Source organism: Rhodoluna sp., from assembly GCF_049276775.1.
Classification (GTDB): Bacteria; Actinomycetota; Actinomycetes; order Actinomycetales; family Microbacteriaceae; genus Rhodoluna.
In genome coordinates, this window is record NZ_JBASXC010000026.1 from 1 (window position 1) to 49,615 (window position 49,615).

The window sequence follows — 49,615 nt, forward strand, 5'->3', positions numbered from 1 at the left end:
GTCCTGAACTTCGTGAAGTTCATTTTGGAATACTTGCCGCACTTGCGACCCCTTTCTAAAGATATCTCGAGGCTCTCAGTACTTGGTGAACAGAAGCCGAACAAATGCCAAACCTAAGATAAAAATAGCCCTTTTTCCCCGTCTTTTTGCATCGACGGCGAAATGCAAGCCATATTGTTAACAATGTGAACAACTTAAGCCTAGCTGCGATATTCCTGGTGATTGCCATCGCCGTCGTTGCATTTTTTATAGCGGGCTTTGCCGTAGGTCGCCGTGGCTTCGAAACCCAACCCAACTCAGACCCAATTGACTTTCCGGTCTTGGCCTCAGAAATCTTGGAACTTTTGGGCTCGGTGGGAATCTTGCTTGATCAAAACAACCAGGTCATCCGCATGAACAACAGGGCCGAGCCATTCGGGCTGATTGCAAGAGGCGCCCTGGTGCAGCCTGAGCTATTTGATCTAGTTCGCCGGGCACGCTCGACCAGGCAGGTCGAGTCATTCGAAGGTTCAATAAATGTCGGGATGAAAAAGAGTCAACTCGAGGTTTTGGCGAAGGCTTCACTGGTTGCCGGTGACTACGTGGTTTTAGTGTTGGAGGATCAGACACAGAAATCACGGCTCGATAAAACTCGGCGTGATTTTATAGAGAATATCTCTCACGAACTAAAAACTCCAATCGGAGCTATCGCGTTACTCGCCGAGGCAATTCAGGGAGCCGAAGAAGATACCGAGACCAGGAACCGGTTCTCAGGCAATCTAATCAAGGAATCCAATCGCCTAACTCATCTGGTTCAAGACATCATCGAACTTTCTAGGGTTCAGTCGGAAGAGGTTTTGGCAACAGCAGAGTTGATTGATCTGAATCAGGTAATAGCTGATGCGGTGGACAGAAACGAGCAATTAGCTAGGAGTAGAAATATTCGAGTGCTGTTTCACGATGAGCCAGGTCCCGAGATATACGGTAACCGCGAAATGCTCACAACCGCCGTGAAAAACCTAATAGAAAATGCCATCAACTACTCAAACTCTGGGTCGCAGGTTGGAATTGGTACGAAGTCCAAGGGCGACGTGGCGGAAGTTTCAGTCACCGACTCCGGAGCAGGAATCTCTCCAGAAAACCAAGCTCGTGTTTTTGAGAGATTTTTTAGGGTGGATGCCTCCCGCTCTAGAGAAACCGGCGGAACCGGGCTTGGGCTCAGCATCGTCAAGCACGTTGCAAAGATTCACAGGGGTGAGGTAAGGCTTTTCTCCCAGCAAGGAGTTGGCTCAACTTTTACCTTGCGAATTCCACTTGCCAAAAGCTCTGACCCGATTACCGGAACCATCAAAGTAATAGCGGAGGTTGACTAATGCCAAAAGTTCTAGTCGTCGAAGACGAGCAGTCCCTCAGGGAGCCGCTGGTGTTTATGCTCCAGAAAGAGGGCTACGAGGTCATCGAAGCCGAGAACGGCTTAATGGCAATTGAAAAGTTTGAGTCGGCAGGGGCTGACATAATTCTTTTGGATTTGATGATGCCCAAACTCGACGGCAATCAGGTTTGCAAGCAGATTCGATTGAGTTCTAATGTTCCCATCATTATGTTGACGGCTAAGGATGCCGAAGTTGACAAGGTGGTAGGTCTTGAGATCGGCGCAGACGACTACGTCACTAAGCCTTATTCCACAAGGGAACTTCTGGCCCGAATGAAGGCAGTTCTTAGAAGAAAAATTGAGCCGGCAGTTGAACTAGATGGCGTTTTGGTAGCGGGGGAGCTTCGACTGGATTCAGACCGGCACCAAGTTACGCTCGCAGGTAAGCAGATCGCGTTTCCGCTCAAGGAATTTGAGCTTCTGGAGCTGTTGATGGAGAACGTGAACCGAGTATTGACCAGGGGTCAAATTATTGACCGCGTCTGGGGAGCAAACTACTTTGGCGACACCAAGACTTTGGATGTGCACATCAAGAGGCTTCGTTCAAAGATTGAAGAGGATCCGGCCAGACCAAAATACATACAGACCGTTCGAGGTCTTGGCTACAAGTTCGAGGTTTAGCTAACCGGGTCTTCTTCCATAACTGACTGGGATTCACTTTCGAGAATCTCAAGAAGCCGTCGGTACTCTTCCAAGGTGCCATCCAGAACGGGCACCTTCATGCTCGCGTTAATTGTTTCTGACTCAAGGAAATAAAACTTTGCAGTCTGACCTGGTCCCTCGACAACCGGAAGCATTATTGCTGGATTGCCGTTGTATCCAAAGTCAACTTTTTGACCGGCTGGAACTTCTACGAAGTAGTCAGTTTTGGCCTGAGTGTTTGGGTCCACATACTGGATCTTGATTACCTTGGCTTCTGTGGCTTGGCTCACAAGCGAGCCGACCAGGTAGCCATTGCCGGAATCAGCAACCAGATACATGAAGTTTCGAGCCATGACTTGCTCGAGATCAACCTGCTGGCCGTCACTTGGAGAGTAGGGCTGCAAAGAGGCCACATTGCCGGAAATGCTACAAGCGCTGGTTGTCAATGAAAGAGCGACAATCAGGGCAGTGGCGGCTAAACGGCGTACAAACAAAGAGTCCTCCTGTGGTTTGTCCCAGTTTATCGCACAATTTTTAAGCGTTTGCTGTGGTAAAATAGTGGTTTCTGAAGGGAATCCAACACATGAAATTTGAGGTTGGCGAAACCGTTGTCTACCCGCATCACGGCGCAGCGAAGATCGTAGAGGTCAAGAATCGCAACGTGCGAGGCGAGACCCAGAAATACTTACAACTAAAGGTCGCCCAGGGTGACCTAACCATTTGGGTTCCAGCTGCCAACGTTGAGATGGTCGGTGTTCGAGATGTCATCAACCGAAAGGGTGTGCAGCAGGTCTTTGACGTGCTCCGTGCGGAATTTATCGAGGAACCAACCAACTGGTCCAGGCGATACAAGGCCAACCTAGAAAAGCTAGCCTCCGGAGACGTAGTAAAGGTGTCCGAGGTGGTTCGCGACTTATGGCGCAGAGACCAGGACCGCGGTCTTTCCGCTGGAGAAAAGCGAATGCTTGCCAAGGCAAGACAGATCTTGGTTTCCGAGCTTGCTTTAGCCAAAAAGACCGATGAGGAAAAAGCCTCGTCTCTGCTTGACCAAGTTCTGGCCTCCTAGAAAAGACAAAAAGCTATGAACCCTCGCGCAGTGGCGGTGGTACTACTGGCGGCAGGACGGGGAGAGCGCCTAAAGGCCGATCAACCCAAGGCGTTTGTCGAGCTAGCCGGAAAGTCCCTACTTGAGCACGCAATCTATCGATCCCTGGCAACAAAGAACCTCAGACAGCTGATCATTGCGGTACCCGAATCTCACCTCAGTCAAATTCTTGAGCTTGAAAACCAGCTCGATAGTCACGGCGTGGATATTCGAGTTGTGGTTGGCGGAGCAACTAGACAGGAATCGGTTGCTGAGGCGCTCGCGGTATTAGCCGGCGGCATCGAGACCGTTCTGGTTCACGATTCGGCAAGAGCGCTAACCACAACCGATTTATTTAACCGCGTTGCAGAGGCCGTTTTTGAAAATCAGGTCGGTGTAATTCCTGGCTTGCCGGTTGCCGACACCATCAAAAAATATCGCGGTGATTTAGTTGAAGAAACAATCGACCGCGCCGAGCTAATAAGAGCGCAAACTCCGCAGGGTTTTCCAACGGAGTTATTGGTCAAAGCCCACGTTGCCGCAACTAGTAACTACACAGACGAAGCTGCCCTAGTTCAAGCATTCGGTGGCACCGTGATGATGGTGCCAGGGGAGCAGCAGGCGATGAAAATAACTACTCCGGAAGATCTAGAAACCGCTCAGAGTTACTTACTATCTGGAGCCCAAACTGGCATTGGATCTGATGCGCATCGCTTCAGTGAAGACGAATCAAGGATATTGCAGCTTGGCTGCTTGGAGTGGCCGGGTAACCGCGCACTCGAAGGTCACAGCGACGGCGACGTGATTGCTCACGCGATGGTGGATGCATTGCTTGCCGCATCCGGTCTTGGCGACATCGGATCAAACTTTGGAGTTGATAGGCCGGAGTACAGGGGGGCATCGGGGGAGACTTTCTTACGCGGGACTCTAGAGCTTTTGGCCAAGCACGGGCTTGAGCCTGTAAATGTTTCGGTACAGCTAATTGGAACTAGTCCAAAGCTTGCTCCCAGGAGACTCGAGCTTGAGTCGCGCCTTGGGTCAATAATCGGGGCTCCGGTCAGCGTATCTGCAACCACGACTGACGGACTTGGGTTTTTAGGAAGCGACGAGGGGTTGGCGGCTGTGGCCACCAGTTTGGTTCGAAAGGTAGGCTTTAGCTCGTGACCCTGCAGCTATTTGACTCCCGTAGTCAGTCGCTTAGAGAACTAAAGCCCCTCAAGGCGGGTGAAGTTGGAATCTATCTGTGTGGCCCAACGGTTCAGGCAGCTCCTCACCTGGGTCACCTGAGATCAGCTCTGGTCTACGACCAGCTTCTTCGCTGGCTCGAGGCAAATGGTTTGAGAGTCACTCTGATTAGAAACGTGACCGACATTGACGACAAGGTTTTGGATAACGCCAAGAGTGAGAAAAGAAAATGGTGGGAGCTGGCCTTTTTCTATGAGCAGCTTTTTGCCGAGGCGTATCGAAAACTTGACATCAAAGTCCCAAGCTATGAGCCAAGGGCTACCTCCAATATCTCCGAAATGATTTCGCTAATTCAAACACTTATTAAAAAAGGGCACGCCTACCAAGTTGATGGTTCAGCGGATGTTTACTTCAGTGCCTCAAGCTGGAAAGACTACGGCGAGCTCACCAACCAAAAGTCAGATGATCTAATCGACGACACCGAGGCCGAGGCCAGGGGTAAGAAGCATCCTAGGGATTTCGCTCTTTGGAAATCACACAAGGAATCAGAACCTGAAGATGCAGCCTGGGATTCACCATTTGGAAAAGGCAGACCCGGTTGGCACATAGAGTGCTCGGCGATGAGTGTGAAGTATTTGGGTACGAGGTTTGACATTCACGGCGGCGGACTAGACCTCAGGTTCCCGCACCACGAGAACGAACTTGCCCAGTCCAGGGCCGCAGGCCACGAATTTGCTGACCTCTGGTTGCACAACGGTCTCGTAAACGTTTCGGGACAAAAGATGAGCAAATCCCTCGGCAACTCAGTTTTGGTAAGCGATGTTCTAACCGACTCCAACGCCCTCGCCCTCAGGTACTACCTGGGCTCTGCTCAGTACCGGTCGGTACTGGATTACAACGACGGTGTTTTGGAAGAGGCGGAAGCCACCATCTTGAGAATCGCAACGTTCCTTCAGCGCGCGACAAGAAAACTGAGTGGAACCAAGTTCTTAGAAAAACTAAACTCAGCAAAGCCCTCATTCCCGGCGAAGTTTTCCCAGGCTATGGACGAAGACCTAAACATACCGGCCGCCCTTGCGGTGCTGCACGAAACGGTACGAGACGGAAACTCAAGCCTTGATGAGGACCGCTTGCCGGAGGCGGCCAAGGCCTACGCGGAAGCGGTAGCCATGCTGGATGTTCTAAACATTAATCCAGAGGCTAGTTTCTGGAAGCGTTCGGGTTTGTCCGAAGATGCGATGGCTGCTCTGGATGGTCTGATTCAATCGCTGATTAGCCAGCGCAATCAAGCCCGTGATAACAAGGATTTTGAAACTTCTGACCGCATCCGCGATCAGCTGAAAGCTGTTGGCGTGGTGCTCGAAGACTCCGCCGACTCGACACATTGGAGCCTAGGTGCCAGCTAAACCGACTAGACCGGGAGCCGCAAAAGGCAAAAAGGGACCGAGCGTTGGAACCGGCGGCCACGGCCGCAAGAGGCTCGAGGGTAAGGGCCCCACTCCAAAGGCTGAGGATCGAAAAGGACACAAGGCGTTCCGTGCCAAAAAGTCCGTGGAGAAGAAAAAAGCCGCCGGCGTCAGAGTCTCAAGAAAAGGTGAATTTGTGGCCTCGGGACCGAGGACAGCTGGAGTCGCAGGAGCGGCCGCCAGAAAAGGCAAGCGAATTACAAAAGCATCGGAAAACTTTGAAGTTCTGTCTGGGCGAAATTCGGTTCTCGAAGCCCTTCGCGCCAAGATTCCGGCGACCGCTTTGTACCTGGCTTCAAGAATTGAAATGGATGATCGAGTAAAAGAAGCCCTCACGATTGCCAACCTTAGAAAGATTCCAATCAACGAAGTCACAAGAGCAGAAATTGATCGCTTGACCGGATTTGATTCTGTGCATCAAGGGGTAGCTCTTCAGGTGCCGCCATACAACTACGCTCACCCGATAGACCTTCTCGACAAAGTTCTCTCTCGAGGAGCAACCCCTTTATTCGTTGCCCTGGATGGAATTACGGATCCCAGAAATCTTGGGGCGATAATCCGCTCGGTTGCAGCCTTCGGCGGTCACGGCGTGATCTTGCCACAGCGCCGCTCCACCGGATTGACTGCAGCGGCTTGGAAGACTTCGGCCGGAGCCGCGGCTAGAGTTCCAGTTGCTCTAGCTGGAAACCTGAACGCCACCTTGAAAGAGTTCAAGAAAAAGAAATTATTTATTGTCGGGCTTGACGGCGGTGGTGATATTTCACTTCCAAAGTTCAATCTCTCAAATGAGCCGATGGTTTTGGTTATTGGCTCCGAGGGTAAAGGGCTTTCCCGCCTAGTTCAGGAAAACTGTGATGCGATTTTATCTATTCCGATTGCGAAAGACACCGAGTCACTAAATGCCGGAATTGCGGCATCGGTTGCGCTCTATGAGATTTCGAAGTCCAGGCCAAAACTCTAGACTTTGTCTCGCCAGTCGCCCTCTTCATCTTCATTAGTTTCGATGGTTCCCGAAGGGATGGCGGTGGGCAAAGTAATCGCCTCGGTTGGAGTTGCAATCAACGCCTCCTCGTCACGCCTGTGAGCTAGCACTTTCTCAACATAGGAGTTCACCGCATCGGTCAGCGGTATGCCCTTCTGTTGATTTTCAGCCAGGTACCAGCGGTGTTCCAGGACCTCGTGGAAGACCTCGGCTGGCTCAAGTTTGCCGGAGTACTGCCTAGGAATTGCCTTCACAACCGGCTCAAAGACCTCGCTCAACCAGCGGTGGGCGAGCACTTCCTCGTCGTCACTTGAACCAAACTTCACCCTGAACGCATCTAAGTCGTTCAAAAGTCTGCGGGCTTGGTTCTCTTGAACATCCAACCCGGTAAGTCGAAGAAGTCTTCTGGTGTGATGACCTGCATCCACAACCTTGGGTTGAATCTTTACACTCTTGCCATTTTCCTCCGTCTTGATCATCAACTCTTCAATGTCGAAGCCGAGTTTGTTTAGTCTTTCAACTCTTCTGGTTATCCTCCAGCGCTCATCTTTGTCGAATACCTCAGCCGCGGTGAGTTCTTTCCAGAGCTCGTTGTATTTGTTCACGATTCTCTCGCTGGTCGCGTTTGGATCAACACCGGGTCCGGCTCGACCGCTTGCAACCAAATCCATGAGCTCGCCTGCGATGTTTATCCGTGCAATTTCTAAATCATTTTCTCGCTGTCCGTTTGATAGGCCACTGTCGTAGAGCTGTCCAGTCTCGGCATCAACCAGATATGCCGCAAAGGATCCGGCGTCACGTCTGAATAAAGTGTTTGATAGTGAAACATCGCCCCAGAAAAATCCTGCGATGTGAAGTCTCACCAGTAGCAGGGCAAGTGCATCGACCAGTCTTGTAGCGGTTTCCGCCCTCAGTCCCTGTGACCACATCGCCCGGTAGGGTAGCGAAAACTTTAGGTGCCGAGTGATGAGTGCAGCCGGCAGTTCTTCGCCCTTGTCATCCTTGCGGTTGTTGATAATCGCAAATGGCTCCACGCAAGGCACGTCAAGTTTTTGAAGGTTTTTTAATATTTCGTATTCGCGCTTAGCAAGATCCGGGAGAGTCTCTTTGATGGCGATGACGTAGTTGCTTAGGTGGGCGAAGCGCACAGTATGTCTAGAAAGTCCCTTCGGAAGAGCTGCAATGTTTTCTGCCGGCCAGGCTTCTAAAGGTAAGTGCCACGGCAGATCCAGCAGGGCTGAATCCGCCGTAGCAGCAGTTATAGCGAGTGCTTGGCTCATTGAGCTAGTTCAGGCGCTCCCCGGTCTCAACATCGAATAGGTGCATGATGCCACCCTCGGGCTTTAGGAATACGGTGTCTCCCTTATGCGCGTGGTCGCGGCCGTCAACCCTACTAACCAGTTCGTGGTGGGCTCCGTCGATTGTTGCTGAACCATATAGGTACCCGTCAGATCCGAGCTCTTCAACTACGTCAACCTCGGCAGCGATGCCCTCGCCGGCTGTGACAGTTAGGTTCTCGGGTCTAACACCCAACGTAACGAGCTTGGCTTTGGTCTTTGCAAGAACTGCCGAGTCCACCTTTACAACGGTGTTACCGACCTGAACCCCACCCTCCACTATTGGAAGCTGAAGAAGATTCATTGCCGGAGAGCCAATGAACCCTGCGACAAAGACGTTCTTTGGCGTCTCGTAAAGCTCCCTTGGAGTTGCAACCTGCTGAAGAACGCCGTCCTTCAAAACAGCGACCCTGTCACCCATGGTCATGGCTTCGACCTGGTCGTGAGTCACGTAAACGGTTGTAACACCGAGTCTGCGCTGAAGAGAAGCAATCTGGGTTCTTGTCTGAACTCGAAGCTTGGCATCAAGGTTCGAAAGCGGCTCGTCCATCAGGAACACTTGAGGCTGACGCACAATCGCACGACCCATGGCAACGCGCTGGCGCTGACCACCGGAAAGTGCCTTTGGCTTGCGGTTTAGGTAGGGCTCTAGGTCGAGCAGCTTGGCTGCCTCAAGAACGCGCTCTGCGCGCTCCTCTTTCGCAACTCCAGCAATCTTTAGAGCAAAACCCATGTTTTCGGCCACTGTCATGTGTGGGTACAGTGCATAGTTCTGGAACACCATCGCGATGTCGCGATCCTTTGGCGGGATATTGGTGACGTCACGGTCACCAATCAGGATTTGTCCACCGTTTACTTCTTCTAGACCTGCGAGCATTCGCAAGGTGGTGGATTTTCCGCAACCGGATGGACCAACTAGAACTAGGAATTCGCCATCGGCAATTTCTAGGTCAATTGAATCAACGGCTGGGGCGGTGCCACCGGGGTATACCCGTGAGGCTTTCTGGAACTTAACTGATGCCATGATTTATCTCCTTCACCGGCAGGTACGTGCCGGACGATCCTTAGTGAATTCGCATACTCGAGCAACGTTGCTGAGTCCTCCTAGTATTGCACTTCTTAGGAAGCTTATAACTCGGAAGGAGGGGGCTCTAAAAATCTTGCTATAAACTACCCAAATGACGTCAAACACCCCAAGACCAACCAGATCAGAGCAGCGTGAGGCTGCCCGAGCCAAGGCCAAATCCCTGAGGGAGCAGCAGCAAAAAGGCGATAAGCGCAAGCGCGTATTTATTCAACTTGGAATTGCCGCCTCGGTGCTTTTAGTTTTTGGAGCTGTTGGAATCACAATCTTTAGCGCCAGCACTCAGTCCACAGCAGTTCCCACCAATGCCACATTCAACGATGGTGTCAAGGTTGGAACCGGACTCAAGGTCTTCACCCCTACCTTTAACCCCGCTTCGCCAACCGGTGAACCCCCCATTGAAATAGTGATCTACGTTGATTACCAGTGCCCAATTTGTGCAATCTTTGAGCTCCCAAATAGCCAGCAGATAAAGAACCTGGTCGAAACGGGTGCGGCTACGGTCCAGATGCACGCTCTGTCGTTCCTCGATGGACGCGGTTCACCAAATGCCTTTTCATCCCGAGCGGCCAACGCAGCGATGTGCCTCTCGGAGTACTCACCGGATAACTTCTTTGCTTATAACACCAGACTCTTTCAGTCCCAGCCCACCGAAGGTGCTCCTGGGCCTGAAAACCCTGAGCTCATAAGCTTCGCTGAAGAAGTCGGCGCGACGAATATGGACCGGGTCGCCAGCTGCATCAACACTAAAGAGTTTGGAAACTGGATTAAGGATGCAACCGAGCGAGCCCTCACAGAGCCAATTCCTGGAACCGCAATCCAGATCAGCGGAACTCCCTCGGTTTTCGTGAACGGTGAACAATACACCTGGAATACAGGTGAGGAACTTGCTAGTGCAGCTCGATTTGCTCAGTTCATTCAGTTTGTAACCTCCGACACCATGAACTAACAACAGAAAAGTGCTCAGAAGACAATTCCTCGCGGCCACAGCCGCGGGGTTTTTGTTTCCTGACGTAGCCAAAGCATCAAATAGCCCACTAGTTGTTCCGGATCCGCTTATTAGAGAGCGGGTTGCATCACCGCTTGGACCGCTGGGTTTTCAAAAAACTGCACTTGAAGAGGGCCGAAGAGTCCGACTGCCAAAGTCCAGCGTCAAGCGGATCGCGTGGACTGTGGATGACGGGGCCAGCACCGAAGGCGTAAGGGACTACCTCGACTTCATCGAGAGATTCGATCTTCGAATGACTTTCTTCATCAACTCAAGCTATCCAGCCTGGAAGAAGAATAAGAAGCAAATTCAGGAGCTCGTTGATAGCGGGAAGCTTCAGCTTGCAAACCACACACACTCCCACTCGAGTATGACCAAGCTCTCGAACGCTGGGATCAAGCAGGAGCTCAAAAGGTGCCACAGCTTTATTCAAGATAACTTTGGCGTTAACGCCAAGCCTTACTACCGACCCCCCTACGGCCGCATCGACTCCCGGGTGATTCAGGTCGCAAACGATATGGGGTACATCTCGACAGTTATGTGGAGCGGATCCCTCGGTGACTCTGCCGGTCAGCGAAGGCAGAACATCTTGCAGCTTGGTAATAAGTGGATTCAAGACCGGACCATATTGCTTGATCACCTAAACGCAAGAACTCCAAGGTATGTCTTCAAGGAACTGGCCAAGATGCTAAAGCGCAGAGAGCTAATGACTGTCACCCTGGACGACGTTTACTACACCTAGCCACGGTTCCGGTGGCTTGGCCTAGATTTACCTTTTTGGGTAAGCTGGGCGGGTACCGGAAGCTAATACCTTTCTGGTGCAGGCCGACCTGGCGCAATTGGTAGCGCACCGCACTTGTAATGCGGGGGTTAGGGGTTCAAGTCCCCTGGTCGGCCCCACCTAAACTATTACTCGTTTCAATATGCCCTGAGTGAACAGCCTATTTTTAGATTTGAGCTGCCACTTAGACTTATACACATGGCACTTTGGATTTGGTTGGCAATCTCTGGCTCACTAATGCTCGTTGAGCTACTCACTGCAAACTTACTCTTCGCTTCACTTGCGATATCCGCTCTAGCTGCAGCCGGTGCTGCAGGTCTGGGTGCAGACATTGTTGTTCAGGGAATTACCTTCGGTGTTGCCTCGGCTCTTTCACTTATTCTCTTGAGACCAATTGCACTAAAGCACCTAAAGCTTCGGGGCACCCCTTCGGCCACAAATGTCGATGCTCTGATTGGCGCTGAGGCCATTACTTTGACCCAAGTCACTGACCGGTCTGGACAGGTCAAGCTCACCGGAGAGACTTGGAGCGCAAAAACCCAATCGGGAGTTATTGCTCCCGACCAAAAAGTTCAAGTTGTAGCCATTCGCGGGGCAACCGCGATTATTAGGGAGGTCTAAATGGAAAACGCAGCAGAGGCATTCGGCGCGTTCCTCGCGCCACTATTACTGGTAACAATCTTTGTTGTGGTGCTGGCTCGGGCCATTCGCATAATCCCTCAGGCCAGCGCTGGAATCGTTGAGCGATTGGGTCGCTACCACCGCACTCTAGACGCGGGACTTGCCCTCATCATCCCTTTTATCGATCGCCTACGTCCACTTATTGATCTTCGTGAGCGAGTGGTCTCATTTCCTCCGCAGCCTGTGATTACCTCGGACAACCTCGTGGTTGAAATCGACACGGTTATCTATTTCCAGGTAACCGATCCAAAATCAGCCGTCTATGAAATTGAAAACTTCATCACCGGTATCGAGCAAATCACAATAACAACTTTGCGAAACGTGGTTGGTGGCATAGACCTAGAGCAAACCCTGACCTCGAGAGATTCAATCAACTCAGCTCTTCGTGGAGTGTTGGATGAAGCAACAGGTAAATGGGGAGTTCGTGTAAACCGAGTTGAGCTGAAATCCATCGAGCCACCACAGACGGTGAAAACAGCAATGGAGCTTCAGATGAAAGCGGAGCGAGAGCGTCGAGCAGTTATCTTGACAGCCGAGGGTGAAAAGCAGAGTCAAATTTTGACGGCAGAGGGTGCGCGTCAAGCAGCTATTCTGAACGCCGAAGGTGATGCCAAGGCAATCGTCATTAAAGCCGAAGCCGAAGCCGAAGCCGTACAGCGAGTTTTTGATGCGGTCAGAACTGCAAACCTAGATGAAAAGATGCTGGCCTACCAGTACCTAGAGCAGCTACCGGTTATTGCCAACGGAACAGCCAGCAAAATTTGGCTACTTCCGAGTGAGCTATCCGGGGCAATTGAAAAAATTGCCGGAGCTTTCCGTCCTGGAAAGTAGCAGGTAGCCCTAGAGGGCCATAACCAACATTGTCAACACCGGCGCCACAACCAGCGCCGGCAACATATTTCCAACTGCGACCTGCCTCAGCTGAAGCAGCCTAAGAGCGACCCCGAGAAGCAAAACACCACCGGTAGCGGTAATAGCAGCAATAACTGGTCCTGACATCACAGACCCAACCGAAAAAGCGAGCAGAGTCAAAAGCCCCTGCCAGATTCCAACCGGAATTGCCGAAAGGGCAACTCCCCAACCCAGGCTTGCCGCAAAGGCTAGGGAGGCAAAGCCGTCGAGGATCGACTTGGTGGCAAGCTGCTCAATTCCTTGACCCAGGCCATCACTCAGTGCTCCGAGGATTGCAAGTGGTCCGATTGTAAAAACAAGGGATGCGTTGACAAAGCCCGTAATGAACTTCTCTTTGGTGTCCTTCGGCCCTTTGCCGGCGAAGCGCTTTTGCAATCCGGCACCGAAGTTTTCTAGTCGCTGCTCAATTTTGAGGGCCGAACCGATAATTCCACCGAGCAAAATGGCACCGATGACGATAAGTAGCGGGATGCCGGGGCCAACCGCTGAGACAAATTCTGAGTCTAAAAGTGAAATGACATTGAGGCCACCAAGTACTAGAACCACCAGACCCAAACCGTCAGTCACAACCTTCGAAGTTTTATCGCTTAGGCGATTGCCTATCAGGATTCCAGCTGCGGTTCCGAAAAGAATTGCCAGGACGTTGATAATCGTCCCAAGACCTATGATCAATTTAGTTTTTTCCTTGCCGGTTTATTTAGTTGGCTTGCTCGAAGGTAATGCTAACTGAGTTGATGCAATATCTATCTCCCGTTGGGGTCTGCGGGGCGTCTTCAAAAACGTGGCCCAGGTGCGAGCCGCAAGCTCGGCAGCGAACCTCGACTCTTTTCATGCCCAGAGAGTTATCTTCCAGTAGTTCGACAGCATCGGTTGATTTCGGTTCGTAAAAACTTGGCCAGCCGCAGTGTGAATCAAACTTAGTTTCAGATCGAAAAAGCTCTGCCTGACAGCCGCGGCAGCGAAAGATTCCCATTCGCTTTTCATCTAGTAATTCACCCGTGTAGGCCCGCTCGGTTCCAGCTTCGCGAAGCACGTGATATTCGAAGTCGCTCAGTTCCTCGCGCCACTGGCTATCGGGCTTCTGAATCGGGTAGTTCATATTGGGGCTACCTTTCTTAGAGGGTTGATGCCTAATATAAAGGTCCCCGACCTTTTATAAAAAAGAGCTGCCATGCCCGAGGTACTTGAAGATGAGTTCGACACCGTTTCGGGTGTCGGCGGAAAGCACCTTGCGCCCAAGCGACCCCTTGATTACATCGCCTCATTTCTTACCCTTACCTTGGTATCTGCCGCTTTGGCAGGTGGCGGTATCCTAGGGCTCCGTCTGTGGGATACCGGAATCATACTTTCTGGCCTATTTGCCGAGGATAGTAGGAGTTATTCGGACCTAGATTTGGCGATTGTTGATGGAACCAATAGCGGTATCGAGCTTTCAATCGGTGAGCAGCTTCAGGAGCAGGGTTGGAGCGTAGTGTCGGCAACTAGCCTCGCCGATCAAGATCCTGACCTAGAACCTGCTCCAACTACCCTGATTTTTGTGACGGCTCAGGAGTACAGGGGAGAAGCACTTCTACTCTTGGACACCTTCCCTGGAGCTGTAATTGAGGTATCTACGCAGTTTTTGACCCCAATCACTGTCCTAATTGGCAACGATTTCTTGGGTTAAATCTTCACGTTGGGCCCAAAAATTTCTTTACTTTATTGCCTAATTCAGGGATAGAGTGGAGGTGGTCGTAGAAAAAGCCCTAGCCCTCAAAGCTTTTGGTTTAGTAATGCAATCCTGGATCCCCCGGTTTGGAAGCGACTGAGTTAGGAAAACCTCGGTTTTTCGAAGCTGCATTCAAACACAAGGTAACAGGAGAAACAAATGGCACAAGGAACCGTAAAGTGGTTCAACGCTGAGAAAGGCTTCGGCTTTATTACTCAGGACGGTGGAGCGGACGTATTCGTTCACTTTTCAGCTATCCAGGGCGATGGCTACAAGGAGCTCAAAGAGAACCAGCGCGTTGAGTTCGAAGTAAAGAACGGCGACAAGGGCCCTCAGGCCGACGCTGTAAACGTAATCTAGGACCAACTAGGCTTACTAAGAAACCGCCTTCCTTCGGGGAGGCGGTTTTTTCTTGCCCCGGCTCCACTTGCACTCAGGCCCAGAGAGTGCTAAAAATAGAGTTAGCACTCAAACAAATAGAGTGCTAATAACCTACACACCAACTTCGGGAGAAACCCAAAAATGGCAAAAATCATAGCTTTCAATGAAGAGGCCCGTCGCGGCCTAGAGCGCGGCCTAAATATTCTGGCTGACACCGTCAAGGTGACCCTCGGCCCTCGCGGACGCAATGTCGTTCTAGAGAAGAAGTGGGGAGCACCAACAATCACAAACGACGGTGTTTCCATCGCTAAGGAAATCGAGCTTGAGGACCCGTTCGAGAAGATCGGTGCCGAGCTTGTTAAAGAAGTTGCAAAAAAGACTGACGACGTAGCCGGAGATGGAACTACCACCGCTACCGTTTTGGCTCAGGCGCTTGTTCGCGAAGGACTTCGCAACGTCGCAGCCGGTGCTGACCCGATTAGCCTAAAGCGCGGAATCGAAAAGGCAGTGGCCGCAGTCACCGTTGAGCTTCTCGCCAACGCAAAGCCGGTTGAGACCAAGGAGCAGATTGCTGCTACCGCATCTATTTCCGCTGGAGACACCCAGATCGGTGAAATCATCGCCGAGGCTATCGACAAAGTTGGACGCGAAGGCGTTGTCACCGTTGAGGAATCAAACACTTTTGGAATTGAGCTTCAGCTAACCGAAGGTATGAGATTCGACAAGGGCTACATCTCGGCATACATGGTCACCGACCCTGAGCGCCAGGAAGCAGTTCTTGAGGATGCTTACGTTCTGATTGTTAACTCAAAGATCACCAACATCAAGGACCTACTTCCTGTTGTTGACAAGGTCATCCAGGCAGGTAAGCCACTTCTAGTTATCGCCGAGGACATCGAAGGCGAAGCACTTGCCACCTTGATCGTGAACAAGATCCGCGGAATCTTCAAGTCAGTTGCCGTAAAGGCTCCAGGCTTTGGCGACCGTCGTAAGGCAATGCTTCAGGACATCGCTATCTTGACCGGTGGTCAGGTTATCTCGGAAGAGGTAGGCCTAAAGCTTGAGAACACCGACCTAACCATGTTGGGTCGCGCTCGCAAGATCGTTGTCACCAAAGACGAGACCACAATTGTTGAAGGTTCTGGCGACCAGGCACAGATCGCTGGCCGAGTTGAGCAGATTCGTCGCGAAATCGAAGCCACTGACTCCGATTACGACCGCGAGAAGCTTCAGGAGCGTCTAGCCAAGCTTGCCGGTGGAGTTGCAGTTATCAAGGCTGGAGCAGCTACCGAGGTTGAACTGAAAGAGCGCAAGCACCGCATCGAAGATGCAGTAAGAAACGCCAAGGCAGCCGTTGAGGAGGGAATTGTTGCAGGTGGTGGAGTTGCTCTACTGCAGGCCGGCAAAACCGCTTTCGGCAAGCTAAAGCTCAAGGGCGACGAGGCCACCGGTGCGAACATCGTACGCGTTGCCATCTCAGCTCCCCTGAAGCAGATCGCCATCAACGCTGGTCTTGAGCCGGGAGTTGTTGCTGACAAGGTTGAAAACCTAACCTCCGGTCATGGCCTAAACGCTGCAACCGGTGAGTATGTTGACATGCTGGCAGCCGGAATCAACGACCCAGTGAAGGTGACTCGTTCAGCACTTCAGAACGCAGCCTCCATCGCGGGACTATTCCTAACCACCGAGGCAGTAGTTGCCGACAAGCCTGAGCCTGCAGCCCCTGCAATGCCTCAGGGCGGCGGCGAAGGAATGGGCTTCTAAAGCTATAGAAACAACCTTTGATTGGCGTACTCGATCTCGCGGTACTGCGTAGCCGCAAGACTTAGAGCCACACCAATCTCAGCTAACTGAGCATCAACTGCACCTGCAGTGGTTCGCCAGCGATTAGCAACGGCTTGAAAGGATTCAGCCGCAGCTCCTCGCCAAGAACCCTGCAGGTTTTGCAGTTGGGCATGAAGTGACTGGACCTCGGACTGGAGCCTCGAAATAGTGGCGTTTATCGATCCAGTTGCTGCGAGCACCTGCTCGCTATCGACTTGGAACTGAGTCATTTAGTCATCCCTTCCGCTTGAAGAATTAGGCTAACCAAAGCTCAGTTATGTCTTGGGCGGGATTTAGAAAACTGTGGAGAACCCTATACCCAGTTGTGATGGGTTGGAAGCTTCACCCTGAAGGTTGCTCCGCCACCCTTAGTTTCTCTTACCTCTATGCGACCTTTGTGCAGAGAGACAATTTCCTTTACGATTGCAAGACCCAACCCAGTACCGCCGGTGTCACGATTTCTAGAGTTGTCGGCTCGATAGAAACGCTCAAAAATCTTTTCTCTGAGCTGCTTTGGGATTCCCTCCCCGTGGTCTACGACCTCGAATATAACTTCGCCTTCGGTTTTTTGCCCAATCGCTATTTCAATCTCACTTTTTGATTCACTGAAGCGCTTAGCATTTTCGATTAGGTTCACCAGAACCTGAATTATCTGTGACTCATTCACCTCTGCTTCGAGCTTGTAATCATCGGGAAGCTTGGCTCCACTCAGGCTCAGCATCTTAAGAGTTGTTTTCTGCCTGCCCTGTACGTCTTTTTCAATAACGTCGCGAATCAGTTTTGCCAGATCGGTAGGGGTAGCTTCAAGTGTTTGGTTTTCATCTAGCCTGGCGAGTGTCAGCAGTGATTCGACCAGTAGGCTCATTCGAATTGCCTCAGCTTCAATTCGACTCATGGCTTCTTGGACCTCAGATTTTTTGGTGAGGGCCCCTTGCCTATAAAGTTCGGCGTAACCTCGAACCGAAACCAGGGGAGTTCGAAGTTCGTGGGAGGCGTCTGCCACGAACCGGCGCATCTGCCCAAGCGTCTGGTTTCTTGAAGAAACCGAATCCTCCAGCGAATCGAGCATCGAGTTTAGAGACCTATTTAGTCTCGCTATTTCAGTGTTGCCGGGCCGTTCCATAAGTCTTTGGGAGAGGTCTCCAGACGAGACAAGCTGTGCTGTTCGCTCAACTTCTCGAAGAGGACGGAGGGCCTGGGCGATAGTTACCCAGATGCTTAGACCGCTCAAGGCCAGAAGCAGGAAGCCGAAACCCCCGCCGATAGCCCGATACTGGCGCAAAAGTTCAAGGTTCGTGCTGTTTGGAAGAGCCACCACAACCGTTGCTTGGAAGTTTCTAAAGGGCTGGGCCACCACTCTCCAGCTGTCGCTTTCGTCTATGGTCACCTGGCCAAGAGCACCGGTTCGGTCAAGGTCAAAAGGCTGTCCACCTGTGGCTATGGATGCATCGAGGCTTAGTATCGATAGATTTGGGAGGGCCTCATTCGAGGAATCCGTGGCCATGATTCGAAACACGGTTTGACCCCGGGCGTCAAGTATCGAAATCAGGTAGTCACTTGGAAGTCTTGGAAGATTAAGTCTCTTGGCAAGAATTTTGGTTTCAATCATGGCCGGATTTTCCTGAGCCAGAATTGTTGCGGTAGAGGAAAGTAAGTTATCGGTATTTTGTTGGAGGTAGGCACGAAGCAAAGACACTGTTCCAAAACTTGAAACCATGAGCAGTAAGCCTATGAGTGCAACAGATAAACCGGTTAGCTTGCTACGAAGCGAAACCTTTTCCCAAGCCTTACCGACTTTCGACTGCATTAATCCAATTTCTTGTAGATGTATCCAACTCCACGCTTGGTTTGAATTAGTGGGCGTGAGCTAATGGGATCCAGTTTCTTGCGAAGGTAGGAAACGTAAGATTCGACGATTCCCATGTCGCCATTGAAGTCATATTCCCAAACGTGATCCAGAATCTGCGCCTTGGTTAGAACTCGGTCTGGATTCATTACTAAAAATCGAAGCAGTTTGTATTCGGTTGGAGAAAGATCAACTAACTTACCTTCAACAGTCACCTCGTGGGCATCTTGGTTTATTACAACTGCACCGGCATCAATGACTGAGGGCTCGGCATCAGCAGTTTTTGTTCTTCGAAGAATTGCCTGGATGCGCGCAACGATTTCGTCCAAACTAAACGGCTTTGTCATGTAGTCATCGCCACCCACTGTTAGACCGGTGATTTTATCCTCGGTCTCGTCGCGAGCGGTCAAGAACAATATGGGGGCTTGGACTCCAGCACCACGAAGCTTCTTGGTCACGCTGAATCCATTCATGTCTGGAAGCATGACATCGAGCAAGATGATGTCCGGTTCCGACTCGGTGACTGCCGCCACCGCCTGGGCGCCGTTGGCGGCAGTTTGAATCTCGAAGCCCGCAAAGCGAAGGCTCGTTGACAATAGGTCGCGGATATTGGGCTCGTCATCGACGATCAGCACTCGTGTTTTAGCCATGTCTCAAGTGTCACAGGCTTTACTGAAAGAAACCTGAGAGTTAGTTGAGTGCCCTAAAGGCTTGAAACATCAAGGATTTGGTAGCTGTAGCCCTGCTCGGCAAGGAACCGCTGCCGGTTCTGGGCGAAGTCTTGGTCAACGGTGTCCCTGGCAATCAGGGTGTAGAAGCTCGCCGTTCTGCCATCGGCCTTCGGACGAAGCAGGCGGCCCAGGCGCTGAGCCTCCTCCTGTCTGGATCCGTAGGAACCGGAGATTTGAATCGCAACCGAAGCTTCCGGCAGGTCCACCGAGAAGTTGGCAACTTTAGATACCACCAGGGTTGGCTCGGTTCCATCCCTAAAGGCTTGGAACAATCTTTCTCGTTCTGAAACCGGTGTCTCACCGGTGATTTTTGGAATCTCAAGCAAGGCTGCAACTTCGTCAATTTGATCCAGGTACTGTCCAATAATCAGTGTTGGCTCACCGTCATGCTTTGCCATAAGTTTTTGAATCACAGGGATTTTTGTTTTTGAAGTTGCAGCCATTCGGTAGCGCTCATCCTGCTCGGCGATTGCATAATCAAGTCGCTCTTGCTCGGGTAAATCAACTCTGATTTCAAAACACTCAGCTGGAGCTATATATCCTTCGGCTTCAATTTCTTTCCAAGGAGCGTCAAATCTTTTTGGACCAATCAGCGAAAAGACATCGCCTTCTTTTCCGTCTTCGCGAACTAAAGTTGCGGTAAGGCCAAGTCTTCTTCTCGCCTGAAGGTCTGCAGTCATCTTAAAAATCGGTGCGGGAAGTAAATGAACCTCGTCATAAACAATCAGTCCCCAGTCCTTGGCGTTTAGAAGTGCAAGGTGGGCGTACTCGCCTTTTCTTTTTGCAGTGAGAATCTGGTAACTCGCGATTGTGACCGGCTTCACTTCCTTGACCGATCCGGAGTATTCACCGATTTCATCTTCTTCCAATGTGGTGCGCTTTATGAGCTCAGCTCGCCACTGTCTCGCTGCAACTGTGTTGGTGACCAGAATCAGTGTGTTGGTTTTCGCTCTTGACATAGCGGCCGCACCAACAATGGTTTTACCGGCGCCACAAGGTAACACCACAACTCCCGACCCGCCGTCCCAGAATTTTTCAACCGCCTTGGTCTGGTAGTCACGGATGTTCCATCCGGTTTCATCCAGGGCAATCGGGTGGGGTTCTCCCGGGGTGTAGCCGGCTAGGTCCTCGGCTGGCCAACCGAGCTTCAGTAGCTCTTGCTTTAGCGACCCCCTCGCAAAGGCCAAGACCTCAAAGCTGTCCTCGGAAATCCTGTGCCCCAAAAGCGCTGCAATTCTGGGGCTTCTAGAGGCCTCCAGCAAGATCGCAGCCGATTCACTGGTCAAAATAAGCGTTCCCTCAGGGCTTCTTCGAATGACAAGTTTTCCGTACCGGTCCATGGTCTCTTGGATGTCAACCCTTACCGAAGAAGGGATTGCAAACTTGGCGTACCTATCGAGCACCTCGAGCACGTAGTCGCTGCCGTGCCCTGCGGCACGAGCATTCCAGAGGCCCAGTTTGGTGATTCGGTAGGTGTGGATGTGTTCCGGGGCTCGCTCTAATTCAGCAAAGATCGCAAGATCGTGCCTGGCGTCTGAGGCGTCAGGGTGATCAACCTCTAGAAGCGCGGTCTTATCGCTTTGAACAATCAGGGGCCCTTGAGTCATCGCTAGCCAATCAGAATTGATGTAATTGCCGATACCGGAAGAGTTCTTTCGATGTCTGCTTTTCGATCACGGGCACGAAGTCTGCCATTGGCCATACCAATGGGCTCCAATAGAAAATCCATAATCTTTCCGTTGGCATTTATCTTTACCTGTAAAGTGCTTTTGGTTTTTAGCGCGAGCAAAATTTTGCGTTCCATGTCTGAGGCCGGTGCCGCATCGGCCATCTCAACATCTTGCGCTCTGAGCCGCTCAATCTGCTGCAAGAAAACAGCGCTCTCGTTTGAAGTTTTGTGAATAGCAGAGGGGGGAATGATTTTTCCTGAATCGTCAACTAGCACCGCAAGGTATCCGTTTTCTCGAAGCGCGTGATAAAGCGACTGAGGGTCTAGTGGGGAAGCAATTCCCAAAGCGGAATTTCCAAGCATTAGGGCCTTGAGTTTCGAATCCATTGTTATCTGCTTAGCAAGTAGGTCATCGCTTGAAATAAGCAGGCTTCCTTTTGTCGCAGCTTGAATCTTCAGTCGTCCAAATCTTTCAGCCGTTTCACGAATCAGGTAGTCAACCGGTTGCGGCAAGCCGGTACCATTGAGCTTTTGCAGAAGAAGCCTTATTTGATCCTCGGTCATGCCTTCTTCAAGACCGCAACTAATGCTTAACGGGGAAATGCGGTAGCTGGTGGCAAGCCCAATGCTCTCGGTGTCAGCGAACTTACGAAGCTGGACCTCAAGAGAGCTAACCAGGGGCCCTGGGGTGATAATCGACAGGTCAGCCTGAATGATGATGCGATCTTGCTGGGCCGGAAGCCTGGATTCAAGAGACTTTGCGGCTGCGGCCAGCTTTCTTGAGAGTACCTCGGGCGACCAGCTGGCAAGTACCCCCGCAGAGCTCAGGCCAATCTGGTCGGCCATTTCAGCCAGCCTATTTATTCTTGAAGCCGGAGCCATGCTCGCAAACGGGAAGGCCGACTGAATCAATTTCTTGAACGAAGCCGATTTATTCTGGTTTAGCTGAGCAAGGACCTCCTTGGCACCGGCAGTTCCCAAAAGTGTCAACCAGGCTTCACAAAGAATCAACCAGCGAGCCTTGGGGGTTGCCGTAATCCAGCTATCGGCAAGCGTGGTGGGCTGGAATCTTTTTTCGTTCGCTGAGATAAGACCTGCAACCTTGGCAAGTTCAAAAATTGTCTTGACGTAGTCCTTACTTTTGCCGAGGTGCGCCGAGGCCCGCTTTATATCGGGCAGACCGAGGGAGCCCTTAGCCACCTCTCGAACCAGGTGCTGATCCAGATCAAAGATTAACTCGGTGACTGCCTGCATGGCCTCAAAGGCATGAATCCCACAATCTAAATCAATCGACATCTGATCCGGTGTTGCAACCGGCTCGGTCACCAAAGAAAGAGATGAGGTCTTGGGGGAGTCGTTTAGGCGGTCTTTCACCCAGTCGTAGACACCCGGTTCTTCAACGCTCCAGATTAGAAATTCACTGGAGAGCAGCGTTAGTTGCTCTTTCGACACTTTTTCCTTCGAGGCCAGAGCGCGAAGCGATGTCAGCATCGGGTTGGTAATTCCCGCGACGGTTAGTGCTTGCGATTTAGGAGCGAGGATGGCGTTGGCCAGATCAAAAAAGTCTTTGTAGTCGGTTATGGACAGCGCTCGTTCGTGCACCATAAGCCCAAGGCTGGCGTCAGGTGCCGACCTGAGGGCGGTAGCTAGACGAAATAGGTCACTCAACTTTTGTTTTCGCGTCCCTTGCGGCGAAGGGCCAAAACCAGAAGGACCAAAACCAGCACGAAGCCAACGGGCATTCCAAGAAGGGAAATCTGGGCAAAAAGCTCTAGATTACTGGCCCCGAAATAGGTTCCAAGCAGCGTCACCAAGATTGATACAAGTGAGAGGCCAATCACCCCGGCTCCCATGTAGGCAAGCACGGTTTCGACCCGGGAAGGGCCAGTGGGTTCGGATTTAGTCATCCTTATAGGATACCCGACTGTTTGAGGCCAGGGCTTGGGTTTAGTAAACGGGAGCTGCTGGCTGGTTGGTAAAATAAAGGTTCTCCAGAAAGAGGTACTAAAAAATGCCCACCGGCAAAGTGAAGTTCTTCGATGAAGAAAAAGGCTTTGGCTTTATCGCATCCGATGAAGGTCAAGAGGTTTTTCTTCACATCAGCGCTCTTCCCGAGGGCGTGACTGAGGTCAAGCCTGGATCGCGCGTTGAGTTTGGAATTGTCGACGGCAAAAAAGGTGCCCAGGCTTTATCGGTTCGAATTCTTGAGGCTCCGCCATCACTGGCCAAGCTTTCCAGGAAGCCAGCCGATGAGATGTCGGTAATCGTTGAAGACCTCATTCGCCTACTCGACAACATAAGCGGGGGGCTGAAGCGCGGCAAGCATCCGGAGCCAGCAGCCGGTAAGAAAATTGCTTCGCTGCTTCGCAAACTCGCCGAAGAGCTAGATGCTTAAGCGATCCAAAACACCTCAGCACCAGAGTCTTGCCGAAAAAGCCGCAACTGAAGTAGCACCTTCGGGTGGAGTGGGAAAGTTCCTGGGAGTTGTTGACGAAGAGGCCAGTGTCGTTAGCTACCGCTTCGAAGCCAAGATAAAAGGCTACGAGGGTTGGGAATGGAACGTTGTAATCTTCCAGGGTAAAAAGCCAAGCCCAGCGACGGTTTCTGAAGTTGTAATGCTGCCGGGTAAAGATTCGATTATTGCTCCACCTTGGCTGCCCTGGTCAGAGCGCAAAGCTGAATTGGATGAGCCTTTAGCTTCAGATTCAGCGGTTTCGGACCTTGAAGTACCCGAAGATACCGAGAGCGATTCCAAAGACACAGGTCAGAGCCCACCAAGACGGAAGGGGCTCTTGAAGCGTCTGGTTAAAAAACAAGATCGCAAGAAGGCAAAGAAGCCACGCAAGCGTTCCCAGTAACACAGCGAGCCCAGCGTTTGACTCAATTGGCTCAGGGGTTGGCTTGGCCTCAGATGCCTTTAGAAATAGCTTCATTAGCTCATCTTCTCAACTACGAAGTCGATGCAGGCAATTAGGGCCTCTATGTCTGATTTCTCTGTGGCGGTGAAGGTCGCAACCCGAAGCTGATTCCTTCCAAGCTTGCGGTATGGATCCACATCCACCACCCCATTTTCCCGAAGCACTTTGGCAATCTCTGACGCGTCAATTGAGTCATCGAAATCTATTGTCACAACCACCTGGGAGCGATGTTCGGGATTTGAAACAAAGGGTGTAGCGAAGCTAGCCTTTTCGGCCCAGTCATATAGAAGTTTTGAAGAAGCTTTGGTTTTTTCTCCCGCCCAGTGAAGACCTCCGGATTCATTAATCCACTTGATTTGCTCGTTCAGCAAGAAGATGGTCGAGATGGCCGGAGTGTTTAGAGTTTGGTTAAGTCTGGAATTATCGATTGCAACCTGCAGTGACAAGAACTCCGGAATATAGCGATCGGATTTGGCTATCTTGGCAGTTCGCTCGATGGCTTTTTCTGACATTAGCGCCAGCCACAACCCACCATCGGAGGCGAAGTTTTTCTGGGGTGCGAAGTAGTAAACGTCTGTTTCAGACGCCTCAAAGTCAATGCCTCCGGCAGCCGAGGTTGCATCGGTCATAAAGATTGCCTCTGAATCCGCACCGGCTACTTTTTGAACCGGAGTCACAACCCCGGTTGAGGTCTCATTCTGCGGGTATACATAGGTATTGATTCCAGCCTTACCCGAAAGTTCAGATCTGGAACCTGGGTCGGCTTTTTGGATCTCAACTGATCCTAGAAAAGGTGCCGAGAGGGACTTGGCAAACTTGGCACCAAACTCACCGTGAACCAGAGCTTGAGAGTTGCCTTCGGCAAGAGAGTAAGCGGCGACATCCCAGAAAGCAGTTGAGCCACCATTGCCGAGCACAATCTCGTAGCCGGCAGGGGCCCTAAATAGCTCCAGAAGCCCCTTTTGAACCTCCGCGACCAGGTTCTTTATGGGTTTTTGGCGGTGCGAGGTCCCCATGAGGGCTGAGCCTCTGGTTCCAAAAGCGGCCAGCTGCTCCTGGCGTAATTTGGACGGCCCGCAACCAAAGCGCCCGTCTTTGGGCAGGATTTCACTCGGAATAAGTATCTCGGGCATATCAGTAGAGTTTAGTATCCTGCGAGTTTCCCGAGACCGCACCGTGGCGAGTTGGCAACAATAGTTATGGGTTAGGCTATTCAAGCTGTCGGAAACGATCCATTCTGGCGGTCGGATCTGTCGTGTTTCCAGCGCCTGGAGACAGATCTTTAGAACTAACAGTTTCGATTCAGGACTGACTTCTTTATAAGGAGTCTTTGGAGCACCGGAGGTACTTAGTTGGCCAGTACTGGCAAAGGCAAACACAGGGCAGACGTTGAAATCAACGTCCTCGAATCTTTTGAGATTCGTTCAAGAAGATCAATTCGTGAAGCTGAAAAAGCAAAAATCGCAAATCAGTCTCGTCGCGCTCGCCGATCCATTGCTCGTATGGAAGCTCGCGCCCTAAAGCGTGAAAAAGCCCTAGCTCGACCGATCTCATCAATCTCGGGAAACCGCTCGCTTCGTACCAATTCGACTTTCAGAACTGCCATCACAATGCTCACCGCTTCAGGCTTGTTTGCAACTGCAGCGCTTCCGGCTTACGCCTACGATCCAGAAATTGCCGCAATGGCAAAGTTCACAACCACCAGCCAATCTGACATCGAACAGACCGAGGGCACTCAGAACCTCACAGTGGCTGCCGCAAACACCATCAAGTTCGTTCGTGGCGAATACGTTTCTCAGAACGCCGAATCTGTTCTTCGTCAGCAGACCATCAACAACTATCTTGCTTTCAATGGACCAACGGCAGCTGAGTTTGTAAAGAACCCCCCTTACAGCGTCATTTCAGCGGACCAGATTTTGCGGGTAGCTTCTCAGTATGTTGGAACGCCTTACGTGTTTGGTGGGGCAAACCCTCGCGGTTTTGACTGCTCGGGCCTGATCTTGTACGTGTTTGCACAGTTTGGAATTCCCCTCTACCACGGAGTCACAGCCCAAGCGCGAGCTGGAATTATCGTCTCCCCAGAAGATGCCATGCCAGGAGACCTGGTGATTTACAACGACCATGGCCACAACGGAATCTATGCCGGAAATGGACAGATGTATCACGCCCCCCAGCGCGGTGACTTCGTGAAGCTCAGTGGAATCAACTCGTTAGCCGAGGCCGGCGGCCACTACTTCGTCCGCCTGGGAACCAACTAAAACTTAGATTTAGACAATCGGTAAGCGGTTGGGCGCAAAGCTCAATCCATGCCCTGTAAAAAACACCCAAATCGACTTGTTTCGAAACTTCGTGGGTCTTGGGCTAATCTAATAACAAGTTATAAATTGTCGTTGATTGATTAGGGAAAGGGTTTTAGATGAGAGGTATGCCTTCCAAGCATTGCTTCCAATCTCGGCAACCCCAACCGATCGGATCGATACGGGTCCAGTAAAAGCGCGTCGTCATTTTTATGACGGCGCTTTTTTTGTGCCCAGGCAATCAATAACTTACGAAAACGACCCGCAATCCGTGTGGGTCACATTCGAAAGGAAGTTTCATGAGAACTCTGGTCCTAAATGCCGGCTACGAGCCACTTGCCGTGGTGAGTTTTAAGAGAGCCATTATTTTGGTACTGAACCAAAAAGCCACTGTGCTGGCCCAAGCTGGCGTAAGCGTGGTTAGAAGTGCGACCGAGGAGTATCAGCTACCCTCGGTTATCTTGCTTTCTAGATATGTCCGAATCCCGGGCTCCCGAGTAATTCCAGTTTCTAGACGCGGAGTGCTTAGGCGAGATGGTCACCGCTGCGCGTACTGCAAGAGATCCGCCTCAACCATCGATCATGTTCAGCCTCGTTCTCGCGGAGGGGATGACTCCTGGGAGAATCTGGTCGCCTGCTGCCTTCGTTGCAACAACAAAAAGGGCGATAAGACCTTGCATGAAATTGGTTGGACTCTGGATTTCTCGCCTCGAATGCCAGCCGGAACAGTTTGGATGGTTCGCGGCGCCGAGCGCTTCGAGCCGGAATGGAATCAGTATTTGGCTTTTGCCAACGCTGCCTAAACAAACTTCCGTGACCCCGAGAAGAATCGAACTTCCGCACAAGGTTTAGGAAACCTCTGCTCTATCCACTGAGCTACGGGGCCATACCAATCAAAGATACCCCAACACCTTGGCGAGGCAGCTTAAAAATCAGAGTCGCAAAGTTAGTCTTGAAGCATGACCAATTCTGAAACCCCCGATCAATCTGCTGCGGAAAACAGCTTTGACTTGTGGGCATCGGAAATCAAGCAAATCGGCTGCTCAGATCCACTGAGTCAATTTCGCGATAATTCATTCGGACAGATAAACCTAGACCGCGCTCACCCCGGAGGCCTCGCACAGTTTGTTACTGGGCGCCCAGCGCTTTTATCAAACCTGGTTCGCGACCCACTGTCTTTTTCGAGAGCTCTATCTGCCGCCAGAAGAATAAAAGCTAAGCAACTTGCGCTTTCGGAGCACTTCGGTCTTGAGACTCTTTATATGGCCAGCGGTTTGGTCGACCTAACCACCGACGGATTCGACCTTCGAATGCCGGTGCTTTTGTGGCCGGTGAATTTAGTTCGTAAGCACGACGATTTTGAGCTAAGTCTTTCTAGAAAGGCAATCGTCAACCCAGCCCTTGCCCCCGCTCTTTACAACGCCTACGGGGTCAGACTCAATAACGAGGACTTGCTCACCCATGTCCAGGTCGGATCCGACCCGATTCCAATTAGGGTCCTCGATCACATCGCAGCTCTCACGGAGTCAGCCGGTGCGCCGGAGCTAAAGCGCTTGCTAGCGATTTCAAACTTCTCTTCGGCCGCTATCGAGCTGGCTGCTGATTTTAGGAAAGTTGACAATCCGGTCCTAAAACTGTTCAGTGAGAACCTGCCACCAACCGTAAGCAGCGATCAGGGCATTGCGGATCCAATCGCTGTGACCGATTCGGATATGACGCAAACCAAAATTGTTTCCAAGGCTCTAGCTGGATTCAGCTTTGCGGTTGAGACGCTGCCAGGTTGTGGTTATACCCAAACGGTCGTGCTTTTGATGTCGGCTCTTGCCCACCAGGGCAAAAGGGTTTTGGTTTTGGCACCAAGACGCCAAACCCTAAATGAACTAGCTGATCGAATTTCGCAGATAGGCCTTCAGGGACTGGGAGTTAGATCCAGCTCAACCTGGCTTGACATGATCGGCGCCATTTCCAGAAACGAAAAAGCTCAGGCAGGAAACTATCAGTCACTTGCAACCCTGCGCGATAGCGCCAGGGAACAAGTCTCGAACTACTTCACCTCTTTTGAAAAGGTCGATGGAGAACTCGGTGTCAGCATCGAGCAGGCCCTTGAGCATCTGGCTCGGCTGGCCGCAAGCCACAAGCCTCCGGTAAACGAGGCGAGAATCGACGCCGATCAATTAGGCAGGCACCGCGACCTAACTTTCGCTATGACCCTGCTTCGGCAAGCTGCGGAACTTGGCGAATTCGAGATTGGTCCAGAGGACTCGGCGTGGTTTAGATCAAAGCTAGATAACCCTCAGGAGGTTCAGGCCCGAGTCGCACTCGCAAGAGCCCTGCACCAGGGCAGCTTCCAGGCGCTCTCGGAGCAGTTGGCTGAGTTCACCAAAGCCGTCGAGTTCGTTCCGGCCAAAACGGTTAAGGACTGGGTTAGCTACCTAGAGCTATTTGTTGGAATTAGGCAATCGCTTGATAAGTTCAAGCCCGAGGTTTTTGATCGTCCGCTAACCGAGTTGATTTTGGCAACTGCACCTAGAAAAGATAAGTCGGTAATGAATGGTGCTAATCGGCGCCGACTCAAGAAACTAGCTAAGGAATACCTACGTCCAGGTATGTTTGTTTCTGATTTACATGTTGCTCTGAAAGACATTCAGGCTCAGCGCGATGCATGGGCAAGACACTGCCTGGTGGCAAAGCCACCTCAGGTTCCACTTGGAATCAAGGATGCTCAGCTGTCCGTAAATTCATTTGTCGAAGAACTCAAGGTTTTGCAAGCTCACCTTTCGAATGCGCAGACGGAGCTAACCGAACAACCACTTGAAACCCTTCGTGGAACCCTTCGGTCGCTAGCCGAGGATACGGCAATTTTGGATAACTATTCGGAGCGGTCAATGACTCAGTCCCGATTGGACGAGGCCGGTCTCGGAGCACTGTCGATTGAGCTTGCAAAACTCCACACTCCCAAGGAAGCTCTTCAAGCTGAGCTTGAGTTGGCTTGGTGGAAATCTGCTCTTGAGACCCTGCTTCAAAGATCGGGCAGTTCTTTGGTTGGAAACCACGAGGAGGTCCTGGCCAACGAGCAGCGCTTTGCCAAGGCTGAGACAGATCTAATTTCAGAAGGTTCAAAGACGGTTTCGTTTGAACTTTCAAAGCGTTGGAAGCAAGCTCTTGAGCTATTCCCCTCAGAGGCTCAGACCCTGAAAGAACTCCTCAAACTAAAGCGTGCAGTGTTGAGTGAAGTCCAAACCCTCGCTCCGAATGTCTACCAAGCACTTGTCCCGGTTGTTATGTGCTCTCCCTACGAGGTACCAAGCGTTTTATCCAAGGGTGATGTCTTTGACGTGGTGCTGGTACTGGATGGAGCGGGCTCTTCGATAGCAGAAAACTACAGCGGACTCATGAGAGCAAATCAGGCTGTGGTGTTTGGCGACGACGCGATAGCGGCCGCCACCGGATTCAACCTTGAGTGCCTGCCTGAGGTGGAAAGTGAAAGGTCGCTTCCCGAATCGATTTTTTCTGCCGCCAAGAAGGTCATGCCGGTTGAGGTACTTCGCAGGAGCTACCGACTAGCCGGCCAGGCCCTCGGCGACTACATAAATGCCGAGTTCTATGGCAACCGAATTACTTTTGAACCAACCGTACATAGCTACTTCGGCCGCACTAACGCCAAGTTAGACCGGGTCGGTGAGTCAAAGGCGAAGGACCCAGAAAGCCTGGATTCTGAAGTTGCCCAAACCATCGAGTTAATTTTCAATCACGCTCTCTGGACTCCTCAGGATTCACTTCTGGTTGCGACAGCAAGCGTGAAGCACGCCGAAAGACTAGATGAGGCTTTAGAGCTTGGCATGCGAGACAAGACACACCTCGCTGAGTTTTTTGAAGGCCACGGCCGTGAAAAATTTGAAATCACAACCATTCAGGATCTTGCTCACCGGATTGCGGACCGAGTAATTTTCTCGGTTGGTTTTGGAAAAAACCCCTCTGGGGCAACCCCTAAATCTCTCGGGCTAATCTCTCACCGCGACGGAAGCCGCTACCTTGCAAACACGCTGGTATCAGCCAGGAAGCATATCACCGTGGTCAGCGCCCTAGAGCCTGCCGACCTAACCGACCCAGCCATAGTTGGCTGCGACGTGCTGCGAGAGATGCTTACCGAAATTAGCAACCCAAAACCGAGTGTTATTGAGCCTGATGTGAATCCGATGATCTCCGATTTGGCTATTCGCTTAGCCAAGCTCGGGGTCACGACGCGAACCAACTTCTCGCCGAGGCTCAAGTTGGTGGCTTCGGTTGGCGAAAAGGCGGCAGTTGTGGAGCCGGACTGGGGACTTCTCGGACACAATTTCTCTGAGCGTCACAGGCTCAGACCGATGATGCTTGAGTTGATGGGGTGGATTTATATTCGGGTTCCAAGCTTTGAACTTTTTGCGGACCCCGAGTTAGTGGCTCGGCGCATTGCCATGGAGCTTGGAATAGAGATCACAAAAAAGCCTCAGCCGCTTTTTGAAATGGAGCCCAAGGCTTTTGAAGATACCCCGTCGGCTTGGGGAGACCCGGAAGATTCCAACGACCAGCGGCTTCGAGAAGACAAGCCTCCGCACTGGGGCTAATCAGATTTAGTTGGCTTTGACCCCGAGGAGCTTTCGGATCCTGATGCTCTGGAATCGGTTCTATAAAAACCAGAGCCCTTAAAGCTGACGCCGAGTTGACCGAAGACCTTTCTGATTTCCCCGCCGCACTCTGGGCAAACCGTCTCGGGTTCCGCCGAGAACTCCTGCCAAATATCGAAGCCGTGTTCGCACGCTTTGCAAACGTAGCTGTATGTCGGCATTTGAGATTCTCTCTTGCTTTATTGGGGAAGTTCTAACTTTACCGCTTCAGCGGTAGTTGCTTTATCCCATCTTCCGTTACCGCAAAGCTCACGGGTCGATCGTGTGCCTCAAAGGGTAATTCGTTGACAAATTCACCATGGTAGACGACTGCCACAACCGGGCCCTGAAAATCTTCCAGGTACCTGTCAAAAAAGCCTCCTCCGCGACCGAGTCTGGTTCCGAACTTGTCAACCGAAAGAGCTGGGGCAATAATCAAATCAAGTTCGTTATGCTCAACCACATCCCCGACCGGTTGTAAAAAACCAAGAGCACTCGAGGCGGTCGGGCCCTCCAGCAGTCCAAACTCCATACTGGATTCAGGTCCGGTTCTAGGAGCCGCCAACAAAAGCCCCGAAGTTTTTGCCTTCAGGATAAATAAGTCGGTGGCTGGCTCGGATCCAAACGAAAGATAAACACCTACTGTTCGAGCGCCAACTTGGGAGCACAATTCCATTAGCAATTTTCCATAGCGCTCGGCGGTTTCGGAAGCAAAGCTAGAGCTGCGGTTTTTGAGCACAGTAGTTCGGAGCCTGGCTTTGAGGTCCGCCACATTCTCAGTCATTGAACTAATCTAGCCATCGTGGCTACTTCTCCGATACTTGTAAATGGCGATATCAAGCTTCGCGTTGCAAAGATGAGGGATTCGAAGCAACTAGAGAAACTCATTCTTGGAAACCGTCCGTGGCTTCGGCCCTGGGAGGCCACCAATCCCGAGAGTCCAAACTCTTTCGACGTGAGGGGACAGCTTCGAGGTCTTCTTCGACAGCTCGACGATCAATCGGGCATACCGTTTGTTATCGAGGTTCAAGGACAGGTTCAGGGTCAACTAAACGTCGCCAACGTTATGTATGGATCTGTTTCTTCTGCTGTGCTCGGATACTGGGTTAGCCCAGAGGTCGCAGGCCGGGGAGTGATGCCGGTCTCCGTAGCGCTGGTGACCGACTATCTAATGGACCAAGTTGGCTTACACCGGGTGGAAATTAATGTGCGTCCCGAGAACGCAGCGTCCCTAAGAGTCATACAGAAGCTGGGCTTTCGGTACGAAGGACTCAAGCAGCGCTACATCCACATCAATGGTGACTGGAGAGATCACTACGTTTTTGCAATCACGAAAGAAGAATTACCAAACGGGTTGCTTAAAATCTTTGTCCGAGGAGAGGTAAAAGAGCAAAAATACCCCTGGAATTCAAAAATGGACACGCCCAAGTAAATCCGCAACACGCCGTGTTAACTTCTCTAACTTTGATACATGGATCAAAGCGCAGCACTGGGGGGACTAATGATGTTAGTCATTGCCGGTCTATGGGTTGCGGTCTTTATCCCGTCCTGGTTCCAAAATCGAGTTGATCGATCTCACAGTCGTCAAGGTGCGGCTGAGGTTCGGAAACAGGTCAAAGAAGTAAAGTCTTCAACCCAGGTTTCCTCCAAGCTTCGGCTTGCAGCTGACCGGGCGATAAGACTCACGAAAACAAAAAACACGATGTCGGTTTTGGCACTCCTAGCGTTTTCGGGATCTGCCACATCGGCGTTTTTCGCTCTCCAAATTCCGCTACTTTTTGTAGCGACCGGATTTGGTTTGCTAGTGGGAATGTTCACGCTATGGGTCGCGATGAAGGCCTCAAGTGAAATTAGGAAGTTGCTAGTTGAGGTTGCCATGTCGAAAACCGAAATGACAGTCAACCTTGCCAATTCCTGGAAAGAGCCCGCTCTTTCCAGTATTGGCGCGGAAAGCGACCCTAGAGCTTGGACACCAAACCCGCTACCCTCACCTACATATAGAAGTCGAATTGGTGAACTTGAAATTCCAAATGTAGCGACTGTCACCGAAATTAATCACTCGGGGAAGAATTTCGACACGCAAGAGGAAATAAATAAAATCTTGCGCAAGAGACGCGCTACAGCGTAATTTCATGCTAAATCGCTAGACTTAAATTAATCTAAGTAGGAGAGCAATTGAACGCATTAGACCGCATCAAAAGAATATTCCGAAATAACGCACAGCCGGTCTCTCAGGCAGTGGGCAACCTTGCTCACGACATTGCCACTGAGACCGTAGCTGAAGTAGAAGAGGTAAAAAAAATGGCCGTAGCCAAGAAGAAGACCGCAGCAAAGCGCAAGCCAGCTGCCAAGAAAGCTGTAGCAGCTAAGAAGCCAGCAGCGAAGAAGACTGCAGCAAAGCGCAAGCCAGCTGCAAAGAAGACTGCAGCTAAGAAGCCAGCAGCGAAGAAGACTGCAGCAAAGCGCAAGCCAGCTGCAAAGAAGACTGCAGCTAAGAAGCCAGCAGCGAAGAAGACCGCAGCAAAGCGTAAGCCAGCTGCGAAGCGTAAGCCAGCTGCGAAGAAGAAGTAATTTTTCTTTCTTTCATATAAGAAAACCCCACTCATTTACGAGTGGGGTTTTCTTATTTCTAAAGATTGTCTAGTCGGGCTTCGCCACAACCCAGTTGATCGAAGACTGAAGGTCCGGGTAGCGGAATCTAAACCCAGAACTCATAAGTTTGTTGGCGGTCATCTTTTGACTAACCAGAAGCAACTCCTCTGCAGCCTCGCCAATGAATAGCTTCATGGCAAACTCTGGGATTCTGAAGAAGGTAGGCCTTTTGATGGCTTTACCGAGTCCAACAATCATTTGCTCGCAGGTAGCTGGTTCTGGGGCAGTTAGATTAAACGGGCCGTGAAGACCTGGGGTTTTTATTAGGTGAATAATCGCCGCCGCCTCATCGACCAGGTTGATCCAAGCCCAGAACTGCTTGCCAGATCCGATAGGCCCGCCAACCCCGAGCTTGAGAAGTGGCATTAGGGGGCCAAGGGCTCCGCGCTTTCGGCTCATGACTAGGGTGGTACGCACCAGCACGACTCGTGCCTTAGCTTTCATTGCTTCTTGCTCCCAGTTGTGAGCGAGGTCAGATAGGAAACCTTTCCCCTTGGGGGATTCCTCTGTTAACCAGGTTGACCCACCCTCGCCATAGAAACCCGAGGCCGAGCCACTTATCAGGACAGTTGGAGGATTTTCGGCTCGGTTGATTGCGGTCACTAGTGTTCTGGTCGAGTCGATGCGGGATGAAACTATTTCCTTCTTGTATTTTTTGGTCCAGGGGATGCGGCCCGTTGTTGCACCGGCTAGGTTCACGACAGCATCGACAGACTCCATGATTTCGGGGTCTATTTCGCCACGGCTAGGATTCCAGCTAACTTCATCCGCTGCCTTAGCTGCTCTTCGAACTAGCTTGACCGGCTCATGGCCTGCTTCAATGAGCTGGCGGGCCACTTCGGTACCGACTAGGCCACTAGCGCCAGAGATTAGTACACGCATGGCTGCTCCTTTTGATTGGCTTGGAAGGTCCCTATTAGACAGTCTCATACAATTATGGGCGAGGGGCTAATCTTGGCTCAATTGGTTATTTAGAAGTTGGGTCTGTCTTGTCTGAAGTAATGGTTGTTGCCCCGTGGGTTTGGTTTCTTTCTGTGGGCATAATTTCCACAGTCATCATCGGGGACCTGATCTATCAGGTTCGGCGTCCACATGAGCCAAGCTTTAGGGAAGCTGCAATTCAGAGCACTATCTACATAGCCTTAGCCCTGCTATTCACCTTCGTCGTTGGAGATGTTTGGGGTGCTCAGTTCAGCGGCGAGTATCTGGCAGGTTTCATTACAGAAAAGTCCCTTTCGGTGGACAACCTGTTCGTGTTCTTGATCATCTTTACTAAGTTCAAAGTTCCGAGGCACCTGCAAAGCCAAGCTCTGCTGGTGGGAATTGTTTTGGCTCTTGTTTTGCGAGGTATCTTTATCGCACTTGGTGCCGCAGCAATTGAGAACTTCAGCTGGGTTTTCTACATCTTTGGAGCTTTCTTGCTCTACACGGCAGCCTTGCTGATCTGGGATACCTTCAAAGAAGAAGAAGACGACGTTGTTCCTGGTGGAAAAGTCGTCGAAACAATAAAGAAGCGGTTTAGAACCGTCGATGAGTATCACGGTACAAAGCTGACAATCATCAAGCAGGGTCAGCGATACATCACACCATTGCTTTTGGTGATGGTTGCAATCGGCTTTACAGATGTCCTGTTTGCTCTGGATTCCATTCCTGCTGTTTACGGACTTACCAACGAGCCATACATTGTCTTCATGGCAAACGCATTTGCTCTGCTTGGCTTGCGTCAGCTCTATTTCCTGCTCAGCGGTCTTATGGAGAGACTCAAATACCTTGCGGTAGGGCTATCGATAATTCTGGGCTGGATCGGTGTGAAGCTTGTCATTCACGCACTTCACAAGAACGAGCTCCCTTTCGTAAACGGTGGGGAACCAATCAAGGCCGTGCCTGAGATTTCAACAGAGCTATCGCTTGGTGTAATCGTTTCAACCTTGATCATTACAACCATCATCAGCCTGAGTGTCACTGCCAATGAGAAAAACGGGAATTCTTCAGAAAAAGCTACCAATAAGCCGGCGGAAAAAAAGTCGGCGACTAAAAAGAGCTAAACGGTCCAAACACCGGGTTCCACTGCTGAATAGAGCGCGAATCGATGAAGCCCGCGATGTCGAACGGATCATTGTCCAAAAGCTCCGCTAGCTTGCTCGCTGAATCCGAGACAAAAATCAAAAGCGCCTCGGGATTATCAACCATGGGCCCCGATGCAAGTAGCTGACCACTCTCCAATAGGCCAGCTAACCACTCGCGGTGAATGGGCCTAACTTCATTAAGCTGATCAGCTGTTGCGCCGTAGCCGTAGCTGACTGCAAATACTGGCAAGAGGGAGGCCTTTCCTAAGCGATTTATTCCGAAGTCCTAGTATTGCCCAAAGCTGAGGCAATCCAGAAAAAGCTAGACCCAGCTCGGCAGCCACATCCTCAATTGCCATAACTCGTAGGGCAAAAACAATCCGATGTTAACGGGTAGGAAAAAAAGAGAAAGTGCGATAGCTAGGGCAAAAAAGCCAAGAACTACCGCTGTTGCCAAACTTTGACTTACGTTGTTTAGTTGTCGGCGAAGTTGCCGAAGGGCGAATACCAGACCCAGAATTAGCCAGGGCTGGAAGCTAACCGAGTAGAACTGGAAAACGGTCCGCTCGGACAAAACCAGCCAGGGCAGATACAAACTCGCGGTACCTAAAAGTGTGAGTCCGATGATCCGTTCGCGGCTCCTGAAGTATCGGTAGACGAGGTACAAAAGCGCCACCGTTGACCCAATCCAGACAAGCGGGTTACCTAGGGCCGTAATGGCTGAGGAGCAGCCCGCTGCAATTTCACAACCGTTTTCTCCAAGCGAATAGGTCTCGTAGAAAAAGGCGGTCGGTCGAAACCCAACAAGCCAACCAATCGGGTGAGCTTCGTAGTTGTGCTCGGTTGAAAGACTTATGTGGAATCGATAAATCATCTCGTGGTAGTGCCACAGCGACTGCATCCAGTTGGGAAGAGCCCCAAAGATTCCGGGTAGCGCATTCTCAGCCGCCCAGTTCCTTACGTATCCGTTAGATCCTAAGATCCAACCGAGCCAGGTCATTAGGTAGGCCGCCAGCGCAGCAGGCACCAGAGAGAGAAAAGAGTAGGCGCCTTGGAATAGGACCCCGTTTGTTAGCCAAGTCTTTTCCTCGGAATTTTTTCTAAGCAGAGTTTCAGAAACCACCACGTAGAGACCGATTCCCGCCAGAAGGTATAGACCCGACCACTTGATTGAGCTTGCAAGCCCAAGGGTCACGCCGGTGAGAATCAACCAAGGCCTAAACCAAAGTACCGAGTTGGTCGATTGCTTGATTGCTGCGGCAATCAGAACTCTGGATTTTTCCTGATCGATTAGGAAAAACAAAAACCCCAAGAGTAAGAAAAAAGTGAGGGATGCATCCAGAAGCGCCGTTCTAGACATTGTTATCGCTAGACCATCAATAGCTAGAAGCAAACCCGCCGCAATGCTCAGCGCGACCGACTTGAAAAGCCGGTTAGCGACCAGCATCAAAAGAGCGACGGTAAAGATTCCAATCACAGCAGTTGTTAGTCGCCACCCAGAGCTCTGGTCTGGTCCGACAAGCCACATTCCAGATGCGATAAGCCATTTGCCAAGTGGTGGGTGAACCACAAAAGCCGCATTGCTTAGGTAGCCAAATAGCTCACCATTTGCAAATAACGAATCTGCACCATCGGGCCAAGATTTCTCGTGACCCTCGACGCTTAGGGTTAGGGCGTCTTTGACGTAATAGGTCTCGTCAAAAACCAGCTTGGCTGGAAAGCCCAAATTCCAGAGCCTGGTTAGCGCGGCAATTAACACCACTAGCGCGATACCAATGATCTCAATTGTCTTTCTTTGGATCTTGAGCATAAGCCCATGCTAATAAACAAGTGAACTTAGATTTCTGGGACAATAAACGAATGCTTATCCTGGCAGCAACACCAATCGGCAACATTGGCGATGCCTCGGCCAGACTGAGACTCACTCTTGAGCAAGCCAAAGTTATCGCCGCCGAAGACACCAGGACTTTACTCAAACTTGCGAATCATTTAGGGATAAAACTCAATGCTGAGCTGATTAGCCTAAATGAGCAAAACGAATTACAAAAACTCGATCGACTTGTTGAGATAGCCCTAACCGCAGAATTAGTGCTGGTGAGCGATGCGGGAATGCCGACCATTAGCGATCCTGGTTTCGCTTTGGTTCGAGCGTGCAGCGAGGCGGGTTGTGAGATTCAAATTGTTCCCGGCCCTTCGGCGGTGATTTCGGCTCTTGCAGTTTCTGGTTTAGCCACCGACCGATTCTGCTTCGAGGGATTCTTACCAAGAAAATCTGGGGAACGGACCAAGATGCTTACTTCGTTGGTCAATGAGTCACGAACCATTATTTTTTTCGAATCACCCCACCGAATTCAGGAATCTTTGCGGGATGCGGTGGCGGTATTCGGACCCGTTCGAAAAGCTTCGATTTCGAGAGAGCTCACCAAAAAGTTTGAGGAGACTAAGCGCGGCACCCTTTCGGAGTTAGCCGAGTGGGCTAAAGACCTAAAAGGGGAGCTGGTGCTTGTCATTGCAGGAGCTGAGCCAAGGGTTTGGAACATGGAGGAGCTGGTGGAGCGAGTTCTTACTCTGAAGTCTCAAGGCGAAGGCCTCAAGCAGGCCAGCGGCGCCGTGGCCAAAGAGTACGGGGTTTCGAGCTCCGAACTCTACGCATTAGCTCTCAAGCACCTCTAGTCTGGCTCGCTCGGTTAAGCTTGTACCCATGTCTAGCGTGAGTCCATCGGGAAAGTCCTTCTACGTCACGACTCCCATCTTTTACGTAAATGACGCACCCCACATCGGTCATGCCTATACCGAGGTAGCCTCTGATGTTCTGACCCGCTGGCAGCGACAGAAGGGTAGCAATGCCTTTTTGCTCACCGGAACCGATGAGCACGGAGAGAAGATTCTTCGAACCGCCAGCGCCAACAACTCAACCCCGCAGGCTTGGGCGGACAAGCTGGTGCACGACTCGTGGCTACCGCTTCTCGAGACCCTGGACATTGATAATCAGGACTTTATTCGAACCACAGAGCCAAGACACAAAAAGAACGTTCAGCACTTCCTGCAGAACCTAAAGGAGAAGGGTTTTATCTATCAGGGTTCCTATGAGGGAAACTACTGCGTTGGTTGCGAAGAGTTCAAAACAGACTCTGACCTAGTTGAGGGGGAGGGTGCGTTTGCGGAAGAGATGGTTTGCGCCATTCATTCAAAACCGGTTGAACGACTTGAGGAAACCAACTACTTCTTTAAGCTCAGCGAATTTCAGCAGCCTTTGCTTGATTACTACGAGCAGAACCCAAAGTTTATTCAGCCGGAGTCCGCCAGAAACGAAGTTATTTCCTTTGTGAAGCGGGAGCTAACAGATCTTTCCATTTCCCGTTCAAAAGACAAGTTCGACTGGGGAATTGATATTCCCTGGGACACCGATCACGTCATCTACGTGTGGTTTGATGCTCTACTAAATTACATCACCGCAATTGGCTACGGAGAAGACCAGCAAAAATTAGATACCCTTTGGCCGGCGTCAATTCAGGTAGTTGGAAAAGACATCTTGAGATTCCACGCTGTAATTTGGCCAGCAATGCTAATGGCAGCTGGCTTGAAGCCTGCAGAGCGCGTATTTGCTCACGGTTGGCTTCTGGTCGGAGGCGAAAAGATGTCAAAGTCCAAGCTAACTGGAATTGCTCCAACTCAGATCACAGACGTGTTTGGTTCAGATGCCTTCCGCTACTACTTCATGAGCGCCATTGCTTTCGGTCAGGACGGGTCTTTTTCTTGGGAAGATCTATCAGCTAGGTATCAGTCTGAATTAGCAAATGGTTTTGGAAATCTAGCCTCTCGGGTTATTGCAATGGTGCATCGATATTTCGATGGTTCAGTGCCAGAGGCGAAGAATCTCTCGGAGGCTGACAAAAAAATAGCTGCAGTTGCCGAGGCCGCCGTTCAGGCGGCCGATAAGGCAATGGACGAGGTTGCCATCCAGGATGCATTGACAGCCATATGGACTTTGGTAGATGAACTAAATGGCTACCTCACCGAGCAGGAGCCTTGGATTTTAGCCAAGGATGAAGCTAACCGAGAAAGGCTCGCAACTATTTTGGCGACCGCTCTTGAAGGCGTTAGGGCCCTTGCGGTACTTCTATCTCCCTTCACCCCAAAGGCCAGTGCCAAGCTATGGGCGGCGATTGGTCATTCACTCGGGGAACTCGCAAACCAATCAATTCTTGAAGCAGCCAACTGGAACCAGATCAAGCCTGGGACAAAGATCGGCGAATTAGAGTCCTTGTTTCCAAGGATTGAACAAGAAGACAAGAACTAGTTCAGAAAAAAGTGAACGAGCATATAAGGTCTAGGCAGTTCTTTGATGCTGACGGAAATCGTAAGAATCTGAGTTATCCCGAACTTCCCGAACCACTGCTTGTTGGAACTTACGATAATCACACCCACTTGGAAATAGCCGATGGCGATCAGCCGATGGACTACCAAGACCACCTAAGCCTTGCAGCTCAGGTTGGAATTTTGGGAGCGGTTCAAGTTGGGGTCACTCTAGAAAGCTCTAAGTGGTGCGCTGAGGTTGCCGAGAAAGAACCACGCCTGTTGGCAGCCGTTGCTATTCATCCGAACGAGGCTGCCAAGTATGAAACTCTCGAAGCTCTCGACGCTGACATAGACGAGATCGCTCAACTTGCAAAGCAAGATCGAGTAAGGGCAATCGGCGAAACGGGTTTAGATTTTTATCGGACGGAGGATTCTCAAGGAATCCAGTTTCAACAGCATTCTTTTGAGCGTCACATCCAAATTGCTAAAGACCACAATCTTGCGTTGCAAATTCACGACCGCGATGCCCATGAAAAAGTAGTGGAGACTTTGCTCCGGGTGGGGGCTCCCGAAAAAGTAGTCTTTCACTGCTATTCGGGGGACACTGACCTTGCGGAAATTTGCAAGGCAAATCGTTGGTACACATCTTTTGCTGGAAACATAACTATCAAGCGAAATCAGCACCTGCGAGATTCCCTAAAGGCTATGCCGAGAGAACTCATTCTGGTTGAAACCGATGCCCCGTTCTTGACTCCCGAGCCGCTTCGAGGACGTCCGAATGCTCCCTACCTTGTCCCGATCACGGTTCGATTTATGGCGGACCAGTTGGAAATGGACGCCAACGAGCTATCAGGCAAGCTGGCAAAAAACACTATCGAGGTCTACGGATCTTGGGACAACTAGTGGTTGAACTTTTAGGTTCGGGGGAAGTTCGAAGAATAGCTTCGGAGCTTGATCTTCGACCAACCAAGAAACTGGGTCAGAACTTCGTGATTGACCCCAACACGATTCGCAAAATTGTCGCCGCGGCGGGTCTTTCACCGCGGGACAAAGTTGTTGAGATTGGTCCGGGCCTTGGGTCTCTAACTCTGGGACTGCTAGAAAAAGTGAATCATTTGGCGGTTGTTGAGTACGACAGCCGATTGGCCGAGCGCCTCAAGCAGACTCTGGACCAGAGAGCCTCGGGCCACAGCTGCCACATCATCGCAGCCGATGCCATGAACGTGTCCTCCCTGCCGTTTGAGCCGGATGCCTTAGTTGCGAATCTTCCCTACAACATCTCGGTTCCAGTTTTATTGCACTTCATGGAGACTTTCCCATCCCTTCAAAAGGGGCTGGTACTGGTGCAGGCTGAAGTGGCGGCTCGCCTGGTGGCGGCTCCGGGCTCGAAGACCTACGGCTCTCCCAGTGCGAAGCTGGCGTGGTACGCCAAAGCATCGCCGGGTGGAGTGGTTTCTAGAAGTATTTTCTGGCCGATTCCAAACGTAGACTCGGCTTTGGTTTATTTCGAAAAACGTGAAGATGCTTTCCCGGAGCAGCTGCGTCAAGAAGCGTTTAGAGTAATTGACGGGGCTTTCGCTCAGCGCAGAAAGACACTTCGACAGGCTCTAGCTGAATGGGCAGGTTCACCGGCCGAAGCGGAGCGACTGCTAACGGCAGCGGAGATTTCCCCACAAGCTCGCGGTGAAGATTTGATAATTGATGATTTTGTAAGGCTGGCCACAAAAAAGTGATTTTCGAAACAGACCACCGCTCAAGCATGAAAGCTGCAGTCACAACAGCTCACTATGCGAGCACAGCCGCACGAGTATTTAGTATTCTCAATGACCCATCCTCCTGGGGTCAAGCACGCATTCCCCGAGTCACGTCAGCAACCTCACCCTCAAAGATAGTTCTGACTTTCGATGGAGTTGAGCGAGCCACCATTTTTATCTCTTCATGGAACACAGACATCTGTCAGGTTGAGCTAGTGCTCGATGGATTTACTGACGACGATTCGCGTCTGAGGTTGGAAAGTTACTGGGCGGAAGTTTTAGAGATGCTGAAAACCCGAGTCGGTAAGGGCGCTTTCGTAATTGCTTCAAGCCCTGCAAAAGTCAATGTATTTTTCGCCGTCGGAGCTTTTCTAAAAGACGGCTTTCACGAAGTTGCTAGCTGCTACCAAGCCCTTAGCCTGAGAGAAAAAGTCTCCGTTGAAATGGCAGGTACCTTCGCAATTAGCTTTGCAGGACCCTTCGCAGCCGAGAGCAAGGAATTAGTTCCCACCGACGCGCGAAATCTGGTCTACAAGGCGGCACTTGAACTGAAGGAGCTTGGGGCAAATCTTCGGCCCGAAATGATTTCCTACACAATTCACAAGTCCGTCCCCATCGCAGGGGGCATGGCGGGTGGATCTGCCGATGGAGCCGCGTCACTGGTCGCCCTCAACGGCTTAGTTGATGCGGGCCTCGAAGGGCAACTACCCGAGGCAGCAGCCAAGCTTGGTTCAGATGTACCTTTCTCTCTGTGGGGCGGAACGGCCATTGGGCTTGGCCGCGGAGAGAAACTATCCAGAATCGAAACTTCGGCAGTTTTGCACTGGGTCATCACCCCAAGCTCCGAGGGCCTTTCCACACCAGATGTTTACAGGAAACTCGATGTCTTGAGAGTCGAAGCGGGAGTTGATGTGTCGAGGCTTGAGCAGCCGGAGGTACCTGAACTATTGGTGGCGGCGTTAATTTCAGGTAACGCGTATGAGGTTGCCGAGTACATGCACAACGATCTTGAAAATGCCGCCCTCGCACTTCGCCCTGAGCTTTCCAAGACTATTGAGGCGGGGAGAAAAGCGGGCGCTCTGAAATCAATGGTGTCGGGCTCTGGCCCGACCATCGCTCATCTTGCTTTTGATAGAGTCCATGCCGAGCAAATAGTAAACCGCTTGGCGGTTGCCGGTTTGCCTTCGTTTGCGACCCACACTTCGCTCAACGGCACCGTCTTGGAGAACTAGTTGGCTCACCTATTGGGAGCCGAAAAGATTCGGCTTAGCTTTGCAACTACCGAAGTTTTTCAAGATCTCACAATCGGAGTGCAAGATGGCGATCGGATTGGAATCGTCGGTAAAAACGGGGACGGTAAATCAACGTTGCTCAGGCTTTTCGCAAAGTTTCAGGAACCGGATGCTGGACAAATAACCAAGCGCAGCGATGTTCGTATTGGAATGTTGGATCAGCTGGATAATTTTGCTCCGGACCAGACAATTTCACAGGTCGTAATCGGTGACCTCGCCGAGCACGAGTGGGCTGGAAATTCAAAAGTTCGAGATATCTTTTCGGGCCTGCTAGGTGATTTTAATTTTGACCAGAAAGTGGCTGAGCTTTCGGGTGGCCAGCGTAGGAGAGTTGCCTTAGCTGCGCTGTTAGCTGATGAGTGGGATATCCTCATGCTAGATGAGCCCACCAACCACCTCGACATCGAGGGTGTGGCGTGGCTTGCAGGACACCTCAAGACTCGATGGGGCAAGTCATCGGGGGGATTATTGGTCGTGACTCACGATCGCTGGTTCCTTGACGAAGTTTGTAATTTGACTTGGGAAGTTCACGACGGCGTGGTGGATGTTTATGACGGGGGTTACGCCGCATACATTCTCGAGCGTAACGAAAGAGCAAGATCCCAAGCCGCCAGTGAATCAAGAAGGCAGAACCTCCTCCGTAAGGAGCTGGCGTGGCTTAGGAGAGGGGCTCCGGCTAGGACCACAAAGCCAAAGTTTCGAATTGACGCCGCCAACGAGCTCATTGCTAATGAGCCACCGCCAAGAGACAGCGTGAGCCTCGCAAAACTTGCAACCACAAGGCTTGGGAAAGATGTCCTGGACATCGAGGACCTGCACTACTCAATTGAGGGCAGGACCCTCCTCGCTGATGTCACTCTCAGACTTGGGCCAGGAGACCGCATTGGTTTGCTCGGTGCTAACGGAGCAGGAAAGACCACCCTTCTGAAGCTAATTCTTGGGGTTTTGGCTCCAGATAGCGGAAGAGTGAAACGCGGAAAGACAGTCGTTCCAGCAATTTTGAGCCAAGAGGTTCGCGAGCTTGATGAGTTTGCTGACCAGCGTATCTTCGAATTAATCGCAAGGGAGAAAAGAACCTTTGTGGTTGACAAAAAGGAAGTCGGTATTTCTCAGCTGGTTGAACAGCTCGGTTTCACAAGTCTTCAACTTCAAACTCCGATTGGGGATCTTTCCGGTGGTCAGAGAAGGAGGCTCCAACTCCTAAGACTGCTTTTTGGTGAGCCAAATTTATTAATACTCGATGAGCCCACAAACGATTTAGATACCGATATGCTCGCGCAAGTTGAGGACCTTCTGGATTCTTGGCCCGGAACCTTGATTGTTGTTAGTCACGACCGGTACCTTTTGGAGCGAACTACGGATATGCAATACGCCCTTCTGGGTGACGGCGCCCTTCGCCATCTTCCGCGAGGGGTAGATCATTATCTAGAGCTTAGGAAATCAGGTGAGTCTAAGGAACCGGTATCCGAGGTCAAGAAATCTTCCGGGGCGAAAGATCGACAGAGCCAGAAAAATCTCCAGAAGCTGGAGAGGGCTATAGCCAAAGCTGAGGCTGAGGAGCTTCAAATAAAGTCCGATTTAGCCAGCCATGACCCAGATGATTACGAGGGTCTGGGGGCCCTGGCCAGTAGGTCCGCGGAACTTTCGGCTAAACGTGATGAGTTAGAAGCCCTTTGGCTAGCTGAAAGCGAGAATGGGGCCTGAGGCCCGCTCGTTTTCTGGCAGACTTGGCCTGTAATCGAGGTTATTGATTTCGATCCGCCCTAGTGTAACGGCAGCACGGCGGCCTTTGGAGCCGTTAAGTTCAGGTTCGAATCCTGAGGGCGGAGCATCGTGGAAAGCGATTGGGAGAAATAAATGTCAGCTAGAGGGCTTGTCTGCGTTGTACTAGCAGCCGGCAACGGAACCAGAATGGTTTCTGCTACCCCAAAGGTTATGCACCAACTAGCTGGCCGCACCCTCCTAGGTCACGTGTTGGCAACCGCAAGCTCTTTAGAGGTCGGTGGCTTGTATGTTGTGCTCCGACACCAAAAAGAACTTATTGGGGAGTACGTCTCCACCAACTTTCCAAAAGCCATCCAGGTTGAACAGGACGAGATTTCCGGAACCGGTCGAGCGGTTGAGGTCAGCCTTGAACAGATTCCAACTGACTTTGACGGAGACGTTTTAGTTATCAGCGGCGACGTCCCACTAATGGATACTCAAACCTTGAACGCGCTAGTCGAAAAACACCGTTCAAGTAAAGCCTCCGCAACTATTTTGACGGCCTTAGTGGATGATCCAACCGGCTACGGCAGGATTGTCCGAGCTTCAGACGGACAGGTTTCAAAAATAGTTGAGCAGCTTGACGCTTCAGAGCAAGAACTTGGCATCCAGGAGATCAACGCTGGACTCTATGTTTTTGATTCCAAACATCTTCGTCAGGCTCTTTCGCATTTGGAATCACATAATGCCCAAGGGGAGCGCTACCTCACTGATGTTGCTGCATTGCTGGTAGCGGATAACAACCCGGTTATGGCTGAGATGGTTTTGGACAACTGGTTAGTTCGTGGAATCAATGATCGGGCTCAGCTTTCGGAGGTTGCCAAAGAGTTGAATTCCAGAATCTGCAAGGCTTGGCAGCTATCAGGTGTCACGATTTTGGACCCGGACTCCACTTGGATCGACGTTTCGGTGACTATCGGTCAAGACGCAATTATTCATCCTGCAAGCCACCTTCGGGGACTCACTTCAATCGGAGCGGGAGCTGAGGTTGGCCCTTCCGTGGTTATCGAGAACAGCGTCGTTCAGGACTCTGCAAAGGTGGGCCCTTTTGCCTACCTGCGAGCGGGTACAGACCTTGGGGTTGGCGGAAAAATCGGCTCTTTCGTCGAGACCAAAAACGCAAAGATTGGAACCAAATCCAAGGTTCCCCATCTTTCATACGTCGGCGATGCAGAAATCGGTGAGGGCTCAAACATCGGAGCTGGAACGATTTTTGCCAACTACGACGGAGTAGAGAAACACGTATCGACCATCGGATCCTTCGTTAGGACCGGATCACACAACGTGTTTGTTGCCCCCATTACGATTGGAGATGGAGCGTATACAGCGGCCGGAACAGTGGTTCGCAAAGACATAGCTCCAGGGGAGCTTGGGATGAACGTTGCACCACAGCGCAGTATCGCTGACTGGGTCATCGCTAAGCGACCAGGCACCACCTCCGCAGAAGCAGCTTCCAAGAAAAAATCCAACTAGAAACTAGGAGCCCGCAGTTGAGCATTAAGACCACCGGAGAAAAAAGACTGGCACTGGTTAGCGGGCGAGCCCATCAAGGTCTGGCCGAAGAGGTCGCTGCACTATTGGGAACAACTCTTGTTCCAACCACCGCTTATGATTTTGCGAATGGGGAAACCTTCGTTCGATTTGAGGAAAGCGTCCGCGGAGTGGACGCTTTTGTCATTCAAGCCCACCCGGCTCCAATTAATCACTGGTTGATGGAGCAACTGTTGATGGTAGATGCGTTAAAGCGGGCCAGTGCAAAGCGCATTACGGTTGTGGCGCCGTTTTTCCCCTACGCGCGTCAAGACAAAAAACACAAGGGACGCGAGCCAATTTCAGCAAGGCTTGTAACAGATCTTTACAAGGCTGCCGGAGCCAACCGGGTGATGTCGGTTGATCTTCACTCACCTCAGATTCAGGGATTCTTCGATGGACCCGTGGATCACCTATGGGCACTTCCAATGCTGGCCGATCATGTAAAACAGAACTGGGGGCATGAGGAGCTAACTGTTGTCTCTCCAGACTCTGGAAGAGTAAGGGTTGCAGATATCTGGGCGGACCGATTGGGTGCCCCACTTGCCATCATCCACAAACGCCGCGATCCAAATGTCCCCAACAAGGTTTCCGTTCACGAGCTAGTTGGTGAGGTTGAGGGGCGGACCTGCGTGCTGGTGGACGACATGATTGACACCGGCGGCACAATCGTTGCGGCCGCCAAGGCCCTAAAAGAAAACGGCGCTAAGCGCGTAATAGTTGCGGCGACCCACGCGGTGTTCTCAAACCCAGCTGTCGAAAGACTCTCCGACGGGGCAGTTGATGCTGTGTTGGTGACCAACACCTTGCCTATTACCCCGGATAAGGAATTTGCGACTCTAACCGTCTTGTCCATCGCACCACTTATTGCAAAAGCAATCACCGCGGTATTCGGCGATGACTCAGTCACCTCCCTCTTCCCCGGCCAGTCCTAAGCTCTCGCTTGGCGGCGCATCCCTGATCGGGATTGCGTCGATGCTCGGTGCCGGAGTTTTTGTGGTTTTCGCCCCGGCCGCGCTTTTGTCGGGGCCCTACCTGTTGGTTGCCATAGCACTAGCTGGATTGGTTGCAGCCCTAAACGCTAGGAGCATGAGGCAGCTATCCAAAGTTTTGCCCAGGGCTGGTGGAGCCTACGCCTACGGACGCGAGCATCTTTCGAAGAGCTGGGGATTTTTAGCCGGTATTTGTTTTGTTCTGGGCAAGATTGGATCCGTTGCGGCAATCGCACTTGCCGCAGCCGCATACATTGATCCAGCCGCCAAGGTCGAAGTTGCAATTGGCGCGGTATTGCTAATGACAGTGATAAATCTTTTTGGGATTAACCGAACTGCTCTGGGTGCGCTGATACTCAGCGTCCCAACAATTTTACTTTTGCTACTGGTTGGGTTTTTTGGTTTACAGCAAGACTCCGCTTCTATGCAGACTGAGCTTTCGATTACTGGAATTATTTCAGCAGCGGCCTTGATCTTCTTTGCATTTGCCGGCTACGCCAGAGTGGCGACCCTGGGGGAGGAAGTTAGGAACCCGGCTGTAAATGTTCCTAGAGCCATAACAATCGGCTTGGTGTTTGTACTTAGTCTGTACCTGTTGGTTGGAAACGCCCTCTCGAGGACGCTAGGTCCGTCACTTGAAAAATCAGCTGCCCCGGTTCTTGAGTTCACAGCCCTTGCGATGCCCTGGCTCGCTGGTGAGGTTGTAATAGTCATAGCCGCGGCAGCATGCTTGGGATCACTTCTATCGTTGTTGGCCGGCATCTCCCGAACAGCTGAGGCGATGGCAAGAGACGGGGAGCTTCCCAGGGTTCTGACCCGCAAAAGCAAAAGGTTTGAGAGCCCTTGGGCGGCGGAGCTAGTGCTTGCGGCTATAGCAATTTCATTGATCAGTTCTGGAGATATCGTCTGGACTATTGGGATTTCATCTTTCTGCGTGCTTGGCTACTACGCCATTGCCAATCTGGCGGCCATAAAGCAACTGGGTGCTGGCCAGTGGAACCCTAAGTTTCTTGCCCTCTTGGGGCTAACCACCTGCTGTCTGCTAGCCGCCTTTGTTCCGCTGCAATCTCTTGTTTTGGGTATGGCACTCCTGGCCCTGGCGCTTGTTGCTCGGGCAGGTTTGATAAAGCTTCGACCATCCAGCTAGGCTGTAGATAACAACGGCGAGGGCTTCTTTCGGGAAGCCGTTATCGACGGGGTTTTCGGGCAAGTTCCCTGATCCTCGCGTTCAACGCTTGAGTAGATAGAAATAAAAGACAGGTTCAGGATTGAGTCTGTAAACAATAGTTAGGGAACAAAAAATGGCAGAAAATAAACTTGTTGCTGAAGTTAGAACGAATTTCGGCAAAGGCGCAGCTCGTAAATTCCGTGCTGCAGGCAAGACTCCGGCTGTAATCTACGGCCACGGTTCAGACCCTCGGCACATCACCCTTCCAGCTCACGAGATTGCTCTAGTGCTTCGTCACAAGAATGCCCTTATCGATCTTGACATTGCGGGAACACCCCAGCTGGTGCTTGTGAAGTCAGCCACCAAGGACGTCGTGACTCAGGTCATCGAGCACGTCGACCTAATGGAGATTAAGAAGGGTGAGCGAGTAAAGGTTGAGGTGCCTGTTCACGTGGTTGGAGAGTCACTGTCCGGAACCACAATCGATCTCGAGCACAAGACCCTAAAGCTAGAAGTGGATGCAACTACAATTCCAGAATACGTGGAGGCAATCTTCAACAAGGAAGGTGCTGGTTTCCACTTATTGGCTAAGGACATCATGATTCCTTCCGGAGCAACATTGGACATCGCACCGGATGTGTTGGTTGCTTCGGTTGTAGTCACCGCGGCCGGTCAGACTGAGGAACCAGCTGAAGCAGCAGCTGAAGCTACTACAGAGGCTGAGAAGGAAACGGAAGCGAAAGCTGAGTAATACCTTTTTAGTAGTTGGGCTCGGTAATCCCGGGCCCAACTACGCACTTAACCGCCATAACGTTGGGCAGCTGCTGCTAGATGTGGTTGCGGCAAGGTTTGGCGAGAACTTCAAAGCTCATAAATCCAACGCTCTGGTTGCTGAGGTCAAGGTTATTGGTGGCCCAAAACTTATTTTGGCTAAACCACTTTCTTACATGAACCTTTCAGGCGGACCGACCTCATCGTTGATGAGCTTTTACAAACTTGAGCCTGAGTCATTAATTGTTGCCCACGATGAGCTGGATCTTCCACCAGCCTCCTTCAAGCTCAAGCAGGGTGGGGGCCACGGTGGTCATAACGGTATCCGTGACATCATCGCTGCGCTTGACACTAAGGACTTTGCTCGGATTCGACTTGGCATAGGAAGACCACCTGGAACTTCAGATGCCGCCGATTACGTTCTGAAAAACTTTTCTGGATCTGAAAAGACAGAGCTGGCCGTGACTCTCGAAATTGCAGCCGATGCGCTCGAGGAAATGGCCAGAAACGGTATCGAGGCCACCCAAGGCAAATACCATGCTCCGACCGAGAGTGACACTGCTTAGACTTGAACTTGTGAAAAAGCACGGGGTCCTCGCACGCCTGGGCCAGGGCTACCCGTTTGCAAAACTTCAATCAAAACTTAGCGATTCAAAGATTGCCATCGTCGCACCCCAGAGCTCCAACTCCTTTTTACTCACGCTGTTCTCAGAGTTGAAGGGAGAAAAGCCGCCGATCCAACTGGTTATAACCTCAA

Annotated in this window: 51 protein-coding genes, 3 tRNA genes and 1 pseudogene; 36 read left to right on the top strand and 19 right to left on the bottom strand. The window is 51.3% G+C overall.

The genetic code is table 11. The features are described from left to right. Window positions 1-185: 185 nt before the first annotated feature. Window positions 186-1,352 carry a sensor histidine kinase gene (locus WAO31_RS01910; RefSeq protein ID WP_509589540.1) on the top strand — a complete coding sequence of 389 codons (1,167 nt, stop codon included), beginning with the start codon at window positions 186-188 and terminating at the stop codon, window positions 1,350-1,352. Continuing rightward, window positions 1,352-2,032, top strand: coding sequence for a winged helix-turn-helix domain-containing protein (locus WAO31_RS01915; RefSeq protein WP_509589543.1), 681 nt, complete (start codon window positions 1,352-1,354; stop codon window positions 2,030-2,032). The genes WAO31_RS01910 and WAO31_RS01915 overlap by 1 nt, the downstream gene beginning before the upstream one ends. Here WAO31_RS01915 and WAO31_RS01920 read toward each other — a convergent pair. Continuing rightward, window positions 2,029-2,466 carry a hypothetical protein gene (locus WAO31_RS01920; protein WP_509589546.1) on the bottom strand — a complete coding sequence of 146 codons (438 nt, stop codon included), beginning with the start codon at window positions 2,464-2,466 and terminating at the stop codon, window positions 2,029-2,031. The genes WAO31_RS01915 and WAO31_RS01920 overlap by 4 nt on opposite strands. A 170-nt stretch (window positions 2,467-2,636) precedes the next feature. Here WAO31_RS01920 and WAO31_RS01925 point away from each other — a divergent pair, with 170 nt between their 5' ends. The 4 genes from WAO31_RS01925 to rlmB are packed head-to-tail and all read left to right on the top strand — an operon-like array spanning window position 2,637 to window position 6,749. Next, on the top strand, window positions 2,637-3,119 hold the full coding sequence (locus tag WAO31_RS01925; RefSeq protein WP_509589548.1) for a CarD family transcriptional regulator: 483 nt from the start codon (window positions 2,637-2,639) through the stop codon (window positions 3,117-3,119). Between the two features lie 15 nt (window positions 3,120-3,134). Beyond that, the gene (gene ispD, locus WAO31_RS01930) at window positions 3,135-4,301 is read left to right on the top strand and encodes a 2-C-methyl-D-erythritol 4-phosphate cytidylyltransferase (RefSeq protein ID WP_509589551.1); all 1,167 of its coding nucleotides are present in this window, start codon (window positions 3,135-3,137) and stop codon (window positions 4,299-4,301) included. Continuing rightward, entirely contained in the window at window positions 4,298-5,728 is a 1,431-nt protein-coding gene (gene cysS, locus WAO31_RS01935; RefSeq protein ID WP_509589553.1) for a cysteine--tRNA ligase, read from the top strand. Before ispD ends, cysS begins: the two co-directional genes overlap by 4 nt. Next, a complete protein-coding gene (rlmB, locus tag WAO31_RS01940; protein WP_509589556.1) occupies window positions 5,718-6,749 on the top strand; it encodes a 23S rRNA (guanosine(2251)-2'-O)-methyltransferase RlmB in 1,032 nt (343 codons plus the stop codon). Before cysS ends, rlmB begins: the two co-directional genes overlap by 11 nt. On the opposite strand, the gene WAO31_RS01945 is transcribed toward rlmB, so the two are convergent. Both WAO31_RS01945 and WAO31_RS01950 read right to left on the bottom strand, forming a co-directional pair. Continuing rightward, window positions 6,746-8,050: a DUF4032 domain-containing protein gene (locus WAO31_RS01945; RefSeq protein ID WP_509589559.1), complete on the bottom strand. Its 1,305-nt coding sequence runs from the start codon at window positions 8,048-8,050 to the stop codon at window positions 6,746-6,748. The two genes, rlmB and WAO31_RS01945, sit on opposite strands and share 4 nt — an antisense overlap. A 4-nt stretch (window positions 8,051-8,054) precedes the next feature. Beyond that, window positions 8,055-9,131, bottom strand: a complete 1,077-nt coding sequence (locus WAO31_RS01950) for an ABC transporter ATP-binding protein (protein ID WP_509589562.1) — start codon at window positions 9,129-9,131, stop codon at window positions 8,055-8,057. 154 nt (window positions 9,132-9,285) lie between these two features. Here WAO31_RS01950 and WAO31_RS01955 point away from each other — a divergent pair, with 154 nt between their 5' ends. From WAO31_RS01955 to WAO31_RS01975, 5 genes are all read left to right on the top strand, one after another. Beyond that, window positions 9,286-10,140, top strand: coding sequence for a DsbA family protein (locus WAO31_RS01955; protein ID WP_509589565.1), 855 nt, complete (start codon window positions 9,286-9,288; stop codon window positions 10,138-10,140). Between the two features lie 10 nt (window positions 10,141-10,150). Further along, window positions 10,151-10,921 (top strand): polysaccharide deacetylase family protein, encoded by a 771-nt coding sequence (locus WAO31_RS01960; protein WP_509589568.1) that lies wholly within the window; start codon window positions 10,151-10,153, stop codon window positions 10,919-10,921. Window positions 10,922-11,003: 82 nt separating this feature from the next. Then, window positions 11,004-11,079, top strand: a tRNA-Thr gene (locus tag WAO31_RS01965). Between the two features lie 79 nt (window positions 11,080-11,158). Next, the gene (locus WAO31_RS01970; protein WP_509589571.1) at window positions 11,159-11,581 is read left to right on the top strand and encodes an NfeD family protein; all 423 of its coding nucleotides are present in this window, start codon (window positions 11,159-11,161) and stop codon (window positions 11,579-11,581) included. Further along, window positions 11,582-12,472 (top strand): SPFH domain-containing protein, encoded by an 891-nt coding sequence (locus WAO31_RS01975; RefSeq protein WP_509589574.1) that lies wholly within the window; start codon window positions 11,582-11,584, stop codon window positions 12,470-12,472. It abuts the gene before it with no gap. 9 nt (window positions 12,473-12,481) lie between these two features. Here WAO31_RS01975 and WAO31_RS01980 read toward each other — a convergent pair whose 3' ends face one another. Together WAO31_RS01980 and msrB are read right to left on the bottom strand one after the other, a co-directional pair. Then, on the bottom strand, window positions 12,482-13,225 hold the full coding sequence (locus WAO31_RS01980) for a DUF554 domain-containing protein (RefSeq protein ID WP_509589577.1): 744 nt from the start codon (window positions 13,223-13,225) through the stop codon (window positions 12,482-12,484). A gap of 25 nt (window positions 13,226-13,250) precedes the next feature. Continuing rightward, window positions 13,251-13,652 (bottom strand): peptide-methionine (R)-S-oxide reductase MsrB, encoded by a 402-nt coding sequence (gene msrB / locus WAO31_RS01985; protein ID WP_509589580.1) that lies wholly within the window; start codon window positions 13,650-13,652, stop codon window positions 13,251-13,253. A gap of 72 nt (window positions 13,653-13,724) precedes the next feature. Here msrB and WAO31_RS01990 point away from each other — a divergent pair, with 72 nt between their 5' ends. The 3 genes from WAO31_RS01990 to groL all read left to right on the top strand — a co-directional run bounded on the left by WAO31_RS01990 (window position 13,725) and on the right by groL (window position 16,406). After that, a complete protein-coding gene (locus tag WAO31_RS01990) occupies window positions 13,725-14,219 on the top strand; it encodes a LytR C-terminal domain-containing protein (protein ID WP_509589583.1) in 495 nt (164 codons plus the stop codon). Between the two features lie 201 nt (window positions 14,220-14,420). Beyond that, window positions 14,421-14,621: a cold-shock protein gene (locus WAO31_RS01995; RefSeq protein ID WP_506557623.1), complete on the top strand. Its 201-nt coding sequence runs from the start codon at window positions 14,421-14,423 to the stop codon at window positions 14,619-14,621. 162 nt (window positions 14,622-14,783) lie between these two features. Beyond that, on the top strand, window positions 14,784-16,406 hold the full coding sequence (gene groL / locus WAO31_RS02000; RefSeq protein WP_509589586.1) for a chaperonin GroEL: 1,623 nt from the start codon (window positions 14,784-14,786) through the stop codon (window positions 16,404-16,406). Window positions 16,407-16,408: 2 nt separating this feature from the next. On the opposite strand, the gene WAO31_RS02005 is transcribed toward groL, so the two are convergent. From WAO31_RS02005 to WAO31_RS02030, 6 genes are all read right to left on the bottom strand, one after another. Continuing rightward, a complete protein-coding gene (locus WAO31_RS02005; RefSeq protein WP_509589589.1) occupies window positions 16,409-16,696 on the bottom strand; it encodes a WXG100 family type VII secretion target in 288 nt (95 codons plus the stop codon). 83 nt (window positions 16,697-16,779) lie between these two features. After that, entirely contained in the window at window positions 16,780-18,273 is a 1,494-nt protein-coding gene (locus tag WAO31_RS02010) for a sensor histidine kinase (protein ID WP_509589592.1), read from the bottom strand. Then, window positions 18,273-18,962, bottom strand: a complete 690-nt coding sequence (locus WAO31_RS02015; protein ID WP_509589595.1) for a response regulator transcription factor — start codon at window positions 18,960-18,962, stop codon at window positions 18,273-18,275. The genes WAO31_RS02010 and WAO31_RS02015 overlap by 1 nt, the downstream gene beginning before the upstream one ends. Before the next feature lie 53 nt (window positions 18,963-19,015). After that, complete coding sequence (locus tag WAO31_RS02020) at window positions 19,016-20,650, bottom strand: DNA repair helicase XPB (protein ID WP_509589597.1); 1,635 nt, start codon at window positions 20,648-20,650, stop codon at window positions 19,016-19,018. 2 nt (window positions 20,651-20,652) lie between these two features. Beyond that, window positions 20,653-22,380 carry a helicase-associated domain-containing protein gene (locus tag WAO31_RS02025; RefSeq protein ID WP_509589600.1) on the bottom strand — a complete coding sequence of 576 codons (1,728 nt, stop codon included), beginning with the start codon at window positions 22,378-22,380 and terminating at the stop codon, window positions 20,653-20,655. After that, window positions 22,377-22,619, bottom strand: a complete 243-nt coding sequence (locus WAO31_RS02030; protein ID WP_509589603.1) for a hypothetical protein — start codon at window positions 22,617-22,619, stop codon at window positions 22,377-22,379. The genes WAO31_RS02025 and WAO31_RS02030 overlap by 4 nt, the downstream gene beginning before the upstream one ends. A gap of 104 nt (window positions 22,620-22,723) precedes the next feature. On the opposite strand from WAO31_RS02030, the gene WAO31_RS02035 reads away from it, so the two are divergent. Both WAO31_RS02035 and WAO31_RS02040 read left to right on the top strand, forming a co-directional pair. Then, the gene (locus WAO31_RS02035; protein WP_509589606.1) at window positions 22,724-23,107 is read left to right on the top strand and encodes a cold-shock protein; all 384 of its coding nucleotides are present in this window, start codon (window positions 22,724-22,726) and stop codon (window positions 23,105-23,107) included. After that, window positions 23,100-23,381: pseudogene (locus tag WAO31_RS02040) on the top strand (DUF3027 domain-containing protein); the annotation flags it as partial. The gene WAO31_RS02035 and the pseudogene WAO31_RS02040, both read left to right, overlap by 8 nt. Window positions 23,382-23,417: 36 nt before the next feature. Here WAO31_RS02040 and WAO31_RS02045 read toward each other — a convergent pair. Together WAO31_RS02045 and serC are read right to left on the bottom strand one after the other, a co-directional pair. Further along, entirely contained in the window at window positions 23,418-23,645 is a 228-nt protein-coding gene (locus WAO31_RS02045; RefSeq protein WP_509589608.1) for a DUF2530 domain-containing protein, read from the bottom strand. Further along, entirely contained in the window at window positions 23,645-24,763 is a 1,119-nt protein-coding gene (serC, locus tag WAO31_RS02050) for a phosphoserine transaminase (RefSeq protein WP_509589611.1), read from the bottom strand. The genes WAO31_RS02045 and serC overlap by 1 nt, the downstream gene beginning before the upstream one ends. Window positions 24,764-24,982: 219 nt before the next feature. Here serC and WAO31_RS02055 point away from each other — a divergent pair, with 219 nt between their 5' ends. Both WAO31_RS02055 and WAO31_RS02060 read left to right on the top strand, forming a co-directional pair. Continuing rightward, the gene (locus WAO31_RS02055; protein ID WP_509589614.1) at window positions 24,983-25,888 is read left to right on the top strand and encodes a C40 family peptidase; all 906 of its coding nucleotides are present in this window, start codon (window positions 24,983-24,985) and stop codon (window positions 25,886-25,888) included. 338 nt (window positions 25,889-26,226) lie between these two features. Then, window positions 26,227-26,730, top strand: coding sequence for an HNH endonuclease (locus tag WAO31_RS02060; RefSeq protein WP_509589616.1), 504 nt, complete (start codon window positions 26,227-26,229; stop codon window positions 26,728-26,730). Between the two features lie 11 nt (window positions 26,731-26,741). Here the strand turns inward: WAO31_RS02060 and WAO31_RS02065 are convergent. After that, a tRNA-Arg gene (locus tag WAO31_RS02065) sits at window positions 26,742-26,813 on the bottom strand. 73 nt (window positions 26,814-26,886) lie between these two features. Between WAO31_RS02065 and WAO31_RS02070 the strand changes: the two genes are divergently transcribed. Continuing rightward, window positions 26,887-30,531, top strand: coding sequence for a hypothetical protein (locus WAO31_RS02070; RefSeq protein ID WP_509589619.1), 3,645 nt, complete (start codon window positions 26,887-26,889; stop codon window positions 30,529-30,531). On the opposite strand, the gene WAO31_RS02075 is transcribed toward WAO31_RS02070, so the two are convergent. Further along, window positions 30,528-30,752 (bottom strand): FmdB family zinc ribbon protein, encoded by a 225-nt coding sequence (locus WAO31_RS02075; RefSeq protein WP_509589622.1) that lies wholly within the window; start codon window positions 30,750-30,752, stop codon window positions 30,528-30,530. The two genes, WAO31_RS02070 and WAO31_RS02075, sit on opposite strands and share 4 nt — an antisense overlap. Window positions 30,753-30,790: 38 nt before the next feature. Continuing rightward, complete coding sequence (locus tag WAO31_RS02080) at window positions 30,791-31,354, bottom strand: 5-formyltetrahydrofolate cyclo-ligase (protein ID WP_509589624.1); 564 nt, start codon at window positions 31,352-31,354, stop codon at window positions 30,791-30,793. Between the two features lie 18 nt (window positions 31,355-31,372). On the opposite strand from WAO31_RS02080, the gene WAO31_RS02085 reads away from it, so the two are divergent. Genes WAO31_RS02085 through WAO31_RS02095 form a run of 3 tightly spaced genes read left to right on the top strand, consistent with a single transcriptional unit; the run spans window position 31,373 to window position 33,141 of the window. Beyond that, window positions 31,373-32,002: a GNAT family N-acetyltransferase gene (locus tag WAO31_RS02085; RefSeq protein ID WP_509589627.1), complete on the top strand. Its 630-nt coding sequence runs from the start codon at window positions 31,373-31,375 to the stop codon at window positions 32,000-32,002. A gap of 39 nt (window positions 32,003-32,041) precedes the next feature. Beyond that, window positions 32,042-32,698, top strand: coding sequence for a hypothetical protein (locus WAO31_RS02090; protein ID WP_509589630.1), 657 nt, complete (start codon window positions 32,042-32,044; stop codon window positions 32,696-32,698). A gap of 47 nt (window positions 32,699-32,745) precedes the next feature. Further along, window positions 32,746-33,141: a hypothetical protein gene (locus WAO31_RS02095; protein WP_509589633.1), complete on the top strand. Its 396-nt coding sequence runs from the start codon at window positions 32,746-32,748 to the stop codon at window positions 33,139-33,141. A gap of 69 nt (window positions 33,142-33,210) precedes the next feature. Here WAO31_RS02095 and WAO31_RS02100 read toward each other — a convergent pair whose 3' ends face one another. Next, a complete protein-coding gene (locus WAO31_RS02100) occupies window positions 33,211-34,104 on the bottom strand; it encodes a TIGR01777 family oxidoreductase (RefSeq protein ID WP_509589635.1) in 894 nt (297 codons plus the stop codon). Between the two features lie 107 nt (window positions 34,105-34,211). Here WAO31_RS02100 and WAO31_RS02105 point away from each other — a divergent pair, with 107 nt between their 5' ends. Beyond that, complete coding sequence (locus tag WAO31_RS02105) at window positions 34,212-35,267, top strand: TerC family protein (protein ID WP_509589638.1); 1,056 nt, start codon at window positions 34,212-34,214, stop codon at window positions 35,265-35,267. On the opposite strand, the gene WAO31_RS02110 is transcribed toward WAO31_RS02105, so the two are convergent. Together WAO31_RS02110 and WAO31_RS02115 are read right to left on the bottom strand one after the other, a co-directional pair. Beyond that, window positions 35,254-35,538, bottom strand: a complete 285-nt coding sequence (locus WAO31_RS02110; RefSeq protein WP_509589641.1) for a YciI family protein — start codon at window positions 35,536-35,538, stop codon at window positions 35,254-35,256. The genes WAO31_RS02105 and WAO31_RS02110 overlap by 14 nt on opposite strands. Before the next feature lie 72 nt (window positions 35,539-35,610). Then, complete coding sequence (locus WAO31_RS02115; RefSeq protein WP_509589644.1) at window positions 35,611-37,098, bottom strand: dolichyl-phosphate-mannose--protein mannosyltransferase; 1,488 nt, start codon at window positions 37,096-37,098, stop codon at window positions 35,611-35,613. A gap of 20 nt (window positions 37,099-37,118) precedes the next feature. Between WAO31_RS02115 and rsmI the strand changes: the two genes are divergently transcribed. From rsmI to WAO31_RS02180, 13 genes are all read left to right on the top strand, one after another. Further along, window positions 37,119-37,961, top strand: a complete 843-nt coding sequence (rsmI, locus tag WAO31_RS02120) for a 16S rRNA (cytidine(1402)-2'-O)-methyltransferase (protein WP_509589647.1) — start codon at window positions 37,119-37,121, stop codon at window positions 37,959-37,961. Between the two features lie 28 nt (window positions 37,962-37,989). Further along, window positions 37,990-39,588 carry a methionine--tRNA ligase gene (metG, locus tag WAO31_RS02125; protein ID WP_509589650.1) on the top strand — a complete coding sequence of 533 codons (1,599 nt, stop codon included), beginning with the start codon at window positions 37,990-37,992 and terminating at the stop codon, window positions 39,586-39,588. Window positions 39,589-39,599: 11 nt separating this feature from the next. Further along, window positions 39,600-40,490, top strand: a complete 891-nt coding sequence (locus WAO31_RS02130; RefSeq protein WP_509589653.1) for a TatD family hydrolase — start codon at window positions 39,600-39,602, stop codon at window positions 40,488-40,490. Beyond that, window positions 40,490-41,320: a 16S rRNA (adenine(1518)-N(6)/adenine(1519)-N(6))-dimethyltransferase RsmA gene (gene rsmA, locus WAO31_RS02135; protein WP_509589655.1), complete on the top strand. Its 831-nt coding sequence runs from the start codon at window positions 40,490-40,492 to the stop codon at window positions 41,318-41,320. Before WAO31_RS02130 ends, rsmA begins: the two co-directional genes overlap by 1 nt. Beyond that, a complete protein-coding gene (locus WAO31_RS02140; protein ID WP_509589658.1) occupies window positions 41,317-42,573 on the top strand; it encodes a 4-(cytidine 5'-diphospho)-2-C-methyl-D-erythritol kinase in 1,257 nt (418 codons plus the stop codon). The genes rsmA and WAO31_RS02140 overlap by 4 nt, the downstream gene beginning before the upstream one ends. Further along, window positions 42,574-44,337, top strand: a complete 1,764-nt coding sequence (locus WAO31_RS02145) for an ABC-F family ATP-binding cassette domain-containing protein (protein WP_509589661.1) — start codon at window positions 42,574-42,576, stop codon at window positions 44,335-44,337. It begins immediately after the preceding gene. Window positions 44,338-44,390: 53 nt separating this feature from the next. Beyond that, a tRNA-Gln gene (locus WAO31_RS02150) sits at window positions 44,391-44,462 on the top strand. 28 nt (window positions 44,463-44,490) lie between these two features. Beyond that, on the top strand, window positions 44,491-45,870 hold the full coding sequence (gene glmU, locus WAO31_RS02155) for a bifunctional UDP-N-acetylglucosamine diphosphorylase/glucosamine-1-phosphate N-acetyltransferase GlmU (RefSeq protein ID WP_509589664.1): 1,380 nt from the start codon (window positions 44,491-44,493) through the stop codon (window positions 45,868-45,870). A 17-nt stretch (window positions 45,871-45,887) separates the two neighbouring features. After that, the gene (locus tag WAO31_RS02160; protein ID WP_509589667.1) at window positions 45,888-46,862 is read left to right on the top strand and encodes a ribose-phosphate diphosphokinase; all 975 of its coding nucleotides are present in this window, start codon (window positions 45,888-45,890) and stop codon (window positions 46,860-46,862) included. Continuing rightward, window positions 46,825-48,066, top strand: a complete 1,242-nt coding sequence (locus WAO31_RS02165; protein ID WP_509589670.1) for an APC family permease — start codon at window positions 46,825-46,827, stop codon at window positions 48,064-48,066. Before WAO31_RS02160 ends, WAO31_RS02165 begins: the two co-directional genes overlap by 38 nt. A gap of 154 nt (window positions 48,067-48,220) precedes the next feature. Beyond that, window positions 48,221-48,838 carry a 50S ribosomal protein L25/general stress protein Ctc gene (locus tag WAO31_RS02170; protein WP_509589673.1) on the top strand — a complete coding sequence of 206 codons (618 nt, stop codon included), beginning with the start codon at window positions 48,221-48,223 and terminating at the stop codon, window positions 48,836-48,838. After that, window positions 48,831-49,424, top strand: coding sequence for an aminoacyl-tRNA hydrolase (pth, locus tag WAO31_RS02175; protein ID WP_509589678.1), 594 nt, complete (start codon window positions 48,831-48,833; stop codon window positions 49,422-49,424). The genes WAO31_RS02170 and pth overlap by 8 nt, the downstream gene beginning before the upstream one ends. Before the next feature lie 10 nt (window positions 49,425-49,434). Then, window positions 49,435-49,615, top strand: a 181-nt coding sequence (locus WAO31_RS02180) for a hypothetical protein (RefSeq protein WP_509589675.1), incomplete at its 3' end; no start/stop codon positions are given.

What these genes read in the sequence shown, in the direction of transcription:
- WAO31_RS01915 (WP_509589543.1), top strand. Translation starts at nt 1,352, where the DNA reads ATGCCAAAAGTTCTAGTCGTCGAAGACGAGCAGTCCCTCAGGGAGCCG.
- WAO31_RS01925 (WP_509589548.1), top strand. Translation starts at nt 2,637, where the DNA reads ATGAAATTTGAGGTTGGCGAAACCGTTGTCTACCCGCATCACGGCGCA.
- ispD (WP_509589551.1), top strand. Translation starts at nt 3,135, where the DNA reads ATGAACCCTCGCGCAGTGGCGGTGGTACTACTGGCGGCAGGACGGGGA.
- WAO31_RS01945 (WP_509589559.1), bottom strand. Translation starts at nt 8,050, where the DNA reads ATGAGCCAAGCACTCGCTATAACTGCTGCTACGGCGGATTCAGCCCTG.
- WAO31_RS01950 (WP_509589562.1), bottom strand. Translation starts at nt 9,131, where the DNA reads ATGGCATCAGTTAAGTTCCAGAAAGCCTCACGGGTATACCCCGGTGGC.
- WAO31_RS01955 (WP_509589565.1), top strand. Translation starts at nt 9,286, where the DNA reads ATGACGTCAAACACCCCAAGACCAACCAGATCAGAGCAGCGTGAGGCT.
- WAO31_RS01970 (WP_509589571.1), top strand. Translation starts at nt 11,159, where the DNA reads ATGGCACTTTGGATTTGGTTGGCAATCTCTGGCTCACTAATGCTCGTT.
- WAO31_RS01975 (WP_509589574.1), top strand. Translation starts at nt 11,582, where the DNA reads ATGGAAAACGCAGCAGAGGCATTCGGCGCGTTCCTCGCGCCACTATTA.
- msrB (WP_509589580.1), bottom strand. Translation starts at nt 13,652, where the DNA reads ATGAACTACCCGATTCAGAAGCCCGATAGCCAGTGGCGCGAGGAACTG.
- WAO31_RS01990 (WP_509589583.1), top strand. Translation starts at nt 13,725, where the DNA reads ATGCCCGAGGTACTTGAAGATGAGTTCGACACCGTTTCGGGTGTCGGC.
- WAO31_RS01995 (WP_506557623.1), top strand. Translation starts at nt 14,421, where the DNA reads ATGGCACAAGGAACCGTAAAGTGGTTCAACGCTGAGAAAGGCTTCGGC.
- groL (WP_509589586.1), top strand. Translation starts at nt 14,784, where the DNA reads ATGGCAAAAATCATAGCTTTCAATGAAGAGGCCCGTCGCGGCCTAGAG.
- WAO31_RS02005 (WP_509589589.1), bottom strand. Translation starts at nt 16,696, where the DNA reads ATGACTCAGTTCCAAGTCGATAGCGAGCAGGTGCTCGCAGCAACTGGA.
- WAO31_RS02010 (WP_509589592.1), bottom strand. Translation starts at nt 18,273, where the DNA reads ATGCAGTCGAAAGTCGGTAAGGCTTGGGAAAAGGTTTCGCTTCGTAGC.
- WAO31_RS02015 (WP_509589595.1), bottom strand. Translation starts at nt 18,962, where the DNA reads ATGGCTAAAACACGAGTGCTGATCGTCGATGACGAGCCCAATATCCGC.
- WAO31_RS02020 (WP_509589597.1), bottom strand. Translation starts at nt 20,650, where the DNA reads ATGACTCAAGGGCCCCTGATTGTTCAAAGCGATAAGACCGCGCTTCTA.
- WAO31_RS02030 (WP_509589603.1), bottom strand. Translation starts at nt 22,619, where the DNA reads ATGACTAAATCCGAACCCACTGGCCCTTCCCGGGTCGAAACCGTGCTT.
- WAO31_RS02035 (WP_509589606.1), top strand. Translation starts at nt 22,724, where the DNA reads ATGCCCACCGGCAAAGTGAAGTTCTTCGATGAAGAAAAAGGCTTTGGC.
- WAO31_RS02045 (WP_509589608.1), bottom strand. Translation starts at nt 23,645, where the DNA reads ATGAAGCTATTTCTAAAGGCATCTGAGGCCAAGCCAACCCCTGAGCCA.
- serC (WP_509589611.1), bottom strand. Translation starts at nt 24,763, where the DNA reads ATGCCCGAGATACTTATTCCGAGTGAAATCCTGCCCAAAGACGGGCGC.
- WAO31_RS02060 (WP_509589616.1), top strand. Translation starts at nt 26,227, where the DNA reads ATGAGAACTCTGGTCCTAAATGCCGGCTACGAGCCACTTGCCGTGGTG.
- WAO31_RS02070 (WP_509589619.1), top strand. Translation starts at nt 26,887, where the DNA reads ATGACCAATTCTGAAACCCCCGATCAATCTGCTGCGGAAAACAGCTTT.
- WAO31_RS02075 (WP_509589622.1), bottom strand. Translation starts at nt 30,752, where the DNA reads ATGCCGACATACAGCTACGTTTGCAAAGCGTGCGAACACGGCTTCGAT.
- WAO31_RS02080 (WP_509589624.1), bottom strand. Translation starts at nt 31,354, where the DNA reads ATGACTGAGAATGTGGCGGACCTCAAAGCCAGGCTCCGAACTACTGTG.
- WAO31_RS02090 (WP_509589630.1), top strand. Translation starts at nt 32,042, where the DNA reads ATGGATCAAAGCGCAGCACTGGGGGGACTAATGATGTTAGTCATTGCC.
- WAO31_RS02100 (WP_509589635.1), bottom strand. Translation starts at nt 34,104, where the DNA reads ATGCGTGTACTAATCTCTGGCGCTAGTGGCCTAGTCGGTACCGAAGTG.
- WAO31_RS02115 (WP_509589644.1), bottom strand. Translation starts at nt 37,098, where the DNA reads ATGCTCAAGATCCAAAGAAAGACAATTGAGATCATTGGTATCGCGCTA.
- metG (WP_509589650.1), top strand. Translation starts at nt 37,990, where the DNA reads ATGTCTAGCGTGAGTCCATCGGGAAAGTCCTTCTACGTCACGACTCCC.
- glmU (WP_509589664.1), top strand. Translation starts at nt 44,491, where the DNA reads ATGTCAGCTAGAGGGCTTGTCTGCGTTGTACTAGCAGCCGGCAACGGA.
- WAO31_RS02165 (WP_509589670.1), top strand. Translation starts at nt 46,825, where the DNA reads ATGACTCAGTCACCTCCCTCTTCCCCGGCCAGTCCTAAGCTCTCGCTT.
- WAO31_RS02170 (WP_509589673.1), top strand. Translation starts at nt 48,221, where the DNA reads ATGGCAGAAAATAAACTTGTTGCTGAAGTTAGAACGAATTTCGGCAAA.